Origin of the sequence: Henriciella sp. (assembly GCF_029936995.1) — a bacterium.
Taxonomy (GTDB): domain Bacteria; phylum Pseudomonadota; class Alphaproteobacteria; order Caulobacterales; family Hyphomonadaceae; genus Henriciella.
Genome location: NZ_JAPYRE010000001.1, coordinates 393060 through 448988, shown reverse-complemented (window position 1 = coordinate 448988; position 55929 = coordinate 393060). Strand labels below are relative to the sequence as shown.

Genomic DNA, 55929 nt, shown 5'->3' with positions numbered 1-55929 from the left:
CGCGTTATGTGAAGGGCAGCTATTTCAGCGTGCTCGGCAAGACACCCTTCTCGCGTCTCATCTACCCCATGCCGGACAGCGCCAGCCTCGGCCTGCACCTGACGGTCGATCTTTCAGGGCGTGGCCGTCTCGGCCCGGACGCGGAGTGGCTGCCCAAGGGCGCCTGCCCGCCTTTCGACTATCGCGTGGACCCGGCGCGTGCCGCCGCCTTCTACGAGTCGGCGCGGCGTTACTGGCCGGGCCTGCCCGATGGCGCACTTGCGCCGGATTATGCTGGCGTGCGCCCGAAAATCGTCGGTCCGGACGAGCCGTCAGGTGATTTCCTTTTCGACACGGTCGATACACGCCTGATCAATCTCATCGGTATGGAGAGCCCGGGACTTACATCCTCACTCGCCATTGCAGATCACGTAGCCAGTTTGCTGGATTAGGCGGTTGCAGACGCGTCTGAGACTGTGTATTCAGCCCGCTTCGGAGCCTTGATAGCCCCGGAACAGCCCCCGCGGCAGTCGAATGGTCAAGGGTTGGGTAGCTCAGCTGGTTAGAGCGCATGACTCATAATCATGAGGTCGGGAGTTCAAGTCTCCCTCCAACCACCATTCATTTCCGGTTTGCTCCGTAAAATTTTTGATCCAGTCGGTCAAAAAGGAAATGAATGCCCCCGGCAGGGGCTGCTTCAATCCACTTCACCAGAAAGAACTTGCTGGAGAGGCCTGCCAGGCACAGGCCTACCTGGAGGATTAATCTGGGACACTCCAAATATAACAGAACAGTAATATTTCGTCCTCGGCGCGTATCTACAAGTAGAAATACATCGGCACTGACGCTGCGACTTTCCGGCCCGCCATTTTCCCAATAACCACAACTGATTGCAGGCACAGGGTTGGCAAGAAGCCGCTCCCTGTATACTTGTTATCGCACAGTAGAGTAATCGAGTAGAGTGGCGAAGGGAGGCCTGTCTGGTCTCCCTTTTCGTTTTCAGGGTGGCCCGCAGACGCGGCCATGGGGTCTCATGAGGGGGCAGACCGCTGCCGCAAGCCGAAGCGCATAGACCAGACGATGACCTGCCCCCCGATTACTGGTGCGAGACAGGCGGGCACCTGCTGCGTGCCAAGGTCTGGCACGAGAGGCGCCCCGGCCTTCCCATCCTCTTCCTGAACGGTGTCGGCACGAGTCTAGAGATTGCAGCCCCGCTTGCCGCGCGCTTCCCCGGCCGGCGCTTCATTGCCGTGGAAATGCCGGGCTCCGGACTGACAGAAGCCAGCCACATGCCCCTGCCTCCGCCACTTCTGGCGCGAATGACGGTGGAAGCGGCCCGTCAGCTCGGCGCACCCCGATTTGATCTCATCGGCCTGTCGATTGGTGGCGCACTCGCACAGCAGGTCACCCTGCAATACCGTGACCGGGTTGCCCGGCTCGTCCTTGCGGGCACATGCAGCGGATTTTCCATGATGCCGCATGACTGGAGCGAAGACAGCCTGCTCGCCACGATGAACCCGTTCCTGGCTGTCCTGAACGACCTGATGAGTGACATGACCGGCCCGCACCTCAACGAACTGGTCGCACCTGCTCCCGCAGCGATGGCGGCACAGTTTGCCTCCTTCGCCGGATGGTCGAGCCTGCCTTTCCTGCCTTTCGTGCAGACGCCTACACTGGTGCTCGCCGGCGCGCGAGACCGTCTGGTCGCCCCCTCAAACGCCCTTCAGCTGGCGACATTCATGCCGAATGCCGAGCACCGTATCCTGCCCGATGCCGGACATCTCTTCCCGTTTACGGAACCGGAACGCACAGCCAGCCACATCGCCCGTTTCTTCGAAACAGCGCCTGTGGCTGAAACTGTCAGCGTCTAGATCAGGAAATTTCCTTGCGGCTGGTGACGATCTTGCCAACCATGCCGTACTCGACGGCTTCTTCCGCACTCATCCAGTGATCGCGGTCCGTGTCGGCCTTGATCTTTTCAAGCGTCTGGCCTGTGGCTTCAGCGAAGATCTTGTTCAGGCGCTCGCGCATGCGCACGATCTCGCGAACCTGGATCTCGACATCTGAAGCCTGGCCGCCAAAGCCGCCACGCGGTTCATGAAGCAGGAAACGTGTATTCGGCAGCGAATAGCGGTTTTCCTTCTTCGCCGCCGCATAGATCAACGCCCCGGCAGACGCGACCCAGCCCGAGCCGAGCACTTTCACTGGCGCTTCGACGAACTTGATCATGTCGTGGATCATGTCCCCGGATTCGACATGGCCACCCGGAGAGGAGATGACCAGAAGGATCGGCTTGCTGCTCTTGGAGCCAAGCGCGAGAAGACGCTCACAGACCCGCCGGGCCTGTTTGTCGTCAATGCCACCGGTCAGCAGAATTGTACGCGCATCAAACAGCGCTTCCTCAAGGAAGGCGTTCGGCTCGTTCATCGGCTTTGCGTCTTGTTCGTCGTCGAGCTGCGTGGTCATGAATACTCCGTCAAAACAGGTCAGACGCCATAGGTGAGACGCCGGGCCCCGATGGTCAAGCGGCTTGCTGCCCTATTCCGGTTTATGCGTTACCGAGAGGCCGAGCTTCTCCACAAATTGTTCCGGATCCTGGTCCACATCAACCGTCTCGAAATATTCCGGCGTCACCGGCTCAGACGGGGCCGACATGATCTCCAGACTGCCCCCCGATGTCTGGTAATACGCCGCGATGGATTCCAGCCACGCCCCTGCGGGTGGAAACTCCTGCGCGGCGGACCCCTTGATGGAACGGATCATGTTCGCGATGAAGTTTCGTATCTGCTGTGCATCCATATTGCCAAGCATCGCGCCCCAGCCCTCTTGCGGATAGAGCTTGGCAATGTCGTTCACATAGGCAAACAGCTTGTCATACCCTCCGTCATCGGCTTCGTAGAGGCGCGCGCCGCCAAAGGCAAAAGCCTCCTCGAATGCCTGCCGGAATGCCGCTTCGCGATCTTCGGCCTCATAGGCCTTCTGGACACCCGCGTAATCGGGAAGCCTGATACGCATGGACGCGGCGCCTTCCCCGAAGCCTTCGGAAGCCATGTCCAGTGAAATGACTGTTTCGCCGGTATCAGCGCCCCAGCTCCAGTTGGCGGAGACATTGAACGGGATCGTGGAGAGGCCATGCTCATCGAGCTTGCCGACGGCTGTTCGAAGGTTGGCGAGCACTTCCTCGCCTGATTTGCCTTCATCACCGGTTGCTGCGCCATCCTCGGAGGCCGGGTCTGTGGTTTCTGCCGAACCAAAAGCTTCTTCCGGGATGAAAGCAAGCGCGGTCTGGCCTACAGCCTCGGCATCCAGTTCGGCGCCGCTCATTTCAAGCCCGATCTTCTCTGGAATGAGCCAGGCAAAGGTGTCAGCATCGAGGTCAATGCGCTCGACACTGAAAATGTCGCCGTCATTGAGCTGAAGCGAATAGTCGCGCGCTTGCCACCGGCCGAGGCTCAACAGGTCGCGTTCTTCCATGGACGGAAATTCCGAGCGGGCGAGTAACCCGGCCAGCTTGTCCAGCTTGATGTCCTCATAGGACATGAAGGCTGTCGTCTCGACCTGGTCAAGATTGAACTCTTCCCAGCCCGCTTCGCTGAGGTCACCATTTTTATCATTCATTTCAATGAATTGTGACTGGACCCTATCCACAACAACCGCCCAGCCAAGGTCGAAGCCATTCAGGTCTTCATAGCCATAGAAAGCACTGCTGCCTTCAATTGTCTGGGTCATGCCCGGCTGGTTTACGGCGACACGAACCTTGATGTCATGCATGCCGGCCGCTTCAACGCTGAAGGTACGGCCAACGGCGACGGCCTGCTGTGCCAGACGCAGGAAATAGAGGCCCTCCTGCTGGTCCGCCCGGTCCTCTTCGCTCATCTCCTCATCGTCCAGCCCAATATCTGCGAAAAAGCTGTCAGACGCTGCCACCAGTTCGTAGGGCCGCAGCGACATATTGCTAAGGACCATTTCCGATATTGTGGCCTCGAATGTGTCGATGCCGACTTCAACAGGCTCGCCGCTCTCCTCCTCGATCTCCTCTTCCAGTCCTTCGAAGACCGTCCCGAGTGCCCCGGCAATACCGAAATAGCTGACATCACGCGCCTCGAAACGGTTAAACGCGAGCCCTTCTTCCTCAAGGCGCTCACCATTAAGACGTGCAGCCATAAGACCGGTATTGAGGCCCCAGACTTCAGCATCACCTGCTTTCAGGCCGAATGCCGGGTCAGTATTTATCGTGATCGTAAGATCCGAGAAGGCCGTCGCACCAGTTTCCTCATCGAACGTTTTTTCATCCCAGCTAACCGAGACCAGATCTGGCAGCGCGTCACTAAGGCCCGAGATGTCGGCTTCCTGGCCGCCCTGGATACTGAAATCCTCGTCCGCCAGCTTCTGAAGCCCTGCAACTGAATCCTGCCAGGCTGGCGCGTCAGTCCTATCGACCGCCTTCTCTTGCGCCTGTCCTGTCTGTGGCTCTTCGGCAGGCGCCTCGCCGCCATTGCCGCACGCCCCCAGGTTTCCCAGGGCCCCCGCCATCAATACTGCGCTCAGCGCGGAAACATATTTCATTGGCAGCCCCTGTTGTCGTTCAACTCCCAGTAAAGGAGATGAGGCTGGTAACATCAATACCGATCTGGCGCAGGCGCCGCGCGCCCCCAAGGTCTGGCAGGTCAACCAGGAAAACCGCAGACACGATATCTGCCTGCCCGCGACGCAACAGCTTAACCCCGGCTTCGGCCGTGCCACCTGTCGCGATCAGGTCGTCGACCAGCAGGACATGCTCCCCCGGCTCGACACCGTCTGTATGCATGTGCAGTTCATCACTGCCATATTCGAGCTGATAACTCTCTTTCAGCGTCTTGTAAGGCAGCTTGCCCGGCTTGCGTAAAGGCAGGAAACCAGCCCCCAGCCGCACCGCCATCGCTCCGCCGAGAATGAAACCGCGCGCATCGATCCCGGCGACTTTGGTGACGTTCATGTTCGTGAATGGCTTGCACAGGTCCTCAATGGCCGCCGCGAAGGCATCTGCATCGCTCATCAGCGTGGTCACATCACGGAACATGATGCCCTTGGCAGGATAGTCCGGAATGGTCCGGATCTTCTTCTTGTAGTCGATCATGAACCTGCCTCTGAAACAGGCTGGTGCCAGCCGGCAAATAGGATTGCCACCTGCGCCCGGCGCCATGGCCGCCGGGAGAGGGTGAGGACGTCAGAAGCCTGCATGGCAGGGCTGTCTGCGGAAAATATCAGATCATACGTACCGGTCATTATGCCTCTCCCTAACAGCGATTGGGAAGAAATCCGAGTCGGCAACGAAAATGTGAATACCTTCTCATACCAAAGTATTAGCCAGCTTGACTCACTCAAAATGTTCCTGTTTTGTTCGGATGCGGGAGACAGAGATGAGAAAGCCGGACACGCTTGAATGCCTCTACATTGACTTCGACTGCTACTTCGCCAGCGTCGAGAAACAGTTGCGGCCGGAATTGCAGGGCCGCCCGGTCGGGGTGCGCCCGCTCGACTCTGAACACACCAGCCTCATCGCATGCTGTTACACCGCGAAAGCCTCAGGGGTGCGGCGCGGCACGCGGGCCAGTGAAGCGCGGCAGATGTGTCCGGGGATCGCCCTGCCCGTGGCACGCCATGATGTCTATGTGCGCGTGCATCACCGCATTCTCGAAGTCATCGGCCAGTTTGTCCCTGTCACCAAGGTCTGGTCGGTCGATGAGATGGAGTGCCGTCTCTGTCCGCGCGAACAGGCTGATGCCGAGGGGCTTGCCGAACGCATACGGGCTGGACTGCGCGCCGAAATCGGGCCGTGGGTCACGCCCTCCATCGGGCTCGGGCCGAACCAGTTTCTCGCCAAGGTTGCCGCGGAAATGAACAAACCCAACGGGCTGACCATCCTGCACCCGGATGCCCTGCCCGGCCCGCTTGAGACACTGCCGCTGGATGACCTTCCTGGCATCGCGAAGGGGATGCTGGCACGCCTGCACCGCAACGGCATTTTCACGATTGGTGCCCTGCGTGACCTCTCTCCCAAGCATGCCCGAGCAATCTGGGGCAGCGTCGAAGGCGAGCGCTTCTGGGCACAGCTGCATGGCTATGCCGTCGAGCGCCCGCCGACAGAGCGGCGGATGTTCGGTCACGGCCGTGTGCTGACTACAGGCTGGCAAACCCTCGGCCCGGCCTTCGAGATTGCCCGCCTGCTGGTGCAGAAAGCCGCCCGTCGTATGCGGCGCGAACACTTCCGCGCCCGGCGTATCAGCCTCAGCCTCAAGTCCCGCAACGGGCAGGATCACGCCTGGGAAACGAGCTTCTTCCCGGCCCGAGATGACCGGACATTCCTGAAGGCTCTCAGCAGCTTCCACGCGGCTGCCCTGGAGCGGGGGGCAGAGCGGCACACATTTGCGCGCCTGTCGGTGATCCTGCATGACCTTGTGACCGAGCAGGCCTATGCAAGCGACCTTTTCGAGCCAGCCGGGCAGCGCCGGGGACGCGACGCCAGCAGCCATCTGAGCGACGTGGTCGACGGACTCAACCTGAAACACCAGCGCAGCGTGATCGGTTTCGGCCTGAACCGTGAACCGCCGGGCGGCTATGCCGGGGCCAAGATCGCCTTCGGCCGCGTGCCCGATCTCAGCGACTTCTAGGCCCCCGTCCGGCCTCCTTCAAAGGCGATTTTCTGTACCGCCACCGTACCGCCACTGTACCACTGACACACCACGTTCAGCGCGGTTGAAGCAGGGGACATCTTCAGCGGCCTCCCGCTATCAGAGCACACGGCCGGCGACTGCGTCCAGCTTGTCCAGGACAGCCGGATCGCGTGCCTCAGGGGCCGTAATCATCGCGAAATCGAGGCAGGTCTCGATCGCCTGTGGTGACGGCGTTCGCTCTTGCCCATTCAGGCGGTGTGCCAGTTCCAGGAGAGCCTGACGGGCATTCTCAGTGTTCTGTTTCATGATCTCAAGAACGTTGGTCACCGACACAGCCTCCATCCCGTCATGCCAGCAGTCATAATCCGTGACCATGGCCATGGTGGCATAAGGCAGCTCCGCCTCGCGGGCGAGCTTGGCCTCTGGCATATTGGTCATGCCGATGACGTCACACCCCCACTGACGATAGAGAAAGCTTTCGGCACGCGACGAGAATTGCGGACCTTCCATGGCCAGGTAGGTTCCGCCACGGTGGATATTCACGCCTGTAGTTTCAGCCGCATCCGCGGCCAGCGCTGACAGGCGGGCACAGACTGGATCAGCCATGGACACGTGCGCCACCATGCCCGGCCCGAAGAAAGACTTCTCTCGCGCAAAGGTGCGGTCAATGAACTGGTCGATCATGACATAGTCACCCGGCGCGTAAGCCTCTTTCAGGGATCCGCAGGCCGAGACGGAAATGATATCGGTGCAACCGAGGCGCTTCAGGGCGTCTATATTGGCCCTGTAGGGAATATCGGTGGGGGTCAGGCGGTGCCCCTTGCCATGGCGTGGCAGGAAAACGAAAGAAACATCCCCGATACGGCCTGTGACCAGCTTGTCGGACGGTGTTCCCCACGGGGTCTCGACAACCACCTCGTCCATGGCTTCAAGCCCCTCCATTTCATACAGACCGGACCCGCCAATCACGCCAATCGTCCATTCACTCATATTCATCCGTCTCCACTGTCTTGTCCCATGCTGTCGCAGAAGCAGGCGCTGGCAGGGAAATCAAGTCTGCGTGACCCTTGGGGTGGAACCACGCACGGTTTTGGAGCGCTTATCGCTGATGACAGAAAGAGCCATCCCGGCGCCCGTAACGGAAGCCATTGCCCGCACCGGCCTAGGGGCACGCAGCTTTGTCTATATCGCCGTCTCCATATTGCTCATGGATGCGGTCTTCCGGGCTGGCACGCAGGATGGGTTGAGCCCCGCCGACGCATTTCAGGCAATTGAGGCAGAACGAGGCGGGCGTATCCTTCTCTCCGCACTCGCCGTCGGCCTGTGGCTTTATGCTGTGTGGCGCTTCCAGCAGGCTATTGCGGACACTGAACGACAGGGCAACCGGGTAAAAGGCATTCTTGCACGCCTTGGCATGGCCTCTTCAGGCATGAGCTACCTTCTTGTCGGGATCGCGGCTGCGGCTGTGACGCTCGGCAGCAATAATCAAAGTGGCGGCGGCAAGACAGAGGAAACGGCAAGCTGGCTCATGCAACAGCCATTCGGCCGATGGGTCGTTGCCCTGGGTGGGCTTGTCCTGTGCGGCATTGGTTGCGCGCAAATCTGGCGTGCGCGCACCGGGCAATGGAAACGCAATATCGACCTTTCAGGGTGGGCTGGCCGCCTTACGGCGCTGATCTCATTCGGAATCGGCGGGCGTGGCGTGCTGTTCCTGCTGGTCGGTGGCTTCCTGCTGATTGGCGGCGTCGAGGCCGACCAGAGCGATATAAAGGGCCTCGCCGCGACACTCGGCTGGGTACAGGAACAGCCATTTGGCACATGGCTGATGCTGGCCTCCGCCATCGCGATAGGCGTTTACGGGGTCTACTCGGCAACCCAGAGCCTCAGATACAAATTCCCGGACAGCTAGGCTGCCCGGGAATTCAGGGAATTATTTCCAGCTTTTAGAGCTAGTGATCGACCTTCCGCCAGATGCGGTGGAAGGAGAACCAGAGCAACACAGCCAAGATTGCCAGATAGATCATCGTGGCAAGACCCGTCGACTTGCGCTGCTGCTGTTTCGGCTCACCAGCCCATTGCAGGAATGCCGCAACATCGCGCGCCATCTGGTCGACCGTCGCTTCTGTACCGTCGAGGTAGCTCACGCGGCCGTCGGTCAGTTGGGGCGGCATGGCCAGGAAACCACCCGGTGGCGTGTGACGCGGATCACCCTGCCACTGGGCGGACGCATCGCCCGCCATGTAAGGATTGTAGTACTGCCCGACCGGCTGCACGAGTTCGCCTTCATAGTGACTGTCGCCGTGCGAAAGCGCTTCCATCTCGGCGACGTCGATCACGGTCTGGGTTTCAGTGCGCGGGGACACTTCGGCAGAACCTTCACCGTCTGCACCTTCGCTTTCGGCGTCGGCTTCTTCATCACCGTTTTCACCTTCCGCGGGTTCCTCGGCTTCCACCTCGATTTCGCGCGTCGAGATTGCCTCTTCTTCCGGATATCCGGTCATCAGGCTGTAGACATAGCTCGCCCCGCCAGCACGTGCCTTCGTGATAACTGAGAGATCAGGCGGCAGCGCCCCACCATTGGCCGCACGAGCAGCAGCGTCGTTCGGGTAAGGCGACTTGAATGGATCGGACGTCCGGGCCGGGCGGTACTCATAATCACCCACGTCATTCGGCTCGGTGCTCAGGATCTCGTCCTGGGCAGCGAATGCCTTCACCAGCGGGTTGTTGTTCGCGTTCGGATATTCCGGATCATAGAACGGGCCACCCGGCTCACCCAGGTTGCGATAGTGCAGCAACCGCATGGAGTGACAGGAGGCGCAGACCTCGCGATAGACCTGGTAGCCGCGCTGCACACTTTCCATGTCCAGCTCGCCGACAGGGCCTTCGAATGCCCAGCCGCCTTCAGGTTCATGCGCGTGCAGCGCACCTCCAGCCGCGTGAGCGCTGGCAGCCAGTGCCGCCGCGCCCAGTCCAGCAGAAATGAAACGCAGGAATTTCATGTCCATACCTCTTATTCGGCGGGCGCAGGCGCGGCACGGTCATTCCCGAGCACGGCCTTGTGAATTGATGTCGGCTCATCCTTCGGCTTCTCGCGCAGACCGAGCAGCGGCAGGATGACCAGGAAATAGGCGAAATAGTAGAGCGTCATCAGCTGTGCCAGGTGCACGAAGCGGAAGGCAGGTGCCTTGTCGACAGCCATCGAAGCCTCGACACCTTCATCAAGCTTCTGGTCACGGAAGCTCGCCGCTGCGCCATACTCTTCATAGGTCTGGGTCGCTTCGTTGCCGTTCGCATCCGTATAGCTGACGACCAGTTTGTCCGAGCCCATCGGGATGATCGGATCATCCGGGTTGGATGCACCACACCAGCCAAGCAGCAGGGAGGCAACGACAAAGCCGAAGAAGAATTGCCGCGCCACTGGACGGTAGCGCATCGAGCGAACCTTGGATGTATCAAGCCAGGGCAGCACAAACAGGATGGCAATCGAACCGAACATCGCGATGACACCAAGCAGCTTCGCATCGATCGGGCCGATATCGAAGGTGATGGCGCGAAGGATCGCGTAGAAAGGCAGCAGGTACCACTCCGGCACGATGTACGCGGGCGTCACGAGCGGGTCAGCTTCGATATAGTTGTCCGCGTGCCCGAGCACGTTCGGCATGTAGAATACGAATGTCGCGAAGATCAGAAGGAAGACGACGATCGCGAAACCGTCCTTCACCGTGTAGTACGGGTGGAAAGGCACAGTGTCTTTCTTGAGGCCTTCTGGATCCTTGCGCGCTTCAACGCCGGTCGGGTTGTTGTTGCCCGGCACGTGCAGTGCCCAGATGTGAAGGATGACGACACCGGCAATCATGAAGGGTAGCAGGTAGTGCAGCGAGAAGAAGCGCTGCAGCGTCTGGTTGCCGATCGACGGACCGCCCATGAGCCAGGACTGGATGCCCTCACCTACCAGCGGCAGCGCACCGATCAGGCCGGTGATGACGTTGGCACCGTGATACGACATCTGACCCCATGGCAGCACATAGCCAAGGAAGGCGGTGCCCATCATGAGAAGGAAGATCACACAGCCAAGAATCCAGAGAACTTCACGCGGCGCCTTGTAGGAGCCGTAGTACAGGCCGCGGAACATGTGGATATAGACCGCAAGGAAGAACATCGAGGCGCCGTTGGCGTGAATGTAGCGGATAAGCCAGCCATAAGGCACATCACGCATGATGCGCTCGACCGAGGCGAAAGCCCCATCGACTGTTGGCGTATAGTGCATTGCCAGCACGATCCCTGTCAGGATCTGCGTTGCAAGGCAGACCGCCAAGATACCGCCGAACGTGTACCAGTAATTCAGATTTTTCGGCGTCGGGAAATCGACAACGCTGTCATAGGCCAGCCGCACGATGGGCAGGCGCGTATCGAGCCATTTCGTGAAACCGGTCTGCGGTTCGTAATTAGAGGGATGTCCGCTCATTGCTCTGGCGTCCTCTCTTAAAGCGTAATATTGATCACGGACGGACTGACATAGCGATAGTCAGGAACCGGCAGGTTAGTCGGCGCAGGTCCTTTACGGATGCGGCCGGACGTATCGTAGTGCGAACCGTGGCACGGGCAGTACCAGCCACCGAAGTCGCCTGTATTCCCTTGCGCAGGGCCGACCGGCACACAGCCAAGGTGCGTACATGAGCCCGACGTCACGAGAATGGCTGGCTTGAACGCGCCATCCTGCATCGCCACGAGCCGCTCTTCATCGGTCTGCGGGTCGCGCAGTGAGCTGACATCGACATTGCGGGCGGCCCGAATTTCGGCCTCCGTGCGATGGCGGACAAAGAAAGGCTTGCCGCCGATCAGGACGCGAATTTCGCCGCCTACAGGCACTTTCGAAACATCAACATCGAGGCTCGATGCCGCCTTCGTGTCGCTGGCAGCGTTCATCTGGTCGACAAACACATATGCAAGCGCACCTGCGCCGGCAGCAGCCGTCGCAGCGGTCGCGATATGGATGAAATCACGGCGATCTTCGTCGATCGTCTCGTGGGTGGTGGTTTGCGCTTCGCTCACTCTTCCGGTCCTCTGGCCAAGGATTTCTCCGAGATGCATACAGGATCAGCACAGGAAAACATTGCGGCGCAACGCCGCAAAAGCCCCCTTCGCGTACTGGTCTGGGGCTGCGGTTAGCGCGCTCGTCCAAGCATTGCAAGCCGCTCATGTAGGCCTGCGGCGGTAAGACGCCATGAAAGCCTGTATTTGCAGCCCCTGCCTGCGGCATTAGAGACACTATGAAATGAGGTAGCAAGTCCCACCTCGTGGCGAAGCTGATACATACGGAGCCAGAACATGCCCTCTCCACCGCTCGAAACGCGCAAGGCCCGCGCTGCTGAATGGTTTCAGGCTCTCCAGACCGACATCATTGCGCGATTCGAGGCCCTGGAGCGCGAAGCGCTGCCGCCACTCTATGCCGGCACGCCGGGAACATTCGAGAAAACGGACTGGCAGCGCGGCGATGGGTCAGAAGACCTCGGCGGTGGCACAATGGCCATCATGAAAGGAAAACTCTTCGAGAAGGTCGGGGTGCACTTTTCCTGTGTATACGGAGATTTCTCGGAAGCTTTCCGGGCACAGATCCCCGGCGCGGACGAATCAGGCGGGCGCTTTTGGGCAAGCGGGATTTCCCTGATCGCTCACCTGCATAATCCACGCATACCCGCCGTTCACATGAACACCCGGATGCTGGTGACAAATGACAGCTGGTTTGGTGGCGGCGCCGATCTTACACCGCTGCTCGATACCCAGCGCACGGAAGACTTTGCCGATACGATAGACTTCCACGCTGCCCTGAAGGACGCCTGCGACAAGCATGATCCGGAATACTATCCGCGCATGAAGCAGCAGTGCGACGAGTACTTCCATCTTCATCACCGCGACGAACCGCGCGGAACGGGCGGAATATTTTACGATCGCCACAATACCGGCGACTGGGACACAGATTTCGCCTTCACGCAGGATGTCGGACGGGCTTTCGCTGATATTTATCCGAAGCTCATGCGCCGGCGCATGGTCGAGAGCTGGACGCCGCAAGAGCGCGAGGAACAGCTTGTGCGCCGTGGACGCTATGTCGAATTCAACCTGCTCTATGACCGCGGCACCACCTTCGGCCTGAAGACGGGTGGTAACGTCAATTCAATCCTGTCCTCGATGCCGCCCGTGGTGAAATGGCCGTGAGCTGACAGGCCCGTTCTGCTTTTCATCAGATTTCAAAAGTCGGCAGCTAGGCCGTGAGCCGTGCCAGAAGCTCTTCGCGGTCGGGCTGGAAATCCTGTTCCATCCACCATTCCTCGAGCGCGCGAAGGGCCTTGCCGATCTCAGGGCCTTCAAGCCCGGCGGCAAGCGCATCCTCCCCGCCAACCGGGAACTCAGGACGCTTCCAGGCGAGCACGGCGTAGAGCAGGTCCCTTACATTCCGGCCCGACAGCATGGCCCTATCGACCACCGCCTGCTTACCATGCCAATAAAGTGCAAGCCGCAACTCCCGCCCATTCAGGCCGGTCACACCGGACAGATTATCAGCCGCCCACCGCGTCAGCCGGTCTGATTCCGCATTGGAGAGGCGAAGACGCTTGCTCACCGCCATGACTGAATTCGCACTTCGGTGGATCAGCGCCATCAGCCGCAGCATGGGATCGGGTGCGACACCACACAGGGTTTCGGTCACACGCAGGTCATGCAGGCCGTCTGTTGCCTCTGCTTCCGGCAGAAGGAGCGCCAGCACACCCGTTTCGGCCATGGCATTCACCGCTTCGACAGGTTCACGTGCGGACAGCAGCTTGTGCAGTTCCTTCCAGATGCGCTCAACCGCGATCTGCTTGAGCCCGTCTTTCTGGCGCGCACAGGCAGCGAGCCCCTCGGCATCAATCGCCGTGCCATACCAGGCGTAGAAGCGGAAAAAGCGCAGGATGCGCAGATAATCTTCTTTCAGACGCGTGTCGGGATCACCAATAAAGATGACGCGTTGAGACCTTGCATCCTCGATACCCCCGCCCGTCGGGTCGTAAAGGTTGCCCCCGGCGTCGGCGTAGATCGCGTTGAGCCGGAAGTCCCGGCGTGCGGCATCTTCCGCCCAGTCCTCGGTGAAAGCGACGACGGCACGCCGGCCATCGGTCTCGACATCGCGCCGGAGCGTGGTGATCTCGAAAGGGGTCTTGTCGATAACTGCCGTGATCGTGCCATGCTCTATCCCGGTGGGCACCGCCTTGATACCAGCCTTCTCGAGAGCACTGACGACCGTTTCAGGGGCCAGCTGTGTTGCGATGTCTATATCATCAACAGGCACACCCATGATGGCATTGCGAACACAGCCACCAACGAAGCGGGCGCTGCCGGGCTTTTCCGCCTCGAGCGCGGCCATGACAGCCGCTGTTTTCGCGTCTGTCAGCCAGTCCTGATCAGCAAGTGACGTCATTGCGGATCGTCGTCCTGCACTTCGCGTGGCGGATCAAGTGGGCCGGGTGCAGTCTCCGGACCGGCTGAATCCGTGCCGCCCAATCCGCGGGCGCTGCCGCCGGGATCGCGGCTCGCGGCACTTCCGAGATCGGATTTTTCCTTCGCGCACGGGACCACCTGCCCGCCGACCATTTCCCCATCGACCAGGCGACGGCGTTCATAGCAGGTTTCGCGACCGCCCCGGTCAATCAGGATCAATACGATCCAGGCAATCACTGCCAGCGCGGCCCCCACCCCGAACAGCACGGCAATCGGCCACGGTTTGCGCCCCTCTTCGACAGCCTCCTGGGTTGCAAGACGCCAGACCCCGAACGCGAGAAACGGCGTCAGGAAGATAACCAGTTCGAATATAAGCCTGTAGGTCACGTCTCTGTTTCCTCCCCGGCCTCATAAAGACGTTCATATAAAGCGCGTATCATACCTGCCGTCACGCCCCATATCCTGTGACCCTCATATGGCATCTCGAAATAATGCCGGGTCTGGCCGCGCCAGTGTCCCGACCGCCTCTGGTGGTTGTCTGCGTTCATCAGGAAACTGAGCGGCGTTTCAAAGACATCAGCAACTTCCAGCGGATCGGGCCTCGCAATAAAATCTGCCGGCAGGGTCGCAAGGACGGGCACGATACGAAAGGCCGTGCCGGTTATGTATGGCGCGCCGCGGGCGATCAGTTCCGCCTTGTCTGGCTCCACACCCACTTCCTCATGGGCTTCACGAAGGGCTGCCTCGACTTCATCCGCATCGCCAGGGTCGACCTTGCCACCCGGAAAAGCGACCTGCCCGGCATGCGTGGCCATCGTTTCAGGCCGGTGGGTCAGCAGGACAGTCGGTCCGCTTTCACGCGGGATCAGGCCCACAAGCACGGCTGCGGGGCGGATACTGGCAATACCGGTCGCATCAAGAAACTCGATATCGCCACCCTCAGGCAGGCGTTCCCGGCCCTCTACAGGGTCGAGCCGCAGCCTCGCCCGGGCAAGGAAATCATCAAGGTCGACAAAGGCCATGATGCTTATTCAGCTGCGCCGAGACGAAAGAAAACCCCGTCAGACCAGACACCGAGCGTTTCGCCGTCATCCGGGTCGGCTTCCGCCATATCTGCCAGTTCATAGAAGACAGGCCGGGCGAGCTTGGCCTCAAGGCGGCCGCGTACGAGAATGTAGGGCGCAGGTTCGCCGGTCTCCGGATCGATCTCGACACGGATCGGATGTTCCGGCCCAGCTACGACGACATCGCCAACATTCGTCGAAAAGGCGAGCGTCTGGTTCTCTCCGGCTTCTCCCGCCCGGTCGACACGAACAGCTATGAACGGCGCATCCTCGACGTGCACGACGACTTTTTCATACGGCGTCACCAGCCAGATGGAGCCATCCTCGTCCTTTCGCAGGATCGTGGAAAACAGCCGCACGAGCTTCTTGCGATTGATGCGCCCACCTTCATGCCACCAGCTGCCATCGGCGCGAATCTCCATGTCGATATCGCTCGAACGCTCCGGAGACCACTTGTCGACAGGCGGCAGGGACCGGCCTGAAGGGTCCGGCGCGATCTCTTTCAGGAGATCTTCAAGACTGATTGCAGTGTTTTCATTGGATTTCACGTCGCGCTCCGCCATCATTTTGCCTAGAGGTAGGTCTGTTGTAGGCGGGAGTGAAGACGGAGACCTCATGGCAGACGATAATCAGGCCATTGTTCAGGATGCCGAATCGGCAGGCGAAACGCTCGCAAAGGTGCGCGAGGAGATCGCGAAAGCCGTATTCGGACAGGATCGTGTAATCGAACTTGCGCTGGCTTCTATCCTGGCCGGCGGACACGCCCTGCTGATCGGCGCACCGGGCCTCGCCAAGACCCGGCTGGTCGACTCGATCGGCACCGCCCTTGGCCTCAATTCCGCGCGTATACAGTTCACACCAGACCTCATGCCTTCGGATATCCTGGGCTCGGAAGTCCTCGATGAGAGCGCCAGTGGTGAACGCAGCTTCCGCTTTATCAAGGGGCCGATCTTCACCCAGCTCCTGATGGCTGACGAGATCAACCGGGCCTCCCCGCGGACCCAGTCTGCGCTCCTGCAAGCCATGCAGGAACACCATGTCACGGTGGCAGGGGTGCGCTATGACCTGCCCGAGCCGTTCCATGTCCTGGCGACACAGAACCCGATCGAGCAGGAAGGCACCTATCCGTTGCCCGAAGCCCAGCTTGACCGCTTCCTGCTGAAAATTGACGTGTCATATCCGGATATCGACACCGAGCGGAAAATTCTGGTCGAGACCACCGGTACAGAGGAAGCCGAGGTCCGTGCGGCGATTACAGGGGCCCAGCTTCAGAAACTCCAGGCTCTCGTGCGCCAGATGCCGGTCGGGGAAAAAGTCCTTGCCGCAATCCTTGCCACTGTGCGTGAGGCCCGGCCTGAACAGTCAGCCGACGAACGTGTCAGACGGTTTGTCGACTGGGGGCCGTCACCGCGCGCCGGTCAGGCACTCATGCTGGCCTGCCGGGCACGCGCCCTCCTGCGCGGCCGCCTGGCGCCATCGCTGGAAGATGTCGAAGCGCTGGCAGAACCCTGCCTCGGCCACCGCATGGCGATGCGTTACGACCCGACCGGTCAGGCCCCGCCCCTGCGCGATCTGATCGGAGAGCTTGCAAAGGCCGCCATCTGATCATGATGTTCGCTCTGCGATCTCGAAGCATGCTCGCCGGGATCGGTCTGGCGGGAGCAAGTGTGCTTGCCGGCTGCAGCCAGGCGAAAGGCGCGGCTGATGCCGGGGCACTGGCTGGCTGCTACCGGACGATCCAGCGCGCCAGCCTTGCCCTGCAGGTGGCCCGCCCGGACATGACGCCTGAGGAGCGACGCGCCGCCAGCCGCCAGCTTGGCGATGCACGTGCGCGTCTGCTGCAGACCTGGGCAACACATGAAGGGCTGACCATCAGCGCTGAACATTTTTCCAACGAAAGCGCCCAGGCAGCGGAATTCGTGGAAGGCGTGAATGCCGAAGCCGGGCTTGGTGAACAGGAGAGGCTTTCAACCCTCTCGGAAGCCGGCGACGCGCCGGAAAAATGGCGCGAGAAGCTCACCGCAGCCTTTGACTGTACCGACAGGCTGGCCTCATGATGGACGCATCCAAACTCAGGGCGGAAGCTGAAGTCCTAGCCCGCGCATTGCCCGACGCGGCCTTGCAGGCGCGCGCGGCAGATACAGCCCACCTTGGTGCAGCCGGGCGCAAGCGTGCAGGCACTGGTGAGCAGTTCTGGCAGTATCGCCATTATGCCGAGGAAGATGCAGCCCAGCGCGTGGACTGGCGCCGGTCTGCACGCGGCGACGAACTCTTCGTCCGCGAGACCGAGCTGGAAACAGCTCGTACAGTGTTATTCTGGTGTGACCCGCACCAGGGCTTTGACTGGGCCGGAGAAACTACACGGATACACAAGGCCGACGCAGCCCGCATCGCGATGCTCGCCGCTGGCCTGCTCCTTTCCAAGGCGGGCGAACGCGTCGGCACCCTCGGCTCTGCCCGCGCACCGGGATTTGGCCGGGCTGCCGGGGACAAGCTGGCCGAAGATCTGCTTGGCGCCAATTCCGGGGGTCATGATTTTCCGCCGCCGCCCAAGACACAGTCCATGTTCGTGATTGCCAGCGATTTCTACGATCCCCTGGAGGTCTGGCGCGACCGGCTTGCCCCACTTGCAGCCCGGTCGAAGGAAGGGGTCCTGCTGGCGGTCAGCGATCCTGTCGAGGAAGAGTTCCGCTGGCGTGGCCGTGTGCAGTTCTCAAGGCCGGGCGGGCAAATTTCCCGCATTTTCGGACGGGCAGAATCCATACGAGCGGAGTATCTCGCCCGTTACCAGGCACACTTCGAAGCCCTTGAGGGGCTGGCAACAGGCATGGGCTGGCAGCTTGTGCGCCACTCGACGGGCGTGCCGGTGCGCCGCTGTGGCGCCAGTCTCAAGCACGCACTGGAAACATTCGGAGCGCGCCTATGACGCTCGGGCCATTCCTCTTCGGGGCGCCCTTCGCGCTGCTCGGCCTCATAGCGCTGCCCGTGATCTGGTACATCCTGCGCGCAACGCCGCCGGCGCCTCAGGAAGCTGAGCTGCCTTCGCTGCGCCTGCTTGACGATGTTGCACCGCAGGAGGAAACCCCTGCCCGCACACCATGGTGGATCCTGCTTTTAAGGATGCTGGCCATAACCGCGGCCATTTTCGGTCTCGCCCAGCCCGTCCACGCGCCAGGTGCAAGTTCAAGAGATGAAAGCGCCGGGCCTGTTCTCGTCGTGGTCGACAATGGCTGGACCAGCGCCCAGCGCTGGGGGGAAATGCGCTCGGCTGCAGCAGGCGCGCTGGAAGGCGAGCCGCGAAACACGCCGGGTCACCTGCTGCTCACCGCGCCGAAGACCCTCAATGCCGACCCGGCCGAACCTCTGAGCAAGACCGAACTGCCCCAGCGGGTCAACTCGCTAGACCCTGTCAGCTGGGCCGTGGACAGGGCCGAAGCGCTGGAGAGGCTTCAGGCCTCCAGGCTTGAGCCAGGCCGGATCCTGTGGATCACTGACGGGCTCGATCCTGAAACAGCTGAACCCTTCGCCCGCGCGCTTTCGAACATGGCTCCGCTTAGCGTCTATGCCGCGCCGCCACGTGGCCCGGCGGCCATTACCGGCCTGTCCTCTGATGCTGAAGGGGCCAGCCTGAAACTTGCGCGCATTGACACCTCCGAGATGAGTGCACGCTATGTCTCCGGCCTGACGATGGACGGTGCCGCGCTCGCGACGGCAGAAGCGCGTTTCGAGGAAGGCGAGGCTGAAACGCAGGCTGTGTTCGACATCCCGGCGGCGGCCTTGTCCCGGATCGCGCGCTTCACGATTACTGGTGCTGAAGGTGCTGGCAGTGTCTGGCTCTGGGATTCGGCAGCACGGTCCAGAAGAGTTGGTCTGGTATCCGGCGATTCGACGGCCCAGCCCCTGCTGTCTGATATGCACTATGTCCGCAAGGCGCTGGAACCGTTCGCGACGATAACCGAGGGCAACCTGCCGGATCTCATCGCAGCAGACCCGGACGCCATCATCATGACCGACATCGGCCAGCTTTCTCCGCAACTGGAAGAAGACACGGCAGAATGGGTCGAAGGCGGCGGTGCGCTTATCCGCTTTGCCGGCCCTCGCATGGCCACCCAGACCGACAGTCTCGTCCCGACGCCGCTACGCCGGGCATCACGCGCGATTGGCGGAGCGCTGACCTGGGAAGACCCGCAGGCGATTGGCAGTTTCCCCGGCACATCGCCCTTTGCCGGCCTGAAAGCGCCTGAAGATGTCAGGATCCGCCAGCAGGTTCTCGCCCGGCCCGATCCCTCACTGGCGAACAGGACATGGGCACGGCTTAGCGATGGCTCTCCCCTGGTGACCGCCAATGCCAGCGGTGAGGGAATGCTGGTGCTGTTCCATATTACAGCAGGCCCGGACTGGTCCGACCTTCCCTACTCCGGCACATTTGTGGAGATGCTGCGCCGGGCCATCGCGGCCGGACGTGGTGAAACGGTGAATGATGGCGAAGGCACTTATGCGCCCGAAATTGTCCTGAACGGCTATGGCAGACTGGAGACGCCCGACTCGAACGCGACGCCGATCACGGCCAGCGAATTTGCCACGACACAACCGTCTGAAGAGCACCCACCCGGTCTCTATCGCGGCCCCTCAGGCACGCGTGCACTCAATGCCGCGAAAGATTTCACGGGCGACCGCATGACAGACTGGCCCACCGGCACAAGGCTGCTCGGCGACGCGGAAGCCCGGTCCCTGCGGCTGGCTGGACCACTGCTTGGACTGGCCGCGCTTATCCTCGCAATCGACCTGATGATCGCGCTTGCCGTTGCCGGCCGGCTGCCGCGCCTGAAGCGCACGGCGAATGCCTCACTTCTGATATGTGCCGGGACCCTTGCCCTTAACGGCCTTCAGCCAGAAGCCGCCGCCCAGAGTTATAATCTCTACCCCGAGCGTGACAGCTACGCCGTCAGCCCGGGCTATGGCACGGACGTCAATGTTACCGGCGAGATCGACAAGGCAACCGAAGCGGCGCTGGAGATGCGGCTGGCCTATATCGAGACCGGTGACGCATCTGCCGATGAAGCCACACGGGCCGGGCTGGCAGGGCTGTCGCTCGTTCTTTACCGGCGCACATCAGTCGAACCGGCAGAACCTCATGCCGTGGACCCGGAGACCGATGCGCTGGATGTCTATCCGGTCATCTTCCTTGGCCTGCCTGCCAATGCCGAACCGCTGAGTTCACGCGCGGTAGAACGGTTGAATGAATACCTGCGGAGTGGCGGCGCGCTGGTCATTGATACACGCAATGGCGGAGACGTCTCCAATGATAACAGTTTCTCCAGCCTTGAACGTGTCCTGCCCGGCCTCGATACGCCACCGCTTTCCCCTGTGCCGCAGGATCACGTGCTGACCCGTAGCTACTATCTACTGGACGGTTTTCCGGGCCGCTATCAGGACCGTCGGCTATGGATTGAAAGTTCAGGCATCGGCGAACAGTCCGAACGCCGCGGCGACGGTGTCTCGCAGCTTGTCATCGGTGATGCTGACTATCTTGCTGCCTGGGCCGTCGACCAGCAGGGGCGTCCGCTCTATTCGGTCGATGGCGGCGAGCAGCAGCGGGAGCTTGCCAGACGTTTCGGTATCAACCTCATCATGTATGTGCTGACCGGCAACTACAAGGAAGACCAGGTCCACCTCCCCGCGCTTCTGGAGCGGCTCGGGGAAGGTGAGGATGGCGATGATACACGCGAGCCCCGTGATGTCCGTGATGAGCTGGACGACATCCTGCGCCGCAACGAGAACACCGCGCCGAGACCACAGGATTTCCCGGAATGACCGAAGCCGCCCGCATCAGCTTCGACCCTCTGCTTGGCTGGCCGGTTCTTATCGGCCTGCTTGTCTTGTGCCTGGTCTCCTATGTCGCCTATCTGCGCTGGCGCGGACGAGCCTGGCTGACCCGCGCGGCTGTCCTGACTGTCATCGCCGCTGCACTGGCCAATCCGGCCTATGTCCGGGAAGAACGCGAGCCGCTCCCCTCTGTGGCGGCAGTGATCGTCGACCGGTCTGAAAGCATGACCTTTGGCGAGCGCATGGAAATCGCGGATGCCGCGCGCGAGCAACTGCAGGCTAAGCTCGATGCCGATGCATCGCTCGATGTCCGCATGGTCGAGACAGACAGCGATTCTGACGGAACCAACCTTATCGGCGCACTGGAAGGCCTTATGGCGGATGTGCCACGCGACCGGATTGCCGGGGCTGTGCTTGTAACAGACGGCCAGGTGCATGACGTACCGGAGGACCTCTCGCGGCTGGAAGAACTTGGCCCCATTCATACACTTGTCACCGGAGACCCGGACAGCGGCGACCGGCGCATCTCGCTTGTCCGTGCCCCGGATTTCGGGATTGTCGGCGAAGAGGCGCAATTCGTCGTGCGGGTGGATGATCCTGTGACGGACACGGCAAGTGTGTCCGTCTCGATCAACGGCGCGCGCGCCGAGGAGATTACCGTCGAGACCGGTGTGGAAACGCCGCTTCCCATAGAGATCGAGCGGCGCGGCGACAATATCGTCGTTGTCGAAACCCCTGAAGGAGAGCAGGAGCTCACGCTCGCCAATAATCGCACAGCAGCGACCCTGTCCGGTGTGCGCGACCGGCTGCGCGTGCTGCTGATCACCGGCAAGCCGAATGCCGCCGGGCGTGTCTGGCGCGACCTGCTGAAGTCCGACCCATCTGTCGACCTCGTTCACTTCACCATCCTGCGCCCGCCCTTCAAGCAGGACATCACGCCGCTTGATGAGATGGCACTGATCCCGTTTCCGACGCAGGAGCTATTCGAAAGCAAGCTCGACGAGTTCGACCTGATCATTTTCGACCAGTATGAACGGCGCACCGTCATCACGATGAGCTATCTCGCAAACATGGCGCGTTATGTCGCCGATGGCGGCGCTTTGATGATCGCGGCGGGCGAAGACTTTGCCGGCCCGGCGAGCCTGGCGAACACCCCCCTGGCAGGGGTGCTGCCTGCCCTGCCGACCAACTCGATAGAGGTTGGCGAGTTCACGCCTGAGCTTTCTGACACCGGCAAACGCCACACGGTGACCCAGAGCCTCGACGGTCGGGAATGGGGCAGTTGGGTGCGCTACATCAAGGCAGAGGCCGAAGCTGGCGATGTGTTGATGACGGCCCGTAACGGCGACCCTCTGCTTGTTGTTGACCGTGTCGATGAAGGACGGGTCGCACAGCTCCTCTCCGGCCAGATCTGGCTCTGGGCGCGCGGGCATGATGGCGGCGGCCCATTTGCAGAGCTGATCCGGCGCATGGTGCACTGGCTGATGAAAGAGCCGGAACTGGAAGAACGCCAGCTGCGTCTTGAAGCCCGTGGCGACACGGTGCGCGCGACCTTGCGCACACTCTCAGACAACGCTGCACCGCTCACCATCGAAAGGCCTGACGGATCGACGATGCAACCGGACTGGCAGGCAACAGGGCCGGGTGAGTTCGTTGCCGAAGCCCCGATTGACCGTCTCGGCCTCTTCCGCGCCCGCGCGGGGGGACTGGAAGCGGTAACTCTGAATGGCCCGGCTAATCCGAAGGAATATGCCGCCCTGGAAGCGACAGGTGATGTCCTCAGGCCAGTCGCCGAGCACACGGGTGGCGGCGTTTATACGATGGACAGCCCCAGCGACAGCATGCCGGATACACGCCGTGTTGGGCGAAATGCGGACGCGGAAGGAGGTAACTGGCTTGGCCTGCGCGAACGCGGTGCTTATGCGGTAAGAAGCTCAACGAGCCTGCCCCTTCTACCCGGCCTGCTGGCAGCTGGACTGGTCGTGATCTTCCTGCTGCTGGCCTGGCGGCGCGAAGGCAGATAAAGACCGGACCGGAACAGGCCGGTGGCTTTGCGCATTCAGTCTTGAACTGATTTCAAGCTCAGGAGCCCAATGCCCATGGACCCCGTACTTCTGGACCAGGAGAGCGACCTGCTCAGGGTCATCCTGTCTGCTCCGATCATGTATCTCACGATCGTTCTGCTAATCCGGATATCCGGCAAGCGCTCAACGTCACAGATGAATAACTTTGACTGGATCGTAACCGTGGCGATTGGTTCGCTTGCCGCATCGGGCATTGTTCTGAAAGGCGTGACTGTCCTGGAGTCGATCGGTGGCATCGCCACATTGCTGCTGCTTCAGTGGACCCTGACCAAGAGCATCCTTCACAGCCGTTTTGTTTCCAGATTAGTGAAGGCCGAGCCGGTCATACTTCTCCAGAATGGCGAGTTCAGGGACAAGGCAATGCTCACAGAACGCGTAACAAAACGCGAAGTGATGTCGGCGCTTCGCGAGAACGGCCTTGTCGACCCTGATGACGCACAGTGGGTCATCCTCGAAACAGATGCCTCGATGAGCGTTATACCCCGCGTCAGCAAGAAGGTCAGCCGCGCCCGGGCTGTAGACTTCATTGACGGGATAGAAGGCATCCCGCAAGCTGAACGCGCATCAACGTCCTGACGGCTAGCCCGCTATGACAAGCCCTGCGAGCCCGCTTGCATCACCTGCAAGGTCGCGGACCATAACGCGGGATTGATCCTGAGGACCGGGAAAGACGATCTGGCCCTTTGGTGTGACGGTAAACCCGATCCGGCCGAAATAGTCAGGGGCACCGATCAGGACTGCCGCAGGCCAGCCAGCCGCCTGCCCGGCCTCAAGGGCCGCTTCAGTCACCTTCAGGCCAAGGCTGTCGCCGCGGTGATCCGGTGCCACGGCAACAGGACCATAGAAAAGGGCTTGCGTGCGAGCCTCGCCCACGACAAGTGGCCATACGCGACAGACCGCAATTACCTGCCCCTCCAACAGGGCGACGCGGTTCACCTCTGGCACAGAAGCGGAATACTCCCGCAGGCGCTCTGCCGTCTTCGCGAAGTGACCGGGCCCGAAGGTCCGGTCAAACAGGGTTTCAATGGCCTCGGCATGCTGGCCTGGATTCTCAGCGACAATCTCGATCATGGAGCGGGGGTTTAGGGTGCGTGGCAGCAGGTTGCAAACAGGATTTTGCCCCCCGCTTCCACCCATCCGTCTTTTCGGACAGCTTGCGGTTTATCTGGATGGCCAGCCTGTCAGCAGGCCACGCAGGGCCGAGACAAATGCCAGCGGCTGGTCGAGCATGACGTGGTGATAGGCGTCGGGAACGGTAACCATCGGGATGGGCGGTTCCTGCAGGGACTGCATGTAGGCCGAGACCTCAGGCGTCGCGAGGCTAGAAAGTTCGCCACGCATGAACACGATCGGACAAAGTGTTTCCAGATTTGTCAGGTCGAGCTTGTCCCACTCCTTCATCAGCTTTGAAAATATGAAGGGGTCGAACTTCCAGCTGAGGCCTTTCTCACCGTCCTCACCAGTTACTTCACGCACACTGTGGCGGGCGATGTAGTCGACAGCGTAGTGGTTGTCGCAAGGCTGCGGTGGCGCAAGCCGGAACCGGGCAAGTGCGGTGGTCAGGTCTGAATAGATACGATTGGGACGCTGGCGCTTCGGCGGACGGGGCCGGTCATCGCCCGGTGGCTCAATATGGCTATCGACGATGACCGCGCCCTCAAACCGGTCGCCATGCTGCATGGCCGTGACAAGCGATATGATACCACCAAAGCTGTGCGCCACGATAAGCGGCTTCTGCGCATGGTCGAACAGTCCGGCAGCCTCGCTGACGGCAACCTGTTCCTGGGCGAAACTGGTGAAGCTGTAGGCGTCGCGCCAGCCACTGTCGCCCATGCCGGAGAAACTGGGAGCCACGACGTTCCAGTCGTCTGCCAGGAAGGGAGCAATGAAATCCCACCAATGGGAATGCGCGCCGTTTCCGTGCGCAAGCAGCAGGCCCGGTTTTGAGGGATCCCCCCATTGCTGCCAGACGATCCTTGCGCCGTCGACCTCAACCTCGCCCGTGCGATAAGGGGTCTCCACGGCGCGGGTGAACCAGTCCGGCGCGGGTGGTTTCTCCCCGCCATAAGGGCGAAGGATCAGGTCTTCATCAGTAGGCTCAGGCCGGGTCTCCGGACGCTGGCGCGTCTCACTGTCTGCTGCCATGTCGAATATCCCTAACCGCGCCGTTTTATGACCTTGAACAGGCCAGTGCCTGTCAGGAGTGTCCGGTCACCTGCCCAGATTTCCCCATCCACGGTGTAGATATCATCCACATCCGATACGAGGGTGCCGCGTCCTTCTACCCAGTCACCGAGCTTGGCCCCTGACAGGAAATCACACAGCAGGCGGACCGTGACCCACCAGGTCTCTTCATCATTGTCGATCGCCCCGCCCCAGGCCATGTCGGCAAAGGTCATGAGCATACCGCCATGCGCATTCATCATGCCATTGGTGTGGTGCTCCTCGACGCGGAAGCCGCGCGTCAGGCCATTCTCGTCACGTTTCTCGAAAAGCGGGCCGACCTGTCGGCCGAAGCCTCTGTGCCAAGGCAGAAGCTCATAGCCCGCAGGCACATCGAAACTCTGGGATCGGGTAAAATCATCAGTCATCAGGCGAAGCGGTTTGCCGGAGCTTTGGTGTTACAGCAAGGCCTCACCCAGCGGGAGGCGGGCTGAGGCTGGCAAGAAATGTGACAAGGCCGTTGGCGGCAATGTGCGCGAGAATGGGCACCAGGATTGTGCCGCTTTTGATGCGCAACCACGCGAACCCCATTCCGGCCGCAAAGACAACCGCCAAAGCGGGGATGGAATACTGTACATGCAGGAAGGTGAAGGCCGCGCTTGAAAGCACCATCGCCATACCCGGCGGCACACCGCGCACCAGGAGTGCGCCGAGCGCGACACCGCGAAACGTCACCTCTTCAAGTAGAGGCGCAAGGAGGAGTGCATAGACAACGTAAGACGCACTCCAGTTCTCGACAGCAAACAGGCTCTCATTGACTTCGCCGGAATATTTCCAGCCCTCTTCTCCGCCGAAAACCAATCCGGCGATCAGAGTCGGCGTCAGCAGGATCACAGGCCCAAGCAGGATGGCTGCGACGATCCAGTTCTGGGAGGCCGTCATCTGTCCGGCAAAAGCGCCCGCCCCAATATGCTCACTCCACAGGCTGAGTATCCCGAAATGGACAATCAGGAAGGCACACTGTGCGACCCAGACGGCACGTACGGCACTTTGAGCCGCTTGCGCATCATTGATGATATCAAAGAAAGCAGGCCAGATGAGGCCGAGAAGCGCCGCACCCGCAACCGGAAACAGGAAGGGAGCACACAGGGTCCAGAAAGCGGCCGTAAACGGTTCGCGCCCAAGGGCTTGCGGGGTGTTGTAAGGGCCGGTTTCCATACAGTCCCGCTTAGACGCTGAGCCCGGCCTTGGAAAGCGCTTCGGTCTGACGGTCTGCAACAGCGGCTTCGGAAAAACCCTCCAGGCTTTCCTCGAACAGCTGGTGATAATTCAGTTCAGCCCCCAGTCGAAGATAGGCCGCACCGAGCCCGACGGCAGCGCGGTCCATGAAGACAAATTCGCGGGGGATCGTGACAGGACCGCGTTCCTTCAGTTTCTTACGCACCTCAAACGCTTCGCGGCGACCGTACTCGCCCGGCTTCACACCGTCAGCGACGCTGCGCACACGGTCTTCCAGCAGCGGGCCATAGATAAACCGGGCCCAGATATTCAGGATCTCGACCAGCTCCCTATTGAGATTTGTGAAGCCCCATTTCTCGTAAGCCGCATAAGCCGCATCAAAATCATCTGCCAGCATGGCGCGGTAGAGGTCGACAACGCCGCCAACGAAATTTGGCGAGAAAATTCGGATGCAGCCGAAGTCGAGGAGGTTGAGTCCTTCGCCGCCATCGGTGACCTGGTAATTGCCGAGATGCGGGTCGCCATGAATGACAGCGTAACGCGTTACCGGCAGCCACCATGTCCAGAACAGACGCCTGGCAATGCCGTTACGGACGTCCTGGGACGCATCCTCATAGGTGTTGAGCGGATCGCCGCTCACCCATTCCATGGTCAGCAAACGGTCCGTGGAGAGCTCTTCGACGGGCTTCGGGATATGCACGAAATCCTTGGGCTCCAGCATCTCCCGGTAAAGGCGCATGGCCTTGCGTTCGCGCTCATAGTCGAGTTCTTCGCGCAGCCGGTCAGTAATCTCCTCGATGATCTCGCGCGGGTCGATGGAGCCATCCATGCGCCGGAAAAGGCCAAGCAGCTGTTTCAACTGGCCGACGTCACTTTCCACTGCGCTTGCCATGTCGGGATATTGCAGTTTGCAGGCAACCTCGCGGCCATCGGGAAGCGTCGCGCGATGGACCTGCCCGAGCGAGGCAGCATGGGCGGCTTCCTTGCCGAAGGTCTCGAAACCCGACTGCCAGTCAGCACCGAGTTCGGCCCGCATCCGGCGCTTTACGAATGGCCAGCCCATAGCAGGGGCCTGCGCCTGAAGTTGCGATAGTTCGCGTGCATATTCGGGCGGCAGGAAGTCAGGAATGGTCGACAGCAGCTGCGCCACCTTCATCAGGGGGCCTTTTGTACGCCCCAGAGCAGCAGCGAGGGCGCGGGCATTACGATCCTCGCTTTCGTCCCCGCCAAAAACCCTGTTGGCGGCATAGGAGAGACCGGCACCCGACAGGTTGGAGCCAACCTTCGCTGTGCGCGCGATGCGGGCACTCCAGCGGTTTCGCTCAGGGTCTTTTTCGTCAGCCATACTTCCTAGCTAAACTTTCCCCTCACGCTGCCAAGAGCACTTTTCCGGCGGCCTGGTACAGAAGCCTCTACCAGGTTCCGATATTCTCCGCGCTCGCCCAGGGCTCTTTCGGCGGGAGCGGATCACCCTTCTGGAGGAGTTCGACAGAAATACCGTCCGGCGAACGGACAAAGCACATGCGTCCGTCGCGCGGTGGGCGGTTGATGGTCACACCCATCTTCTGGAACCGCTCTGTCGCGGCGTAGATGTCATCGACCTTGTAGGCGAGGTGGCCGAAATTGCGCCCGCCATCGAGCTTTTCCGGGTCCCAGTTATGGGTCAGCTCGATCATGGGCAGGCCGGGCGGCAGGCCATTCTCTTCCTCACGGGCATCTGGATAACGGGCGATGTCTTCCGGCGAAGCCAGGAAGACGAGCGTGAAACGCCCTGCTTCATTGTCGACACGGCGCAGCTCTTTCAGCCCCAGCCCTTCGCAGAAAAAGGACAGCGCAGCATCAACATCGCTGATGCGGATCATGGTGTGGAGATATTCGACGCTCATGATTTGCCTTCCAGACGTTTGATCTCTGATTTCAGGGAGGGGGGAACATTGCGGTAATAGTGCGCAGTTACGAAATAGAGCAGCGCGACCACAACACCCATGACGAATACAAACGTCATGAAAAGGTGGAACATGTAGCCTCGTTCCAGCGGGCCTGGAACAGCGCCGCCCAAGCGCCAGAAAAAATCCCATGTGCGGTTGAACGCCATGATCAGCAATGGCAGGCCAACGAGGCTGACGAATGCAGCCACCCAGCGATAACTGGCCGCCAGCGGGGCTTCACAACGAATGAAGCTCTCCTTGAAGTCTTCCTGACGGACCCTGTCAGAGATCAGGCCCTTTTCGCGCATGGAGTGGTAAACGGCATTGGAAAAGTCGGGCAGCTCGCGCCACTTTACCAACAGCCAAATTCCCCAGATCCCCAGCGCGACGAAGGTCAGCGCATAGAAAGTCAGTATCATCGCAGATCCCGTGATCCCTACCGGGCGCCAGCGCAAACCCGCGGCTCGATATGGGCCTCAGGCAGCGTGCGCGCGCTCATATGTCAGCATGGCACGCTTTCGCGCCACACCCCAATGGTAATTATGTAACCTTTGGTCTGAAGCAAGAGCGCGATGGCAGGGGATGAGCCAGGAGATATTGTTGGCGCCAATCGCAGTACCCGCGGCGCGTGCGGCCTTTGGCTGGCCGGCCGCAGCGGCGACTTGCCCATAGGTTCGTGTTTCACCGGCGGGAATATCGAGCAGGGCACGCCATATCTGGCGCCGGAAAGATGTACCGTAAAGCGCGACGGGGATCGGGTCGCTCCCCTGAAAGATGCGGTCGGCCCAGCGGCGGGCTTCACCGTCATCACGGACGGTTTCGGCATTCGGATAACGTCCGGCCAGATCCTTCAGGACAGCTTCCTTCACGTAGCCCGGATGCTGGAAGCCTGTTTTCTGTTCCGCGCCGTCATCGGCAAACCCAAGCCCGCACAGCCCTCTCGGGGAGATCAGAAAAACGCCACTCCCAAAAGGCGTTGGAGCCTCACCTATCTTCAGCTTGGCCCCTTCCCCGCCGGATTTTGCCTCGCCGGGCGAAAGCCCTTCATGCGCGACAAAGAGATCATGAAGACGCGACGGCCCGGAAAGGCCGGCTTCATAGGATGCATCCATGACGCTTGCCCCCTGCCGAAGCAGGTCTCCCGCCTCTGCGTGGGCGAGCGCGGCCTGGAACTGTTTCGGACTGACCCCCGCCCAGCGGGTAAACTCCCGCTGGAAATGATGCGGTGAAAGGCCCATGGCACGGGCACACTGGGACAAGTCTGGCCACTCCTGCCAGGTATCGCCCAGGTGCCTGAGCGCCTCAGCCATGCGGCTATAGGCAACCGAGCGTTCGGAAAGAGAAGAGGATGCAGTCGTCATGGGTGGAATTGTGGGCCGGAAGTTCAGCCGATTCCACCCGAATCTTGCGGTTGGCCCTAGCCGATCTTCCGTTTGTCCGGGTCGAGTTCATATTCGCGGATCTTGCGGTAGAGCGTCGAGCGGCCAATCCCGAGACGGCGACTGACTTCCGACATGTGGCCCTGATAGAAGTCTATCGCATATTCGATGACATCGCGCTCAATGTCCGAAAGCGTGCGGAGTTCACCATTCTCCCCCTTGATGGCGACAGGCCCGGCACCGGATAGTGAAGCGGCAGCTTCGCCGGAAACTGGATCCTCGACATCATTGTCAGGCCTGGAACGGGCCGGAACCGGCGGCAGGTCGGCCATTTCGGGCATGATACCGGAAATCTGCGGGAAATCGTGGGGCTGCAACTCAACCCCTTCACAAAGGATCACCGCGCGGAACACGGCGTTCTCGAGCTGGCGGACATTGCCCGGCCAGTCATGCGCGCAGAGCATTTGCAGCGTTTCCTCGCTGGCGCTCTGGACGTCACGGTCCTCAGAAGCGTTGAAACGGGAAATAAAGTGTTCGACGAGTGCCGGAATGTCTTCCTTGCGCTCACGCAGTGACGGCATGTCTACGGGAAAGACGTTGAGGCGGTAATAGAGGTCTTCGCGGAAGGCGCCCGCCTTTACCTGTTCGGCGAGATCCTTGTTCGTCGCCGAAATGATGCGCACGTCCACCTTGGTTGGCCGGCGCGAACCGACGGCATCGACTTCACCCTCCTGAAGCGCGCGCAGCAGTTTCACCTGCATGTCGAGCGGCAGTTCACCAACCTCATCAAGGAATAGCGTGCCGCCATCGGCTTCAACGAACTTACCAAGAGATTTCGATACTGCGCCTGTGAAAGCCCCTTTTTCATGGCCGAACAGGATCGACTCCACGAGATTTTCCGGGATAGCCCCACAGTTCACCGTGACGAACGGCTTGCCCGCGCGCTCCGAAGCGCCCTGGATGCAACGGGCGATGACTTCCTTGCCCACACCGCTTTCCCCGAGGATGAGAACCGGAATGTCGGAACTGGCCGCACGCTGGCCGAGACGGACGACCTGACGCATCATGGGCGCGTCAGCGATCATGTCATCGAAATTCATCCCGCCTTCCGACTTGCGGGTCAGGCGTTTCACCTCCCCCGTCAGCGAGGACATTTTCAGGGCGTTGCGGATCGATACGACGACGCGCTCAGGATTGGCCGGCTTAACAATGAAGTCGACAGCGCCCGCCCGCATGGTGGTGACGATGGTGTCGATGCCGGACGTTGCCGTGAGCATGATGACCGGTACATCCGGAACGCGTTCGGACAGACGCTCCAGCGTCTCCATGCCCGAAAGGCCCGGCATGGTAAGGTCCAGCAGGATGACATCAGCACCCGCCTCTGTGGCGGCGGTAAATCCGCTTTCACCATCAGGTGCTGTCCGGCAGGCAAACCCGGCCTTCTCCACAGAAGCCTGGATCAGCCTGCGCTGTGTCGGATCGTCATCAATTACCAGAACCGTCTTCGCCATCGTCATCACCCGTAATGCGACCCTTCTGGGTCATTTCGTTACGGCCCGATATGGCACACGGAAATGGAGTTATGGTTCAAACGGTCTTTTGAATTTTAACGAAAATTCGCCCCGCCCGGAGATGACCGGACGGGGCGATACAATCATGTCCGACAAGTCGGATGCTACAGGCGCTCAATGATAATGGCCGGTGCCATCCCGCCAGCTGCGCACATAGTGACAAGCCCGTACTGGCCGCCTGACCGCTCCAGCTCGTCGAGAACTGTGCCGATCAGGATCGAACCAGTCGCACCAATCGGGTGGCCAAGCGCCATGGCACCGCCGTTGATGTTCACTTTCTCGCGGTCGAGCTCAAGATCACGGATAAACTTCTCGGCTACGACAGAGAAGGCTTCATTGATTTCCCAAACGTCGATCTGGTCTTTCGTCATGCCAGCCTTTTCCAGGACTTTCTTGGCCGCTGGCACGGGGGCGTTGAGCATCAGGGTCGGGTCGTCACCCATATTTGCAGTGGCAATGATGCGGGCGCGTGGCTTGTAGCCATGCTTGTCGGCATATTCCTTGGAGGTCAGCAGCAAAGCGGCCGCCCCGTCGACAACCCCTGACGAGTTCCCGGCATGATGGACATGGTTCATCTTGCCTTTCAGGTCGGGATATTTGTTGAAGATCATCGACCCGTAGGTGTTGCCCTCTTCGTCAATCGGGATGTCCATATACATGTTGAACACCGTCTTGAGGCCGGAGAGAGTTTCCATGGTCGTGTTCGGACGCGGGAATTCATCCTTCTCGAGCGCCACGGACCCGTCTTCGTTGTGGACCGGCACAACGGACTTGTCGAAGCGGCCCTCATCCATGGCCCGCTTGGCGCGCTGCTGGGATGTCAGCGCGAGCTGGTCTACGGCCTCGCGGTCGATACCCTCGATCGTCGCAATCGCATCCGCACAAACGCCCTGCTGGGACTGGGGATGCTTGGCGCGAAGGCGCAGGTTGCCACCATCAATCATAGGCGGGACACTCGGATCAGCCGACGATGAAGTATAGCTCATCATCTCGCATCCGCCGGCGACGACGCAGTCTTCCATGCCGGACATGATCTGTGCAGCTGCCAGGTTCACGGTGGTGATGCCCGAACCACAGAAGCGGTCCAGGGTCACACCGGAAGCCTTGATGTCATAACCGGCATCAAGTGCAGCCATGCGGCCCATATCGCCCCCCTGCTTGCCGCGCTGGGAGCTTGTGCCCCAGATGATGTCATCAACAGTCGAAGTGTCGAGATTATTGCGGTCACGGATCGCGGAAAGCACTGTCGCGCCCAGGATCTGGGGGTGAAGATGAGCCAGCGAACCCTTGCCAACTTTGCCGATACCGCGCGGTGTGCGGACCGCGTCGATGATGTATGCGTCTGCCATGATGTCCTCCCGAAAAGACTAGAAAGATAGATAATAGCGGGACGATAAGCCCCTTCCGCTCGGGAATGGCAATCTCTGCCGTGGCGTCAAAGATGCCTCACAGGCCGAGAACATCATTCATGTCATACAGGCCCGGCTCCTGGCGCACGGCCCAGCGCGCCGCAGAAAGGGCTCCATTGGCGAACACGGCCCGGTCAAGCGCGGTATGGGCAAGTGAAAGGACTTCCTGCTCACTTGCAAATGTGACCTCATGCTCACCAATGACCCCGCCTGAGCGGCGGACCGCGAAGCCGATCGTGCCGGTTTCACGTTTTGAATCCGGCCCATCATAGGGGGCACTGCGTAGTGTCTTGAGGTCAGCCCCCCGCCCGCTGGCTGCTGCGTCGCCCAGCATAAGGGCGGTACCGGAGGGCGCATCGACCTTGCGGCGATGATGGGTTTCCAGGACTTCGATATCCCAGTCCTCGCCGAGGCTTTCAGCGGCCCGGCGGGTCAGGGCACAGAGGAGGTTCACGCCAAGCGAGAAATTGCCAGCCTTCACGATGGCAATCTCTTCTGCAATTTCTGCGATATCGGCCTCATCTGCCCCGTCAAAACCGGTGGTGCCGATTATCGCGGCTTTGACGCCTGCCCCTTTCAGCGCGTGCAAAGCTGCCAACGTGGCCTGTGGCCGGGTAAAGTCGATCCAGACGTCAGCGCCGCTTGCAGCCTTGGCCGGGTCTTCAACGGCAGAAACGCCCTGGGAGGCACGTTCCAGGATTGTACCGATGTCCTGTCCAAGATGGGGAGAGCCGGATGCTTCGCTGGCGCCGGTAATTTCATGACCGGACTCTATGGCGGCATTGGCGATCTGGCGGCCCATTCGGCCTGCCACGCCTGCAACTGCGATCTTCAGTGAACTGCTCATGCGCCCTCCATAACCACTTTTGTCCGTGCGCGCCTAGAGGCAGGCGGGCCGATTTTCGCCTCAGACGAGAAACCACTGTGCTGCCAGCGCATTATGATGTTAACTATACATTAACCAAGCGCCTGCTCAGGACAGAAGGATCACGGCAATGCAGAAAGCTTTCATTCTCGGTCTCGGCCTTACAGTGATATCCGCCTTGCCAGCTTTTGCCGACGGTTATGAGAATGCCCCGCCGCCCAATCCGGGGCCGGAACCCCTCTCACCGCATGAGCAGGAGACGCATTATTATGACAGGGACGTCTATGTTGAGCGTGCACCGTCGACTGTCACGTATACTTCATCGGCATGCTGCTGCTGCGCACCCGTCACTTATGGCCGAACCTATGTGACAGAGCCTGTCACTGTGCGCCGGTACACGCGTACCTACACCAGGATCGCGCCGCCGGATTGCTATCACACCCACAGTCACGGGCATGGCCATCATGAGTATCACCATGAATCGTATGACCGCGATGTGAGCTATTACTCGTCAGAGGCATATCCGGTACGGCAAGAGCAGTATTCCTCTTACCGGAGCTGGCACAATGACCGCGCCGCGGCCTGGGCCCATTATGACCGCGGTTGGCGTAATTAGACTGGCCAGATAACTCAGCCACCCTCACCGGCCTGGCGAGCCGGGACGGAGAAGCTGCAGATATCGAGGACCTGGGGCGGCTGACGATAGAAGAATTCTTCATTTCGGATTCGCTTGGCTACCTTGAAGTCCTCAAACGCGATGCTGTTGGTCTCCATGACTTCCCATTGCGGACGTTCATCTTCGGGCAGTGAACTGGCCATGTAGAAATCGATGATTTCATCGCCTTCGTCCGGGGCCTGAATGACACCATTCTCGATCTCACGGTCGCCGCGCTTGAGCGCCTGCACATTCTTCATGCCATCAATGACACGTCCGAACACGGTCAGGTTCCGGTCGAGATAACGCTGCGCATCCAGAACGATATAAAACTCCGTCGCCGCCGTGTCCGGTCCGGTATCCCGCGCCATCGCGACCGCGCCGGGACAATGCAGCAGCCACTCCTCCTGGAGCAGCTGGTTCCGGCCGACCGCAAATCCGTCGATATGGCCGACTTCAGGTGCGAAAAGGTCCCGGTTGCCAAGCTCGATGAAATCTTCTCCGCCATAGGGGCGGTCATTTTCATTTTCGAGGGCTGGCCACGCATCGACAGCCCCCTCCTCGTTCAGCCCACCCTGCGCAACAAACCCGTCAATAACACGGTAGAAGGTTTCTCCGTCCAGCACCCCGGCCTCCGCGAGTTCCCGTATCCTGTCCACATGACCAGGCGCAAAATCCGGATTGAGCTCTATCGTGATGCGGCCCTTTCCGGTGTCGATGAGAAGCAGGTTCTCTGGTGCCACGGCACGCCAGTCGGATGCCTCTTCCTGTGCGAAGCCTGCGGGTATCGCTGCCATACAGGCCACTGCGGCACCCATCATGATGCGTCCGATCAGTTTCACTTTTGTCCTCCCTAATCTACTTGTCTGAGTGAAACCCTATCCGGCTTTTTATGCCTCTGCTATGGCCCTTCACCATGTATCAGATCACCGCAAAAGGCCCGCGTGAGGCCATTGAAGCTGCCTGGGATGCCCTGGCCTGGACCGACCCATCACCGGCGGGCGCCGTGGATGCCAAGGAGGATGGCCGCCATGCCTGGCGTCTCGATGCCTATGCCGAAACACGCGAAGATGCAGATGCCTGCCAGGCCCTCATCGAGGAGACGTCGCCTAACCTTAATCCAGTGGTCGAACCATTGGAGGACCGCGACTGGGTAACGCTTTCACTGGAAGGCCTGCCCCCGGTCGAGGCCGGACGCTTTATCGTGGCCGGCAGCCATGTGCTGGCGAAATCCGCGCCGGGGAAGACGCCAATCCTCATCGAGGCTGGACCGGCCTTCGGGACCGGGCATCACGGTACCACGCTTGGCTGTCTGCTGGGTCTGGAGCATGTGCTCAAGCAGGACCGCCCACAGAAGGTTCTGGATGTGGGAACAGGCTCCGGCCTGCTCGCGATCGCTGCAATCAAGACTGGCAGCCTGCGCGCCTGGGGTACAGAGATCGACGCTGACAGCGTGCGTGTGGCCAATGAAAATGCCGCGAAAAACCATGTCGCGAATGCCTTCCAGACCTTCGAGACTGGTGGCGGCTTCAATACTACAATCCGCCGTGACGCGCCGTATGACCTTGTCTTCGCAAACATCCTGTTCCGCCCGCTCGTGGGTCTCTCGCCGACAATCTGTGAACTGACGGCAACTGGCGGCCATGTCATCCTGTCCGGCCTTTTGACCCATCAGGAACCGCTTGTGCGCAAGGCCTATGGCGCGCGCGGCCTGTCACTTGTCCATCGAGTTCGAAAGGATGGCTGGTCAAGCCTGGTTTTCCGCAAGCACGCGTGAAGCTCGCACCTTCCGCTCACCGGTCTTTCGTCCTAGGTTTAGAAGATGAGACAGAATTTCGATGTGAAGGGCGGCCCACAGCTTGGCCGGAACAACCTTCCCCGCCTGCGCGATGCGATGAAAGCACAGGGCCTTGATGGCTTTTATGTGCCGCATGAAGATGAATATCAGAACGAGTACCTGCCTGCCTGTAATGACAGGCTGACCTGGGCAACCGGCTTCACCGGATCGGCTGGTGCCGCGATGGTGTTTCAGGACAATGCCGTCATCTTCGCAGACGGGCGCTACACCCTGCAGGTGCGTGACCAGACCGACCCGGAGCTGATCGATATCGAGGGCCTTCCCGAGCCCGGCCCGTTCGGATGGCTCGCAAAGCAAAGCCTGAAGGACAAGACGCTCGGCTATGATCCGAAGCTGATGACGCCGAATGATCTTGAGGCGCTCCAGGCAAGTGCACGCAAGGTCGGCGTCACGCTGAAGGCGGTTCAGAAAAATCCCATAGACGCAGCCTGGGATGACCGACCGGATGAGCCGATGGCACAGGTCGTCCCGCAGAAGCTGGAAAACGCCGGCGTCGAGGCAGGCCAGAAACGTACCGAGATTGCTGACGCCCTGAAAGCCGATGGTGCGGAAGCGGCCGTAGTCACGTCACCGGCTTCTGTGGCATGGGCCTTCAATATCCGTGGCGGCGATGTCGCCTGCTCACCCCTGCCCCTCTCGCGCGCTATTCTCAAGGCTGACGGCACCGCCGACCTTTTCCTTGATCCGAAAAAAACAAACGACGCCCTGCGCGAACACCTCGGCAATCAGGTTCGCCTGCGCCCCATGGAAGACCTTGAGCCTGCTCTGGCCGAACTCAAAGGCAAGACGATCAGCCTGGACCCGGCCCTGGCTTCAGCCTGGTTCTTCGGCGCATTGGAAGACGCTGGAGCCAGTATCCTGCGACAGCCCGATCCCGTACTCTTGCCAAAGGCCTGCAAGAACGCGACCGAGATCGCCGGCACCGAAGCGGCTCACATCAAGGATGGCGCAGCGCTGACGCGATTCCTCCACTGGCTTGCGACGGAAGGACAGTCCGGCGAAGTCACCGAGATTGACGCTGCTCTCAAGCTTGAAAGCTTCCGCGAAGATCTTGGCGACCTCAACGACCTGTCCTTTGAAACAATTTCAGGGGCTGGCCCCCACGGTGCCCTGCCCCATTACCGGGTATCTTCGGCCTCAAACAGGAAACTTGAGCGCGGCTCACTCTACCTCGTCGACAGTGGCGGGCAGTACCCCGCCGGGACAACCGATGTGACGCGCACCGTTCCGATCGGTGACCCGTCTGATGACATGCGCAGGCATTACACGCTTGTCCTGAAAGGCCATATCGCACTGGCGAGCGTACGTTTTCCTGAAGGCACGACCGGCACGCACCTCGATGCGCTGGCGCGTCATCCGCTCTGGCAGGCCGGTCTGGACTATGACCATGGCACCGGCCACGGCGTCGGCGTCTATCTCGGCGTACATGAAGGCCCGCAGCGCATTGCCAAGCCCTGGAACAGCATACCGCTCGCACCCGGCATGATCGTTTCCAACGAGCCCGGCTTCTACCGGGAGGGCCAATACGGTATCCGGATCGAGAACCTGCAATACGTTACAGAACCGGCAGACATTCCGGGGGGCGAGCGCAAGATGCTGGGCTTCCGCAACCTGACCTGGGCGCCACTCTCTCGCGAACTCATCGACCTTGAGCTTCTCTCACCCGCCGAGCATGACTGGGTGAACCGCTATCATGAAGAGGTGCTCGAAAAGCTGGGTCCACTGGTCGATGGTGAAGTCAGCGACTGGCTGAAAGCCCAGTGCCAGCCGATCTGACACTTGCTGGCGGGACGCTAAAGGCCCGCCAGCTCCAGCCAGTCATCCTCGCTCATGACCTGAAGGCCGAGCTCTTCGGCCTTTTTGAGCTTCGACCCAGCCCCCGGACCTGCAACCACAATATCCGTTTTTGCCGAGACCGAACCTGAAACCTTGGCGCCCAGAGCTGTCGCCCGGGACTTTGCCTCGTCGCGCGTCATGCGCTCAAGTGTGCCGGTAAAGACAATGGTCTTTCCGGCGACAGGGCTGTCAGTTGCCGCCGCTTCTGCATCAGCAACGCCAACTTCTTCGAGAAGGCTCTGGAGCATATCCCTGTTGTGCGGTTCAGCGGCAAAACCCTTGAGGCTTTTCACCGCCGTCTGCCCAACACCATCAATCGACAAAAGCTCGCCCTCGGCGGCTTCTTCGCCCCGGGACGCTTTCTCGACCGTGCTCCAGAAGGCAGCCCAGCTCAGAAAATGGCGGGCGAACAGGCCTGATGTGGTCTCGCCAACATGCCTGATACCAAGCCCGTTCAGGAAACGCTGGAAAGGTGGATTGCGGCGGGCATCAATTGAGGCAAACAGGTTCTTTGCAGACGTCTCGCCGAACCCGTCCCACTCCGTCAGGGGCGGCTCACCGGCCTCCTCTATGCGGGCGGTGAGCCGGTAGATGTCCTGAGGGCCTTCCAGAATGCCGAGCGCATGAAACAGCTCGACCTGTTTTGCGCCGAGCCCGTCTATATCGAGCGCCTTGCGGGACACAAAATGCTTCAGCCGCTCGACCGCCTGGGCCGGGCATGTAAGCCCGCCCGTGCAGCGCCGGCGTACATCTTCCTCACCCTTCTCATCCGTCTCACGCACGGCTGCCGCGCCGCATTGCGGACACTCCTCCGGCATTTTGAATGCGGGGGAACGATTTTCGTCAGGGTCTACAACGCCGAGGACCTGCGGGATGACATCCCCGGCCCGCTGGATCTCGACCATGTCGCCCGGGCGCACATCGAGCCGGGCAATCTCGTCTTCATTGTGCAGCGTCGCGTTGGAGACTACGACGCCGCCGACCGTCACGGGCTTCAGCCGGGCGACGGGCGTCAGAGTGCCGGTACGGCCAACCTGAATCTCGATTGCTTCGAGTTTCGTAACCGCGCGCTCGGCCGGGAATTTGTGAGCGATGGCCCAGCGCGGGAAGCGGCTGACGAAACCAAGCCGCTCCTGCCAGTCAAGCCGGTTCACCTTGTAGACGACGCCATCAATATCATAGCCGAGCAAGGTCCGTCGCTCGGTCATGTCACGATACGCATCAAGCAGGCCATCCACGGTCTCATGCGGATGGAAGAGTTCGTTCGTGACAAATCCCCAGTCGCGAAACTTTTCGATAGCCTCGGCCTGGGTAGCGGCAAAGCGCTCTGAGGTTTCACCCCATGCATAGGCAAAAAAGCGCAACGGCCGGGCGCGTGTTATGGACACATCAAGCTGTCGCAGGCTGCCGGCTGCGGCATTGCGCGGATTGGCGAAAACCTTCTTGCCGGCCACTTCCTGATTGGCATTCAACACCTTGAAAGCCTCACCTGTCATGTAGACTTCGCCGCGAATTTCAATCTTGTCCGGCCAGCCCTCTCCTTTAAGTGTGTCCGGGATGTCTTCTACCGTTCGGGCATTGACGGTGACGTCTTCGCCCACACTCCCGTCCCCCCGCGTCGCCGCACGGACAAGACGACCGCTTTCATAGGTCAGGCTGAGAGACAGGCCGTCAATCTTGGGCTCGGCTGTCAGAACCAGCGGCTCATCTTCGCCAAGCCCCAGGTAACGGCGTATGCGTGCGGCAAACTCTGCCACATCCTCATCCGAAAAGGCATTGTCGAGCGACAGCATGGGTACGCCATGCGTAACTTTGCTGAAAGCTTCCGAAACCTGCGCACCAACTCTTTCGCTTGGGCTGTCAGAGCGTTTCAGATGCGGAAACTGCGCCTCGATCTGCTCATTCCGGGCGCGCATCGCATCATATTCAGCATCGCTCAGATGCGGGTCATCATCCTTGTAATAGGCATTATCGGCAAGCCGAATCTCCGTAGCGAGCCTTGCCAGTTCCCGCCGGGCTTCTGCTTCTGACAGCGCCTCGACGGAAACCTGCTTGCTCATACATCCTCCAGAAGCCTCGATGCCGCCGCTCTTGCCTCTTCGGTGACCGTGGTCCCGGAAAGCATTCGGGCGATTTCTTCATGCCGTTCACGAGCATCTAGACCGCTCAGACGGGTTTCGCCAAGTCCGTTTGAGCGCGCACCTGTCTTCGAGACCAGCCATTGATGGTTCGCCGCCGCGGCAACCTGTGGACTATGAGTGATCGCAAAAACCTGGCGGTTTGCAGCAAGCCTTGCAAGGCGTTCCCCGATCGCGGCCGCGACAGCGCCACCGACACCATGATCAGCCTCATCAAAGACCATGACGGGAACGTTGGTGGTTTCCGCCAGTGCGCACTGAAGCGCCAGTGAAAACCGCGCCAGCTCCCCACCAGAAGCAATCTGGCGCAATGGGCCAAAGCCTGCACCCGGATTCGTCTCGACCTCGAATTCGACCTTCTCCTGTCCGGCGGCACCTGAAGCCTCTTCTGCGATCTCGTCGAACCTGATTCTCACCTGCGTGCGCTCAAGCTTAAGCGGCTTCAGTTCTGTCTCGATTGACGCCTCAAGCCGCCTCGCCGCGGTATGACGGGCGTCTGAAAGCCGGTCTGCAGCCGTACGCCAGCCGGCAGCCGCCGCCTTCTCCGCTGAACGGGCCTTGTCGATTGCGCCTTGCGGGGCATCACCAAGTGCGAGTTTCTCCAGCGTTTCTTCAAGCAGGGCAGGCAGGTCTTCGACGGGTACATCATATTTCCTGGCGGCAGACTTCAATGTGTGCAGACGCTGATCGGCCTTTTCCAGACTGTCTGGATCATGTTCGGCTTCACGAGCGAGCGCTTCAAGCGCGGAACTGGCTTCGCCAGCCTCGATAAGGGCTCTTTCCAGTGCCTCGGCCGCTGTGCGGGCAGCTTTTGCCAATCCACCATCACTCTCGTCCATGCCTTCGAAACCGAGGATCCGTTCACTGGCCCGGCTTGCACGGGCAAGGCCGGATTCAATCTCGCCGCTCTCGAACGCCTCCACAGCTTCGCTGGCTGCCGCGGCGATCTTTTCGGCCTGCATGAGAAGGGCTCGCTCCCCTGCCAGCCGCTCGACCTCTCCTGCAACCGGCGACAGGGCCTCAAGTGTCTCCTTCATTTCGTTCAACTGGGCGTGACGGGCTTCAGCTTCCTTAAGGTCGGCCTCAACCTGTTCGCGGGCCTGTCGGCTTTCCTGGTACGCCTGCCAGGTCTCTCGACAGGTTTCCAGCAAGGCCTCGTTGCCAGCATAGAGATCGAGCATCTCCCGGTGCCGGGAAACACGCATGAGACCAGCCGCAGAATGCTGGCCATGTATCTCGACAATTACCTCTCCCAACGCTTCGAGAAGGCCGGCATTGACCGGCTGGTCATTCACGAAGGCGCGTGCAGGACCGCTTGCCGGGATGAGCCGCTTGAGCGTAAGCGTTTCGAACGGAGACGCATCGATTCCCCGTTCCGCAAGCAATGACCAGGCCGCATGTTCCGGGGGAAGCGAAAGCTCGACCAGTATGCTCGCCTGATTGGCATCCTTGCGGACATATTTGCGGCTGGCCGGCGCACCAAGCACCAGTCCGAGCGCATCAAGAATGATGGACTTACCCGCACCGGTTTCCCCGGTGAGGGCGGTGAAGCCGCTGGCGGCGTCGATATCGAGCCGCTCGATCAGCAGGAATGAGCGAATTGAGAACGCGATGATCATGCGTTCTCTTACCACTGGAACAGAACAAGAACAAGCCTGTTTTCGACAGCCCCTAGTCGAGTGAAGCTGTCGTATTCACGCCAGCCCTCGCCTCCTGGGCCACGCCCTGACGCTGGAGCAGCTTATAGCTGTCCTCATACCATTTGCTGCCGGGATAGTTGTGCCCGAGCACGGCCGCAGCCGCGATCGCCTGATCCATAAGTCCCAGAGAAACATAGGATTCCACAAGACGGTAGAGCGCTTCATTGACGTGACTGGTCGTCTCGAACTCGTCAATCACGCGCTTGAAACGGTTCACGGCAGAAAGGTGCTGGTTACGGCGAAGATACCACCGGCCAATTTCCATATTCTTCCCGGCGAGCTGATCATGGACCATGTCGATCTTCAGCTGCGCATCGCGTGCATAGTCCGTCTCCGGATAACGGCGAATCACTTCGTTGAGCGCATCGCGGGCCAGTTCGGTCGTCTTCTGGTCGCGGCCGACATCGACGATCTGCTGGAAATAGCTCTGACTGATCAGGTAATACGAATATGGCGCACCCTGCCCGGCCGGGTTCAGCGACAGATAACGCTGCGCTGTCGAAATCGCATCATCGTAACGGCGCGCACGGTATGACGCATAGGCCGACATGAGGGTCGCCCGGCGGGCCCATTCGGAATACGGGTGCTGACGCTCAACTTCGTTGAACAGCTCGATTGCGCTGACATAGTCATTCTCGTCGAGCTCTTCGGCAGCTGCATTGTACAGCGCCTCGACCGGGCGCTCGACATAGGCCAGGTCACGTGCCTGGCGGTTGGAGTTACAGGCTGTGAGAAGCAGCGCGAGGCAGACGACAGAAAGACTGGTTTTCATATTAAGCGACATATCACCATCCGAAGGGACTTGGAATGGGCTGCACTTTGACTTCAAGCGCCGTGATGTAAAGGGTGCGATACAGGAGAGCGCAATCTAGGCGGCTATCAGCAGCATTGCGGAACGGGGCCATCCGTTCCCAGAACGTCTAGCGCCCAGCTGCAACGCTGTAGCGGTCTTCAAGCATCTCATCTGTCTCCCAGCACCAGGCTGAAGGATTATCCAGCAGGGCCCGAACAAGCTTGTTGTTCAGCGCGTGGCCTGGCTGACGGGCTTCATAGACACCTGCAATCGGTGCGCCGGCCAGCATCAGGTCGCCGACCGCATCAAGGATCTTGTGCCGGACAAACTCGTCATTGATGCGCAGCCCTTCCGGATTGACGATGCTGTCCCCATCGAGAACCACCGCATTTTCCAGAGACCCGCCGCGTGCAAGCCCCATGGCTTTCAGCTGCTCGACCTCATGTGCAAAACCAAAGGTGCGGGCAAAGGCGATGTCGCGGGCAAACATACCCGGCAGAAGCCGGACCGACATCTGCTGGGTACCGATGGCCTTGCTTTCGAATTCTATTTTCGCATGGATCGAGAGATAATCATCAGCCGATGGGCTCAGCCGGGCATGCTTCACGCCATCACGGATCTCGATATCTTCCAGAATGCGTATCCGGCGGCGCAGCGCGCCCTGACGGCGAAGCCCGGCCGACAGCATCAGTTCGCAGTAAACAGCCGATGAGCCATCCATGATCGGCACTTCAGGGCCGTCGATCTCAATCATCAGATTGTCGACGCCAACGCCAGCGCAGGCCGCCAGCATGTGCTCGACAGTCGCCACAGTCACACCCGCTTCGTTGCGGAGCGTCGTACCGAGCTGGACTTCACTGACATGATCCCCGCGCGCATGCACGATATTGTCACGATCACTAATATCGGTGCGACGGAAGCATATGCCTGTACCAGCCGGGGCAGGTTTCAGCACCATTCGAGCGCGCGCGCCCGTATGGACACCCACACCGGCGCAGACAGCCGGGCAATTAATTGTCTGCTGAACCTGAACGCTACTCATGACAATAATCCTTTGTCTCAGCCCACTAGAAAGGTGATTTGCGCTCAAGGTTCAAAACAAGGAATGTTTCGCAATATGACAAACAGGGCGCCAGATGGATCCAGCGCCCTGTTTATAAAAGAATTTAGTTTATTACAGACAGCCGCACCTAGTGGTTGGCTGAGCGCCTCAGGAAGGCCGGAATTTCGAGGTCTGCATCGTCGAACGGGGCAGCACTCGGATGATCTTCGCGCGAGGAGACGATCTTTTCATTCAGGTCGACATCTTCCTGATCATTGTCGCCGTGTGTCGGGCCTTTGCGCCAGCCGAACAGGTTGGCAAACCCTGCCCCCGATTCCGGCTCTTCACGCTTAGGCCTGGCTGGTGGCTGTGATGAACCGAAAACAGCATCGGCACTTACTTCGTCTGCCCCTTCGCTACGCTCCGTATGAGCTGCCGGCAGGGGCCTCGACGTAAAGTCAGGGCGCGGGTCGGCTTCAACTTCGGCTACCTGTTCTTCAGGTTGCTCGTCTTCCTGTTCGCCGCTGACAACAACGGTCGGTGTCTCGACCTCTTCTGCGACAGGTTCCGGCCTGGAGACAGGCTGGGGGGCTGGGACTTCAGCCTGCTCTTCAGCAGCAGAAACGCCAACAGCACCCTCGATACCGGCAGCGACCACAGAAACGCGCAGACGGCCTTCCAGCTCTGGGTCAAAGGTCGAGCCGAGAATGATGTTTGCGTCCGGGTCGACTTCACGGCGGATTTCATTGGCCGCTTCATCAAGCTCGAAGAGGGTCATGTCATACCCGCCGGTAATGCTGATGAGCACGCCCTTGGCGCCTTTCATCGAAACATCGTCAAGCAGCGGATTATCGATGGCTGCGCGCGCCGCTTCGAGTGCGCGGCCTTCGCCTTCACTCTCGCCCATGCCCATCATGGCTGCGCCCATGCTCTTCATGATCGTGCGCACGTCGGCAAAGTCGAGATTGATCAGGCCCGGCATGACCATCAGGTCGGTAATGCCGCGAACACCGGAATAGAGAACATCGTCCGCCATGCGGAAGGCTTCGGCGAACGTGGTGCGCTCATTCGCAATACGGAAAAGGTTCTGGTTGGGAACCACGATCATCGTGTCGATCGCATCGCGCATCTTTTCCAGGCCACCTTCGGCGATCTGCATGCGGCGTGTGCCTTCAAAGCTGAAAGGCTTGGTGACGACACCAACTGTCAGCATGCCACGGTCGCGGGCAGCCTTGGCGATCACCGGGGCTGCACCTGTGCCTGTGCCGCCGCCCATACCGGCAGCGATAAAGACCATGTGTGCGCCTTCAAGATGGTGATTAATCTCTTCAAGCGACTCTTCGGCGGCCGCTGCGCCAACATCCGGGCGCGCGCCGGCACCAAGACCCGAGGTGGTGTCCATGCCGAGTTGTATCCGGTTCTCGGTCTTGGAGCGGTCAAGCGTCTGGGCATCCGTGTTTGCGACCACGAACTCCACGCCTTGCAAGTTTGCTTCGATCATATTGTCGACAGCGTTGCCACCAGCGCCACCGACGCCAAATACGACAATCCGCGGTTTGAGTTCCTGAGTCATTCTGCCTGCCTTTTACAAATCTACACAGAGGAGTCGTGTAACGACAAAGTGGCTGCTTCGCCCTAAGAGATTGTTAAGCATCACATTAACAACTCAAAAGTTTTCATTAAGCCAGCGCAAGATGCGGCTGAAGAGGCCGTTCTTGCCCGTTGCAACTCCACTGTCGGACGCTTTGCCAGCCCGCGCAACGTCCGTGAAACCCCTGAATTCATACGATAACAGACCAGCTGCCGTGGAAAAGACCGGATTGGCATGAGTTTCACCAAGCGTGTCTGCATCTACCGGTTTACCAAGGCGGACCGGCTGCTTGAGGACGCGCCCGGCGATTTCACGCACACCGGGCAACTGGCTTGCCCCACCTGTCAGCACAGTCCGCCGGGGCATGATGTTACGTAATTCGCTGTTTGCCAGCGTTTCACCCGCGTACTCGAAAATCTCCTCAATGCGCGGTCCGATAATGGCAGCAATCTCGCCACGGGCCAGACGGCTGGCATTGAGGCGTCCATCATCGCCAAGGCGCGCCACTTCAACACGCTCGGCCATACCGGGGCTGTTGGAGTCGGCATGGCCGTGAATGGTCTTCATGCGTTCCGCTGCAGCAAAGGTGGTGCCGATCCCCTGCGCGATGTCGCCCGTCACATTCGCGCCACCTGCAGGCACGAGGCCAAGCCAGGCGGGTGCACCGTTTATGAAGGCACACGCCGCGGTGACACCTGACCCCATATCGATGCACACAGCGCCGTGTTCCATCTCGTCATCAATCAGGGTGCCTGCGCCACTGGCAACGGCAGAGGGAATGATTCGGTCAACATGCAGGTGTGCCCGGCCGACACATTCGACGAGGTTGCGTACAAGTGTACGCGGGGCCGTGATCACAGAAAGCAGGACACTCAGCCGTTCACCGATCATACCGGCAGGGTCCTTGATGCCTTCCTGATCATCGAGCTTGTAGAGCACAGGGTGGGCACTGAGAATTTCGCGCTGCTTGGGGTTAACCTTGCCAAGCGCGTTTCCATGCAGCTTTTTCAGGTCCTTGCGGGTGACTTCGCGCCCACCAATGTCGGACACCGCAGCCACAAATTCACAGGCGACCTTCGCACCGGTAATGCCAAGGATCACCTGCTCGATCCGCTCACCTGCCTGGCGTTCGGCGTCCTCGACAGCAAGGCGAATGGACCGCTCCAGCGCTTCCATGTCCCTGATGGAGCCGCCATCGAAACCACGGCTCTGCTGACGCCCGCCACCGAGAAAGGTAAATCCCGACTTGGAGGCAGGATCATAACGCCCGATAAGACATGTGATTTTCGAGCTGCCAATATCGAGGGATGCGATCGCCTGTCCGACACGCGCAGCTTTTGCAGGTTTGAGTTTTGCGTCTGCTCTTGCCATTCTTGTCTTCAGCTTTCTGCCGGTGCGCTTCCGGCACCCTGGCTGCCTTCTGGTTTGAGGTAGACCTTACCGGGAACGCGCAGGTCAATCCTGCCGACATCGCGCGCGGTAAGTCGTGCTTCCGACTCGATTTCTGCGAGCCGGACGGCGGCCGAATCAATATGCGAATCCGCCGGAAGCTGTATGGTCGTTCCATTACGCAGCTTAATATCCCAACGGCGTTTCGAGACACGCTGGGCATAGGAAATTTCTGGCAGCAAGCCCTGATTCTGCGAGACAACACGCAACAGCGCCTCGGTGCCTTCTGGGGCAGCCGCACCGGACAGGCGCAGAAGCGAAGCGTGCGCCTGTGGATCAAGTCCTTCCATCGTCCGGCCAAGACTGTCCACGACCTTCCAGTTTTCACCATTGTGCCATAGCGCGACGGGACGCGCTGGTGACGCATGGATCAGGATCTGGTCAGGCCAGAGACGGTAGACGCGCGCGTCGCTGACATGGCCGGCTGAAACCACACGGCGGCGGATGACATGCGGGTCGGCCCGGAACATGTTCTCACCCGGCTCGACACCGGACACCTGTCTGAGACGCCCTTCAAGGCCAGTATTCATCTCAAGCCCGACAACTTTAACATCAGCGACGGCAAAGCCCGCTGCGGCGGCGGCCGTGTCCAGACCGGCCTGGAAGCGGCTGTCGATTTTCGACAGCGAGCCGCCCATGAGAGCCGCACCGGCCACGATTACGGCGAGCACCATAACGAGACCGAAAACCACCGAAGATGTGTCCACGCGAGCATATTCCGGCTCGGGCGGCGGCGCCTTGCGCTGGCGGGTCTTGCCCGTCTTCTGCTGCTTGCCCTTTACCTGTGGCATGACGCATCCTCGATCATCCAGCTGACGAGCGCCTCGAAGGTCATGCCGGTGTAGGCTGCCTGTTCTGGGACGAGGGATGTCGGTGTCATGCCTGGCTGGGTATTGGTTTCCAGAATCACGAGCCGGTCCTTCTCTTCGTCAAATCGAAAATCTGACCGCGTCACGCCTCTGCAACCAAGTGCCTGATGGGCTTGCAGGGCGGCCTCTTTGGCCCTGCTCGCTATGTGTTCAGGCACTTCTGCTGGCATGACGTGGCGCGATCCACCTGCCGCATATTTTGCGTCAAAATCGTAAAACTCCCTTAACGTTGTAATTTCGGTCACAGTCAGGGCCTTGTCGCCCAGGACGGCCACGGTCAGTTCGCGTCCTGGAATATATTCTTCTGCCATAAGATTGTCGCCATATGTCCATTCTTCCGACAGGACGAACTGTGACGGGCCATTATTGTCTTCACGCACGAAAACGACGCCAAAGCTGGACCCTTCATTAACAGGCTTGATGACATAAGGCGGTGCGAGCGGGTGGGCGCTGGCCGCCTGTTTACGGTTAACAGCGACGTCCTTTGCGACCTCGATTCCAGCTTGCATATAAACTGCCTTGGACTTGCGCTTGTCCATGGCAATCGCGGAGGCCGTCACGCCGGAGTGGGTATAGGGAATGTCGAGAATCTCGAAGAGCCCCTGTACGCATCCATCCTCTCCCCATGGACCATGCAGACCGTTCAGGATGACATCCGGCTTCGCTTCGGCAATCTGGCGGGCCAGGTCCCGCGTCGCATCAATGCCGGTGGCATCATATCCAGCTGCTTCGGCAGCCCGCAGCATCTGCGTGCCTGAAGAGATCGAAACCTCCCGCTCGGACGACCAGCCCCCGTAAACGACTGCGACGCGCTTCATGTCTACCTCCGGCTTGTTCCGCATGGCTTCGTGAGCCTGTGCCTAACGAATCATGATGAAGGTGAGAAATTAAGGCAGTCCTTCGCCTGATGGCATCCCCGCACATTGAAATGAACATTGTGGCGACCAAGACGTTAAACGCTTCATGTCAAAACAGGTCCGGAAGTCTCCCGATCACGCTGAAGATGATCAGATCACAGAGCAGGAGCGCGTCGAAGCCGCAACGCTCACCAAGCTGAAGTCACGGATGGTCTATGAGATCATTCGACAGGAAGGTCGCACGGAGCTGTCGCGGCCGCAGTCGTCGATATGGTGGTCAGGCATTGCCGCGGGCATCGCTATCTCGATGTCGCTCGCGATGGAGGCGATGATACGCAATGGCCTGCCAGATAGGGAATGGCGTCCACTCATCGAGAATTTCGGTTATGCCGCAGGCTTCCTGATTGTCATGCTCGGACGGCTACAACTGTTCACGGAAAACACAATCACGGCAATCCTGCCTGCACTGGCAGATCCATGCCGACGAACAATTGTCGGAACAACACGTCTCTGGAGCACTGTCTTTCTCGCCAACATGGTTGGGACAGCTGTTGCCGCAGGCTTCTTTGCCTATAGCGGTGCCTTGCAGCCAGAGGTCAAGCAGGCCGCCGTAGAGCTTGGCAATCATGTTGCTGAATGGGGGGCATGGGAAACTTTCGTGAAGGCGATGCCCGCTGGCTTCCTCGTCGCCGCCCTTGTCTGGATGAGGCCAGGCTCAGAAGGTAATGAATTCTGGGTAATCGTCTTTTTTACCTACCTGATCGCGCTGGGCGACTTTGCCCATGTGGTGGTTGGCTCGACGGAGCTGTTCCTTCTCGCCTTCGAAGGAGAGGGCGAAATCCTGAAGCTTGTCGTCGTAAATCTCCTGCCCGCATTTGCAGGCAATCTCATCGGTGGGGCGGGCCTGTTTGCCATGCTGGCCTGGGGGCAGGTTCACGAGGAAATGGAGAAAAAATAAACTGGCGTGCTCAGGGCTGGAGCCTGCCAATCCGCCGGATTTCCCAGCGCAGGCTTACGCCCGTCACGTCAAGCACACGCGCCCGCACCAGTTCCCCGAGCGCCTCGATATCGGCGGCCGTCGCGTCGTCCGTATTGATGAGGAAGTTGCAATGCTTCTCGCTGACCTGTGCGCCGCCGACACGCAATCCCCTGCAACCGGCCTGATCGACCAGTTTCCAGCTTGAGCGCTGGTCCGGTGTGCCCGGCGGATCTGGATTGGCGAAAGTGGACCCCCCTGTCTTCTCGCGGATCGGCTGGGTCTCGGCACGGCGCGCCTGGTGTTCCGCGATTTCCTTCTGCAGCGCTTCAGGGTCGCCCTCGCCTGAGCCGGTCAGCAGGATGCCGGTCACGATAACGTCTTCGGGAAAGTTTGTATGACGGTAGGAGAACTCGATTTTCGGGTCCCCATACTGTGCGATCTCTGCCTCGAAACGCACCTTCTCGCCAGACCGCGTAATGCCCTCGATCTGGTTGGCGACGTCCTTCAGTTCGCGCCCATAACAGCCCGCATTGGTGCGCACTGCCCCGCCGATGGAGCCGGGGATACCCGAAAAGAAGGATAGTCCCGATATGCCCTGTTTCGCGGCGGTCTTTGCCACGGCCAGATCGAGCGCGCCGGCGCGGGCAAACAAGGAATGCGGCCCACCTGGCTCTACCGCTCCCCAATAGCCGCCCATCAGACGGATCGTCACGCCTTCAATGCCACCATCGCGGACAATCGTGTTGGAGCCGACGCCCAGAAAAGTGACGGGGACGTCTTCCGGCAAGTCTTTCAGAAAAGCTGCGAGGTCCTCCTCATCAGCCGGCAGAAAGAGAATGTCAGCCGGCCCGCCAACCCGGAACCATGTGTAGGGCGCGAGCGGCTGGTCGCGCATGAGCTTGCCGCGAACCTCTGGCAGGCTGTCTCGCCAGTCTGCCATGTCAGCCGCCCAGCTTCCCGGCGAGCGCGTTGGCGTGCGCGGTGATGTCGCCGGCGCCCAAGCAGACGATCAGATCACCCGGCTGCGCGATCTCGCGGATCACATCCGGTAGCTCGTCCAGTGAGGTGAGCGTGCGTGCATCCTTATGGCCATGGGCTTTGATACTCTCGACCAGTTCGGTATGCGTCGCCCCCTCAACCGGGTCTTCTCCAGCCGCATAGACAGGGGCCAGAAGCGCAACATCCGCCTCTCGAAAACACTGGGAGAAATCCTCGAAAAGGTCGTGCAGACGGGAGTAGCGGTGCGGTTGGGCAACTGCGATCACACGGTTCTGTCCCTGCATGGCACGCGCGGCCCTCAGCACGGCTGAAATCTCGACCGGGTGGTGGCCATAATCATCAATGATGCGAATGCCGTTCCATTCACCCGCCGGCGTGAAACGGCGCTTTACGCCCTCGAAGTTCGCGAAACTCCGTTTGATCTGCTCGGCACTCGCGCCGAGTTCCAGCGCGACAGTGATCGAGGCCAGCGCATTCGAGACATTATGCTCGCCCGCCATGGGCAGGCGCACATCGTCCACGGTCGTCACGTCATGATCGACCCGGTCACGCACGATGACGTTGAACGTCACTCCGTCCGGGTCGGACCGCATGTCGACGGCACGCACGTCGGCCTGGCGATTAAAGCCGTAGGTGATGATGCGCCGGTCCGACACACGGCTCACCATGGCGGCGACTTCCGGATGATCGGTGCAGAGTACGCCGAAACCGTAGAAGGGGATGTTGCCGACATAGGTGTCGAACGCCTTGCGCAGTGCTTCCATGGAGCCGTAGTGCTCCATGTGCTCGGGATCCATATTGGTCACGATGGCGATGGTGGGGCGCAGCTTGGTAAATGTGCCGTCACTCTCGTCGGCTTCAAGGACGATCCAGTCGCCCGTGCCCGCCTTGGCGTTGGAACCATAGGCATTGATAATCCCGCCATTGATGACGGTCGGGTCAATCCCGGCCCCGTCAAGAAGCGCGGCGACCATGGTCGTCGTGGTCGTCTTGCCATGTGTACCCGCACAGGCGACGGTCCATTTCATGCGGATGATCTCGGCCAGCATATCGGCGCGGCGCACAACCGGAATGCCTTTGGAGCGCGCGGCCTGAACCTCGATATTGTCACCCTTGATGGCCGAGGAGATGATGACCGCGCCTGCCCCATCGACATTCTCCGGCGTGTGGCCGATGTGCACGGTCGCGCCCTTCTCACGCAGACGCTCGACATTGGCGCTTTCTTTTACGTCTGAGCCCTGCACCTTGTAGCCAAGATTGATCATGATCTCGGCAATGCCGGACATGCCGATACCGCCAATCCCGACAAGATGCGCCGGGCCGAGTTCGAAGGGGGAAGGTTTGAGTTTCATGAGGCCTGCTTTGCCACCTGTTCGGCCAGATCCGCAAGATCGCTGGCTGCTGTGACCGTCCCCTTCTCGCGAGCGCGGGTGGCACGGTTCTTCAGGTCGGCGCCATCCTCGAGGCGTACCTTGATCAGCTCGCCAAGCAGGTTGGGGAACATATTCTCCTCAAGCACAACATCGGCCGCACCGGCCGCCACGAGCGACTCCGCATTTGCAGACTGGTGATCATCCATCGCGATCTTGAGCGGGATCAGGATGGACGGCCTTCCCACCGCAGCAATCTCGCTGACTGTGCCTGCACCAGAGCGCGCGACAATCATGTGCGCGTCTGCCAGCCGCGCCGGCATGTCCGAAAAGAAGGGCTTGAGCTCATAATTGATCCCGACACGGTCATAGATCGCGCGCACCTGCTCCAGCTGCTCTTCGCGTACCTGCTGGACAACCTTCAATCGTGCGCGCAGAGGCGCAGGCGTGTGGTTGGCAATAGCCAGAGGCAGGATGTCTCCAAGGATACGCGCACCTTGGCTGCCGCCTGTGATAAAGATGGTCAGCTCCCCGTCGACGGAAGGGTAAGGAATCTCCCGCTTTGCCGCGATCTCTGCACGTACAGGATTGCCGACCGGATGATGAGTGGCCTTCGAGGGCAAGTGATCCAGCCTTCCGAAACCAGAAGCAACAATTGCCGCTTTCCCGGCAAACCGCCGGTTCACACGGCCAAGTACCGCGTTCTGCTCGTGAATGAGGATCGGTGTCTTTGTCCGGCTGGCCGCCGTCAGCGCCGGAAAGGCCGGATAGCCGCCAAACCCGGCAACAAGGGCAGGCTTCAGCCGCTTCATTGTGCGTGTGGCCGAACCAATTCCACCCCAGATCTTCAGCGCGCTGCCGGGTAGCGTCCATGGCTTTCTGAGCCGGGGGCTTGCTGCGCGTACTTCCTCCTTCCAGTCAGACGGAAACTGTTCGGCATAGCGAAGTCCGCGTGCATCGCTCATCAGACCGACGGCCCAGCCGCGTGACCGCATCTCATCTGCGAAGGCAGCGGCAGGAAACATGTGCCCGCCCGTACCCCCTGCCCCGATGATGACGAGGGGTTTGTCTTTCTCAGTCTCAGCCATTGGCTCTCCAGGCTGCTCCACCCTGACGCCGGATTAGCGCCAGTGCGAGGCCCAGAGTCAACGCAATCCCCAGCATTGAAGAGCCTCCATAGGAAATGAAGGGCAAGGTCATGCCCTTCGGCGGAATAAGGCTCACATTAACAGCGATATTGATGGCAGCCTGAAGGCCGAAAAGTGCAAATAGCCCGGCAGCTGCAGCACGCGGATATGGATCGTTCAAGCGCGCCGCCGCCCGGAAACCCCGCCAGCAGATAAAAACATAGAGCCCGATCAGGACCAGCGCGGCAATGTAACCGAACTCTTCGCCAAGCACGGCATAGATGAAATCGGTATGTGCATCCGGTAGATGGCTTTTGACTGTGCCCTCACCCGGTCCGGTTCCCAGAAATCCGCCGCGCGCAATCGCCTCTGATGCCTTGTCGATCTGATAGGTGTCGTATTCCGATGGATTGAGGAAGCTGTTCACCCGGTGACGAACGTGCGGCAAGGAGGCGTACAAAGCAGCTGACAGTCCGACACCGCCACTGAAAAAGGCGACAGCCCATTTCCATGGCAGGCCGGACACAAAAAAGGTCACGATGAACGACGCGGTCAGAAGGGCCGACTGGCCGACATCAGGTTGTAACAGGAGCAACCCCAGCGTCACGACGAAGAAAACCAGTGAAACCACTGCCCAGGGCCCACCCGGATATTGCTGCCGCTGGGCCAGAAGCCAGCCGGACAGCACGATCAGTGCGGGTTTGGCAAACTCCGAAGGCTGGAGCGTGAAGCCGCCGAGCTGAATCCAGCGCTGGGCGCCTTTTGCTTCGAAACCAATGACCAGCAGCGCTGCCAGCATCACGAACGAACCGCAGAAGATCACGGCAGACATCCGCCTCGACCAAACGCGGTCCAGCATGCTTGTCGCGATGAGCGCGCCAAAACCGAGCACGGCAAAAACGCAGTGGCGCTTGAAGAAATGAAACGGATCGGACAGGCCGATACGTTCTGCGGCGGGCGGCCCTGCCGCAAGCGAGAGCATCAGGCCCAGGCCGAGCAAGGTGCAGGCCGCAATCAGGATGGGCCAGTCTATGCTGCGACGCCATTCCGTAATGTAAGACCCGTCCGCACGCGGCAGGATCAGCGACTCCCCGAACTGGACACTCATCCGGTTTCCCTCATCACACTGACCAGCGCATTGCCTCCAATATCCTCGACAATGTCGCGGAAGGCATCACCGCGCGCTTCAAAATCCTTGAACTGGTCAAAGCTCGCACAGGCTGGCGAAAGAAGGACCACCGGGTTTTCGTCACCAGAGGCACGGGCATCTTCATAGGCCTGCATCACGGCCGCCTGGAGCGTACCGGAAACCTCATAAGCAGCATGACCTTCCATCGCCTCAGCGAATGCGTCAGCCGCCTCGCCGATCAGATAGGCTTTGGCAACCCGCCCGAAATAGGGACTCAGAGGTGCAATGCCTTCTTCCTTGGCCTTGCCGCCAGCAATCCAGTAGACGCTGGAATATGCCCTGAGCGCCTGCTCTGCAGCCTGGGCATTCGTCGCCTTGGAATCATTGACGAACCGCACCCCATCGATCTCACCCACCTGTTCCATGCGGTGAACAAGACCGGGAAATGTCTGCATGGCCGCAAAAATGCGTCCCGGCTCAAGCCCAAGCGCCCGGCAGGCAGCATAAGCCGCCGCGGCGTTCTGGTGATTGTGGCGCCCCGGCAGGGTCGGTGTGTCCTCGAAGCTGCCGACCCGGACTGCGTTGCCGAGCAGGCTGTCATAGAGCTTGCCATCCACTGCGCTCACGCCCCGGCCAAGCGCGAATTCCGCAGAGACCTGCGAGACACGCACACCCCCTCGCGTGGATAGGTCCATGGCGAGCGTCTGGGTAATGGTATCATCAACCGAGATGACAGCTGTGTCGCCCGGTTGCTGGTTCAGGAAGATCCGGCGCTTGGCATCAATATAGCCTTTCATGCTGCCATGCCGGTCGAGATGGTCAGGCGAGATATTCAGCATGACCGAGACATCGCAGTGCAAATTGCGGACGAGGTCGAGCTGATAGGAAGAGAGCTCAAGTACGTAGACCGCGTTGGCATGAAGCGGTGCCATGTCGAGCACGCCTGTGCCGATATTGCCGCCAACACGGGCATCCATGCCGCACTCTTTCAGGATATGCCCGATAAGCGCGGTCGTCGTGGACTTTCCATTCGTGCCCGTGATTCCAATCACTTTCGGGCGTGCGCGTTCTGGCAAGGATTGAACCGCCCGGGCAAAGAGCTCCATGTCCCCGACAACCGGGACATTGGTCATCTGTGCCAGGCGGACAAGCCGATGCGGCTGCGGGAAGCGGTAGGGAATACCCGGTGAAAGGATCAGGGCTGCGAAGCTCTGCCAGTCCCGCTTGTTCAGGTCTGATAACGTAATGCCAGCGGCTTCGGCCCTTGCACGGGTCTCTTCATTGTCGTCCCAGGCATGCACGCGCGCATTACCAGCCCGGAGCGCCTTGGCGGCGGCCAGCCCGGTGCGGCCCAGCCCGTAGACCGCCACATCACGTCCTGCATACTCGGTGATCGGAATCATGCGGCCTGCCTCACCTCAGCTTCAGTGTTGCAAGGCCCGCAAGGGCGAACAGGACGGAGAGAATCCAGAAGCGGACAACGACCCGGGTCTCGGGCCAGTTCTGCTTCTGGAAATGATGGTGCAGCGGCGCCATCAGGAAGATGCGCTTGCCCTCCCCTGTCAGACGCTTGGTAATCTTGAACCAGCTGACCTGCATCATCACCGAAAGTGCCTCAATCACGAACAGGCCGCCTATGATGGCGAGGGCGAATTCGTGTTTGACGGCAACGGCAACGACACCGATCAGCCCACCCAGACCAAGGGAGCCCGTATCGCCCATGAAAACTTTCGCCGGATAGGCATTAAACCAGAGAAAGCCCATGCCCGCGCCGATCATGGCCCCGAGCAGGACGCCCATCTCTCCGGCGCCCGGCGTGAACTGGATGCCGAGATAGTCAGCAAAGATGAAGTTGCCGGTCAGGTAGGCGATCAGCGCATAGGAGGCCCCAGCGAACATCATCGGCA

At 60.3% G+C, this 55929-nt stretch carries 53 protein-coding genes and 1 tRNA gene (2 of these 54 running past the window's edge); 16 read left to right on the top strand and 38 right to left on the bottom strand.

Annotated features, from left to right (window positions below; all coding sequences use genetic code 11):
- From Q1K31_RS02200 to Q1K31_RS02190, 3 genes are all read left to right on the top strand, one after another.
- Positions 1-431 carry the final stretch of an NAD(P)/FAD-dependent oxidoreductase gene (locus Q1K31_RS02200; RefSeq protein WP_300376239.1) on the top strand. Its footprint begins 682 nt before the window's first position, so 431 of the gene's 1113 nt are visible here — the last part of the coding sequence; its start codon lies beyond the left edge, outside the window; its stop codon occupies positions 429-431.
- 91 nt (positions 432-522) lie between these two features.
- A tRNA-Met gene (locus Q1K31_RS02195) sits at positions 523-599 on the top strand.
- A 429-nt stretch (positions 600-1028) separates the two neighbouring features.
- Positions 1029-1850 carry an alpha/beta fold hydrolase gene (locus tag Q1K31_RS02190; RefSeq protein ID WP_367187511.1) on the top strand — a complete coding sequence of 274 codons (822 nt, stop codon included), beginning with the start codon at positions 1029-1031 and terminating at the stop codon, positions 1848-1850.
- 1 nt (position 1851) lies between these two features.
- Here the strand turns inward: Q1K31_RS02190 and Q1K31_RS02185 are convergent, their stop codons facing one another.
- The 4 genes from Q1K31_RS02185 to Q1K31_RS02170 all read right to left on the bottom strand — a co-directional run bounded on the left by Q1K31_RS02185 (position 1852) and on the right by Q1K31_RS02170 (position 5244).
- Positions 1852-2445 carry an ATP-dependent Clp protease proteolytic subunit gene (locus tag Q1K31_RS02185; RefSeq protein ID WP_300376237.1) on the bottom strand — a complete coding sequence of 198 codons (594 nt, stop codon included), beginning with the start codon at positions 2443-2445 and terminating at the stop codon, positions 1852-1854.
- Positions 2446-2517: 72 nt separating this feature from the next.
- Positions 2518-4545 carry a hypothetical protein gene (locus Q1K31_RS02180; protein WP_300376235.1) on the bottom strand — a complete coding sequence of 676 codons (2028 nt, stop codon included), beginning with the start codon at positions 4543-4545 and terminating at the stop codon, positions 2518-2520.
- 19 nt (positions 4546-4564) lie between these two features.
- On the bottom strand, positions 4565-5095 hold the full coding sequence (locus Q1K31_RS02175) for an adenine phosphoribosyltransferase (RefSeq protein WP_300376233.1): 531 nt from the start codon (positions 5093-5095) through the stop codon (positions 4565-4567).
- Positions 5092-5244, bottom strand: coding sequence for a hypothetical protein (locus tag Q1K31_RS02170; RefSeq protein WP_300376231.1), 153 nt, complete (start codon positions 5242-5244; stop codon positions 5092-5094). Before Q1K31_RS02170 ends, Q1K31_RS02175 begins: the two co-directional genes overlap by 4 nt.
- Positions 5245-5378: 134 nt before the next feature.
- On the opposite strand from Q1K31_RS02170, the gene Q1K31_RS02165 reads away from it, so the two are divergent.
- Complete coding sequence (locus Q1K31_RS02165) at positions 5379-6629, top strand: hypothetical protein (RefSeq protein ID WP_300376229.1); 1251 nt, start codon at positions 5379-5381, stop codon at positions 6627-6629.
- 120 nt (positions 6630-6749) lie between these two features.
- Here Q1K31_RS02165 and Q1K31_RS02160 read toward each other — a convergent pair whose 3' ends face one another.
- Positions 6750-7622: an S-methyl-5'-thioadenosine phosphorylase gene (locus tag Q1K31_RS02160; protein WP_300376227.1), complete on the bottom strand. Its 873-nt coding sequence runs from the start codon at positions 7620-7622 to the stop codon at positions 6750-6752.
- A gap of 118 nt (positions 7623-7740) precedes the next feature.
- Here Q1K31_RS02160 and Q1K31_RS02155 point away from each other — a divergent pair, with 118 nt between their 5' ends.
- Positions 7741-8541, top strand: coding sequence for a DUF1206 domain-containing protein (locus Q1K31_RS02155; RefSeq protein WP_300376225.1), 801 nt, complete (start codon positions 7741-7743; stop codon positions 8539-8541).
- Positions 8542-8581: 40 nt separating this feature from the next.
- Here Q1K31_RS02155 and Q1K31_RS02150 read toward each other — a convergent pair whose 3' ends face one another.
- From Q1K31_RS02150 to petA, 3 genes are read right to left on the bottom strand one after another with little or no spacing between them, the layout of a single operon-like run.
- Positions 8582-9631: a cytochrome c1 gene (locus Q1K31_RS02150; protein ID WP_300376223.1), complete on the bottom strand. Its 1050-nt coding sequence runs from the start codon at positions 9629-9631 to the stop codon at positions 8582-8584.
- 11 nt (positions 9632-9642) lie between these two features.
- Positions 9643-11097: a cytochrome b N-terminal domain-containing protein gene (locus tag Q1K31_RS02145; RefSeq protein ID WP_300376221.1), complete on the bottom strand. Its 1455-nt coding sequence runs from the start codon at positions 11095-11097 to the stop codon at positions 9643-9645.
- 17 nt (positions 11098-11114) lie between these two features.
- Entirely contained in the window at positions 11115-11684 is a 570-nt protein-coding gene (petA, locus tag Q1K31_RS02140) for a ubiquinol-cytochrome c reductase iron-sulfur subunit (RefSeq protein ID WP_300376219.1), read from the bottom strand.
- A 276-nt stretch (positions 11685-11960) separates the two neighbouring features.
- Here petA and hemF point away from each other — a divergent pair, with 276 nt between their 5' ends.
- The gene (gene hemF / locus Q1K31_RS02135) at positions 11961-12845 is read left to right on the top strand and encodes an oxygen-dependent coproporphyrinogen oxidase (protein ID WP_300376217.1); all 885 of its coding nucleotides are present in this window, start codon (positions 11961-11963) and stop codon (positions 12843-12845) included.
- A 46-nt stretch (positions 12846-12891) separates the two neighbouring features.
- On the opposite strand, the gene Q1K31_RS02130 is transcribed toward hemF, so the two are convergent.
- From Q1K31_RS02130 to Q1K31_RS02115, 4 genes are read right to left on the bottom strand one after another with little or no spacing between them, the layout of a single operon-like run.
- Positions 12892-14082: a CCA tRNA nucleotidyltransferase gene (locus Q1K31_RS02130; protein WP_300376215.1), complete on the bottom strand. Its 1191-nt coding sequence runs from the start codon at positions 14080-14082 to the stop codon at positions 12892-12894.
- On the bottom strand, positions 14079-14489 hold the full coding sequence (locus Q1K31_RS02125) for a hypothetical protein (protein ID WP_300376213.1): 411 nt from the start codon (positions 14487-14489) through the stop codon (positions 14079-14081). Before Q1K31_RS02125 ends, Q1K31_RS02130 begins: the two co-directional genes overlap by 4 nt.
- Positions 14486-15124, bottom strand: a complete 639-nt coding sequence (locus tag Q1K31_RS02120; RefSeq protein ID WP_300376211.1) for a CoA pyrophosphatase — start codon at positions 15122-15124, stop codon at positions 14486-14488. Before Q1K31_RS02120 ends, Q1K31_RS02125 begins: the two co-directional genes overlap by 4 nt.
- Before the next feature lie 5 nt (positions 15125-15129).
- Positions 15130-15732 (bottom strand): DUF1285 domain-containing protein, encoded by a 603-nt coding sequence (locus Q1K31_RS02115; protein WP_367187498.1) that lies wholly within the window; start codon positions 15730-15732, stop codon positions 15130-15132.
- Positions 15733-15781: 49 nt separating this feature from the next.
- Here Q1K31_RS02115 and Q1K31_RS02110 point away from each other — a divergent pair, with 49 nt between their 5' ends.
- The 6 genes from Q1K31_RS02110 to Q1K31_RS02085 all read left to right on the top strand — a co-directional run bounded on the left by Q1K31_RS02110 (position 15782) and on the right by Q1K31_RS02085 (position 23652).
- Positions 15782-16771: a MoxR family ATPase gene (locus Q1K31_RS02110; RefSeq protein ID WP_300376207.1), complete on the top strand. Its 990-nt coding sequence runs from the start codon at positions 15782-15784 to the stop codon at positions 16769-16771.
- 2 nt (positions 16772-16773) lie between these two features.
- Positions 16774-17223: a hypothetical protein gene (locus Q1K31_RS02105; RefSeq protein WP_300376205.1), complete on the top strand. Its 450-nt coding sequence runs from the start codon at positions 16774-16776 to the stop codon at positions 17221-17223.
- Positions 17220-18092 (top strand): DUF58 domain-containing protein, encoded by an 873-nt coding sequence (locus Q1K31_RS02100; protein ID WP_300376203.1) that lies wholly within the window; start codon positions 17220-17222, stop codon positions 18090-18092. Before Q1K31_RS02105 ends, Q1K31_RS02100 begins: the two co-directional genes overlap by 4 nt.
- Positions 18089-20980, top strand: coding sequence for a DUF4159 domain-containing protein (locus Q1K31_RS02095; protein WP_300376201.1), 2892 nt, complete (start codon positions 18089-18091; stop codon positions 20978-20980). The genes Q1K31_RS02100 and Q1K31_RS02095 overlap by 4 nt, the downstream gene beginning before the upstream one ends.
- Positions 20977-23016 (top strand): hypothetical protein, encoded by a 2040-nt coding sequence (locus tag Q1K31_RS02090; RefSeq protein ID WP_300376199.1) that lies wholly within the window; start codon positions 20977-20979, stop codon positions 23014-23016. Before Q1K31_RS02095 ends, Q1K31_RS02090 begins: the two co-directional genes overlap by 4 nt.
- A gap of 75 nt (positions 23017-23091) precedes the next feature.
- Positions 23092-23652 (top strand): DUF421 domain-containing protein, encoded by a 561-nt coding sequence (locus tag Q1K31_RS02085; RefSeq protein WP_300376197.1) that lies wholly within the window; start codon positions 23092-23094, stop codon positions 23650-23652.
- Positions 23653-23655: 3 nt separating this feature from the next.
- Here the strand turns inward: Q1K31_RS02085 and Q1K31_RS02080 are convergent, their stop codons facing one another.
- The 11 genes from Q1K31_RS02080 to dapB all read right to left on the bottom strand — a co-directional run bounded on the left by Q1K31_RS02080 (position 23656) and on the right by dapB (position 33612).
- Positions 23656-24147 (bottom strand): GNAT family N-acetyltransferase, encoded by a 492-nt coding sequence (locus tag Q1K31_RS02080; protein ID WP_300376196.1) that lies wholly within the window; start codon positions 24145-24147, stop codon positions 23656-23658.
- Between the two features lie 90 nt (positions 24148-24237).
- The gene (locus tag Q1K31_RS02075; RefSeq protein WP_300376194.1) at positions 24238-25221 is read right to left on the bottom strand and encodes an alpha/beta hydrolase; all 984 of its coding nucleotides are present in this window, start codon (positions 25219-25221) and stop codon (positions 24238-24240) included.
- 11 nt (positions 25222-25232) lie between these two features.
- Positions 25233-25667 carry a PaaI family thioesterase gene (locus Q1K31_RS02070; protein ID WP_300376192.1) on the bottom strand — a complete coding sequence of 145 codons (435 nt, stop codon included), beginning with the start codon at positions 25665-25667 and terminating at the stop codon, positions 25233-25235.
- 43 nt (positions 25668-25710) lie between these two features.
- Positions 25711-26457 carry a CPBP family intramembrane glutamic endopeptidase gene (locus Q1K31_RS02065; RefSeq protein WP_300376190.1) on the bottom strand — a complete coding sequence of 249 codons (747 nt, stop codon included), beginning with the start codon at positions 26455-26457 and terminating at the stop codon, positions 25711-25713.
- Positions 26458-26467: 10 nt separating this feature from the next.
- Entirely contained in the window at positions 26468-27823 is a 1356-nt protein-coding gene (locus Q1K31_RS02060) for an AarF/ABC1/UbiB kinase family protein (protein WP_300376188.1), read from the bottom strand.
- Between the two features lie 67 nt (positions 27824-27890).
- Complete coding sequence (locus tag Q1K31_RS02055; RefSeq protein ID WP_300376186.1) at positions 27891-28364, bottom strand: VOC family protein; 474 nt, start codon at positions 28362-28364, stop codon at positions 27891-27893.
- On the bottom strand, positions 28361-28825 hold the full coding sequence (locus Q1K31_RS02050) for a hypothetical protein (protein ID WP_300376184.1): 465 nt from the start codon (positions 28823-28825) through the stop codon (positions 28361-28363). Before Q1K31_RS02050 ends, Q1K31_RS02055 begins: the two co-directional genes overlap by 4 nt.
- Before the next feature lie 57 nt (positions 28826-28882).
- Complete coding sequence (locus Q1K31_RS02045; RefSeq protein WP_300376182.1) at positions 28883-29767, bottom strand: methylated-DNA--[protein]-cysteine S-methyltransferase; 885 nt, start codon at positions 29765-29767, stop codon at positions 28883-28885.
- A gap of 56 nt (positions 29768-29823) precedes the next feature.
- Complete coding sequence (locus tag Q1K31_RS02040) at positions 29824-31296, bottom strand: sigma-54 dependent transcriptional regulator (protein WP_300376180.1); 1473 nt, start codon at positions 31294-31296, stop codon at positions 29824-29826.
- A gap of 164 nt (positions 31297-31460) precedes the next feature.
- Positions 31461-32705: an acetyl-CoA C-acetyltransferase gene (locus tag Q1K31_RS02035; protein ID WP_300376178.1), complete on the bottom strand. Its 1245-nt coding sequence runs from the start codon at positions 32703-32705 to the stop codon at positions 31461-31463.
- A gap of 97 nt (positions 32706-32802) precedes the next feature.
- Positions 32803-33612, bottom strand: a complete 810-nt coding sequence (gene dapB, locus Q1K31_RS02030) for a 4-hydroxy-tetrahydrodipicolinate reductase (protein WP_300376176.1) — start codon at positions 33610-33612, stop codon at positions 32803-32805.
- 148 nt (positions 33613-33760) lie between these two features.
- On the opposite strand from dapB, the gene Q1K31_RS02025 reads away from it, so the two are divergent.
- Positions 33761-34246: a hypothetical protein gene (locus Q1K31_RS02025; RefSeq protein ID WP_300376174.1), complete on the top strand. Its 486-nt coding sequence runs from the start codon at positions 33761-33763 to the stop codon at positions 34244-34246.
- 14 nt (positions 34247-34260) lie between these two features.
- Here Q1K31_RS02025 and Q1K31_RS02020 read toward each other — a convergent pair whose 3' ends face one another.
- Positions 34261-35127 (bottom strand): peptidylprolyl isomerase, encoded by an 867-nt coding sequence (locus Q1K31_RS02020; protein WP_300376172.1) that lies wholly within the window; start codon positions 35125-35127, stop codon positions 34261-34263.
- A 74-nt stretch (positions 35128-35201) separates the two neighbouring features.
- Between Q1K31_RS02020 and Q1K31_RS02015 the strand changes: the two genes are divergently transcribed.
- Both Q1K31_RS02015 and Q1K31_RS02010 read left to right on the top strand, forming a co-directional pair.
- Complete coding sequence (locus Q1K31_RS02015) at positions 35202-36062, top strand: 50S ribosomal protein L11 methyltransferase (protein ID WP_300376170.1); 861 nt, start codon at positions 35202-35204, stop codon at positions 36060-36062.
- Positions 36063-36107: 45 nt separating this feature from the next.
- Positions 36108-37919, top strand: coding sequence for an aminopeptidase P family protein (locus Q1K31_RS02010; protein ID WP_300376168.1), 1812 nt, complete (start codon positions 36108-36110; stop codon positions 37917-37919).
- Positions 37920-37936: 17 nt separating this feature from the next.
- On the opposite strand, the gene ligA is transcribed toward Q1K31_RS02010, so the two are convergent.
- From ligA to Q1K31_RS01970, 8 genes are all read right to left on the bottom strand, one after another.
- Positions 37937-40039, bottom strand: coding sequence for an NAD-dependent DNA ligase LigA (gene ligA, locus Q1K31_RS02005; RefSeq protein WP_300376166.1), 2103 nt, complete (start codon positions 40037-40039; stop codon positions 37937-37939).
- On the bottom strand, positions 40036-41736 hold the full coding sequence (locus tag Q1K31_RS02000; protein WP_300376164.1) for a DNA repair protein RecN: 1701 nt from the start codon (positions 41734-41736) through the stop codon (positions 40036-40038). The genes ligA and Q1K31_RS02000 overlap by 4 nt, the downstream gene beginning before the upstream one ends.
- A gap of 52 nt (positions 41737-41788) precedes the next feature.
- Positions 41789-42601, bottom strand: a complete 813-nt coding sequence (locus tag Q1K31_RS01995; protein ID WP_300376162.1) for an outer membrane protein assembly factor BamD — start codon at positions 42599-42601, stop codon at positions 41789-41791.
- A 136-nt stretch (positions 42602-42737) separates the two neighbouring features.
- Positions 42738-43652, bottom strand: coding sequence for a UDP-3-O-acyl-N-acetylglucosamine deacetylase (gene lpxC, locus Q1K31_RS01990; RefSeq protein WP_300376160.1), 915 nt, complete (start codon positions 43650-43652; stop codon positions 42738-42740).
- A 148-nt stretch (positions 43653-43800) separates the two neighbouring features.
- Positions 43801-45225, bottom strand: a complete 1425-nt coding sequence (gene ftsZ, locus Q1K31_RS01985) for a cell division protein FtsZ (RefSeq protein WP_300376158.1) — start codon at positions 45223-45225, stop codon at positions 43801-43803.
- Between the two features lie 93 nt (positions 45226-45318).
- Positions 45319-46614: a cell division protein FtsA gene (ftsA, locus tag Q1K31_RS01980; protein ID WP_300376156.1), complete on the bottom strand. Its 1296-nt coding sequence runs from the start codon at positions 46612-46614 to the stop codon at positions 45319-45321.
- Positions 46615-46622: 8 nt separating this feature from the next.
- Entirely contained in the window at positions 46623-47483 is an 861-nt protein-coding gene (locus Q1K31_RS01975) for a cell division protein FtsQ/DivIB (protein WP_300376154.1), read from the bottom strand.
- Entirely contained in the window at positions 47471-48379 is a 909-nt protein-coding gene (locus Q1K31_RS01970) for a D-alanine--D-alanine ligase (RefSeq protein WP_300376152.1), read from the bottom strand. The genes Q1K31_RS01975 and Q1K31_RS01970 overlap by 13 nt, the downstream gene beginning before the upstream one ends.
- Before the next feature lie 145 nt (positions 48380-48524).
- Between Q1K31_RS01970 and Q1K31_RS01965 the strand changes: the two genes are divergently transcribed.
- A complete protein-coding gene (locus Q1K31_RS01965) occupies positions 48525-49376 on the top strand; it encodes a formate/nitrite transporter family protein (RefSeq protein ID WP_300376150.1) in 852 nt (283 codons plus the stop codon).
- Between the two features lie 10 nt (positions 49377-49386).
- On the opposite strand, the gene murB is transcribed toward Q1K31_RS01965, so the two are convergent.
- The 6 genes in view from murB to mraY are tightly spaced (at most 10 nt apart) and all read right to left on the bottom strand, a layout consistent with a single transcriptional unit that may run on beyond the window.
- Entirely contained in the window at positions 49387-50337 is a 951-nt protein-coding gene (murB, locus tag Q1K31_RS01960) for a UDP-N-acetylmuramate dehydrogenase (RefSeq protein WP_300376148.1), read from the bottom strand.
- A gap of 1 nt (position 50338) precedes the next feature.
- Positions 50339-51748 carry a UDP-N-acetylmuramate--L-alanine ligase gene (gene murC, locus Q1K31_RS01955; protein WP_300376146.1) on the bottom strand — a complete coding sequence of 470 codons (1410 nt, stop codon included), beginning with the start codon at positions 51746-51748 and terminating at the stop codon, positions 50339-50341.
- A complete protein-coding gene (locus Q1K31_RS01950) occupies positions 51745-52854 on the bottom strand; it encodes a UDP-N-acetylglucosamine--N-acetylmuramyl-(pentapeptide) pyrophosphoryl-undecaprenol N-acetylglucosamine transferase (protein WP_300376145.1) in 1110 nt (369 codons plus the stop codon). The genes murC and Q1K31_RS01950 overlap by 4 nt, the downstream gene beginning before the upstream one ends.
- Complete coding sequence (gene ftsW / locus Q1K31_RS01945; RefSeq protein ID WP_300376144.1) at positions 52847-54001, bottom strand: putative lipid II flippase FtsW; 1155 nt, start codon at positions 53999-54001, stop codon at positions 52847-52849. The genes Q1K31_RS01950 and ftsW overlap by 8 nt, the downstream gene beginning before the upstream one ends.
- Complete coding sequence (murD, locus tag Q1K31_RS01940; RefSeq protein WP_300376143.1) at positions 53998-55425, bottom strand: UDP-N-acetylmuramoyl-L-alanine--D-glutamate ligase; 1428 nt, start codon at positions 55423-55425, stop codon at positions 53998-54000. The genes ftsW and murD overlap by 4 nt, the downstream gene beginning before the upstream one ends.
- A 10-nt stretch (positions 55426-55435) precedes the next feature.
- Positions 55436-55929, bottom strand: partial view of a phospho-N-acetylmuramoyl-pentapeptide-transferase gene (gene mraY / locus Q1K31_RS01935; RefSeq protein WP_300376141.1) — the 3' portion only. Its footprint extends 700 nt past the window's final position; only the last 494 of its 1194 coding nucleotides appear in the window; its start codon lies beyond the right edge, outside the window; the stop codon is at positions 55436-55438.

What these genes read in the sequence shown, in the direction of transcription:
- Q1K31_RS02185 (WP_300376237.1), bottom strand. Translation starts at nt 2,445, where the DNA reads ATGACCACGCAGCTCGACGACGAACAAGACGCAAAGCCGATGAACGAG.
- Q1K31_RS02180 (WP_300376235.1), bottom strand. Translation starts at nt 4,545, where the DNA reads ATGAAATATGTTTCCGCGCTGAGCGCAGTATTGATGGCGGGGGCCCTG.
- Q1K31_RS02175 (WP_300376233.1), bottom strand. Translation starts at nt 5,095, where the DNA reads ATGATCGACTACAAGAAGAAGATCCGGACCATTCCGGACTATCCTGCC.
- Q1K31_RS02170 (WP_300376231.1), bottom strand. Translation starts at nt 5,244, where the DNA reads ATGACCGGTACGTATGATCTGATATTTTCCGCAGACAGCCCTGCCATG.
- Q1K31_RS02165 (WP_300376229.1), top strand. Translation starts at nt 5,379, where the DNA reads ATGAGAAAGCCGGACACGCTTGAATGCCTCTACATTGACTTCGACTGC.
- Q1K31_RS02160 (WP_300376227.1), bottom strand. Translation starts at nt 7,622, where the DNA reads ATGAGTGAATGGACGATTGGCGTGATTGGCGGGTCCGGTCTGTATGAA.
- Q1K31_RS02155 (WP_300376225.1), top strand. Translation starts at nt 7,741, where the DNA reads ATGACAGAAAGAGCCATCCCGGCGCCCGTAACGGAAGCCATTGCCCGC.
- Q1K31_RS02150 (WP_300376223.1), bottom strand. Translation starts at nt 9,631, where the DNA reads ATGAAATTCCTGCGTTTCATTTCTGCTGGACTGGGCGCGGCGGCACTG.
- Q1K31_RS02145 (WP_300376221.1), bottom strand. Translation starts at nt 11,097, where the DNA reads ATGAGCGGACATCCCTCTAATTACGAACCGCAGACCGGTTTCACGAAA.
- hemF (WP_300376217.1), top strand. Translation starts at nt 11,961, where the DNA reads ATGCCCTCTCCACCGCTCGAAACGCGCAAGGCCCGCGCTGCTGAATGG.
- Q1K31_RS02130 (WP_300376215.1), bottom strand. Translation starts at nt 14,082, where the DNA reads ATGACGTCACTTGCTGATCAGGACTGGCTGACAGACGCGAAAACAGCG.
- Q1K31_RS02120 (WP_300376211.1), bottom strand. Translation starts at nt 15,124, where the DNA reads ATGGCCTTTGTCGACCTTGATGATTTCCTTGCCCGGGCGAGGCTGCGG.
- Q1K31_RS02115 (WP_367187498.1), bottom strand. Translation starts at nt 15,732, where the DNA reads ATGATGGCGGAGCGCGACGTGAAATCCAATGAAAACACTGCAATCAGT.
- Q1K31_RS02110 (WP_300376207.1), top strand. Translation starts at nt 15,782, where the DNA reads ATGGCAGACGATAATCAGGCCATTGTTCAGGATGCCGAATCGGCAGGC.
- Q1K31_RS02105 (WP_300376205.1), top strand. Translation starts at nt 16,774, where the DNA reads ATGATGTTCGCTCTGCGATCTCGAAGCATGCTCGCCGGGATCGGTCTG.
- Q1K31_RS02100 (WP_300376203.1), top strand. Translation starts at nt 17,220, where the DNA reads ATGATGGACGCATCCAAACTCAGGGCGGAAGCTGAAGTCCTAGCCCGC.
- Q1K31_RS02095 (WP_300376201.1), top strand. Translation starts at nt 18,089, where the DNA reads ATGACGCTCGGGCCATTCCTCTTCGGGGCGCCCTTCGCGCTGCTCGGC.
- Q1K31_RS02090 (WP_300376199.1), top strand. Translation starts at nt 20,977, where the DNA reads ATGACCGAAGCCGCCCGCATCAGCTTCGACCCTCTGCTTGGCTGGCCG.
- Q1K31_RS02085 (WP_300376197.1), top strand. Translation starts at nt 23,092, where the DNA reads ATGGACCCCGTACTTCTGGACCAGGAGAGCGACCTGCTCAGGGTCATC.
- Q1K31_RS02080 (WP_300376196.1), bottom strand. Translation starts at nt 24,147, where the DNA reads ATGATCGAGATTGTCGCTGAGAATCCAGGCCAGCATGCCGAGGCCATT.
- Q1K31_RS02075 (WP_300376194.1), bottom strand. Translation starts at nt 25,221, where the DNA reads ATGGCAGCAGACAGTGAGACGCGCCAGCGTCCGGAGACCCGGCCTGAG.
- Q1K31_RS02070 (WP_300376192.1), bottom strand. Translation starts at nt 25,667, where the DNA reads ATGACTGATGATTTTACCCGATCCCAGAGTTTCGATGTGCCTGCGGGC.
- Q1K31_RS02065 (WP_300376190.1), bottom strand. Translation starts at nt 26,457, where the DNA reads ATGGAAACCGGCCCTTACAACACCCCGCAAGCCCTTGGGCGCGAACCG.
- Q1K31_RS02060 (WP_300376188.1), bottom strand. Translation starts at nt 27,823, where the DNA reads ATGGCTGACGAAAAAGACCCTGAGCGAAACCGCTGGAGTGCCCGCATC.
- Q1K31_RS02055 (WP_300376186.1), bottom strand. Translation starts at nt 28,364, where the DNA reads ATGAGCGTCGAATATCTCCACACCATGATCCGCATCAGCGATGTTGAT.
- Q1K31_RS02050 (WP_300376184.1), bottom strand. Translation starts at nt 28,825, where the DNA reads ATGATACTGACTTTCTATGCGCTGACCTTCGTCGCGCTGGGGATCTGG.
- Q1K31_RS02045 (WP_300376182.1), bottom strand. Translation starts at nt 29,767, where the DNA reads ATGACGACTGCATCCTCTTCTCTTTCCGAACGCTCGGTTGCCTATAGC.
- Q1K31_RS02040 (WP_300376180.1), bottom strand. Translation starts at nt 31,296, where the DNA reads ATGGCGAAGACGGTTCTGGTAATTGATGACGATCCGACACAGCGCAGG.
- Q1K31_RS02035 (WP_300376178.1), bottom strand. Translation starts at nt 32,705, where the DNA reads ATGGCAGACGCATACATCATCGACGCGGTCCGCACACCGCGCGGTATC.
- dapB (WP_300376176.1), bottom strand. Translation starts at nt 33,612, where the DNA reads ATGAGCAGTTCACTGAAGATCGCAGTTGCAGGCGTGGCAGGCCGAATG.
- Q1K31_RS02025 (WP_300376174.1), top strand. Translation starts at nt 33,761, where the DNA reads ATGCAGAAAGCTTTCATTCTCGGTCTCGGCCTTACAGTGATATCCGCC.
- Q1K31_RS02015 (WP_300376170.1), top strand. Translation starts at nt 35,202, where the DNA reads ATGTATCAGATCACCGCAAAAGGCCCGCGTGAGGCCATTGAAGCTGCC.
- Q1K31_RS02010 (WP_300376168.1), top strand. Translation starts at nt 36,108, where the DNA reads ATGAGACAGAATTTCGATGTGAAGGGCGGCCCACAGCTTGGCCGGAAC.
- ligA (WP_300376166.1), bottom strand. Translation starts at nt 40,039, where the DNA reads ATGAGCAAGCAGGTTTCCGTCGAGGCGCTGTCAGAAGCAGAAGCCCGG.
- Q1K31_RS02000 (WP_300376164.1), bottom strand. Translation starts at nt 41,736, where the DNA reads ATGATCATCGCGTTCTCAATTCGCTCATTCCTGCTGATCGAGCGGCTC.
- Q1K31_RS01995 (WP_300376162.1), bottom strand. Translation starts at nt 42,601, where the DNA reads ATGTCGCTTAATATGAAAACCAGTCTTTCTGTCGTCTGCCTCGCGCTG.
- lpxC (WP_300376160.1), bottom strand. Translation starts at nt 43,652, where the DNA reads ATGAGTAGCGTTCAGGTTCAGCAGACAATTAATTGCCCGGCTGTCTGC.
- ftsZ (WP_300376158.1), bottom strand. Translation starts at nt 45,225, where the DNA reads ATGACTCAGGAACTCAAACCGCGGATTGTCGTATTTGGCGTCGGTGGC.
- ftsA (WP_300376156.1), bottom strand. Translation starts at nt 46,614, where the DNA reads ATGGCAAGAGCAGACGCAAAACTCAAACCTGCAAAAGCTGCGCGTGTC.
- Q1K31_RS01975 (WP_300376154.1), bottom strand. Translation starts at nt 47,483, where the DNA reads ATGCCACAGGTAAAGGGCAAGCAGCAGAAGACGGGCAAGACCCGCCAG.
- Q1K31_RS01970 (WP_300376152.1), bottom strand. Translation starts at nt 48,379, where the DNA reads ATGAAGCGCGTCGCAGTCGTTTACGGGGGCTGGTCGTCCGAGCGGGAG.
- Q1K31_RS01965 (WP_300376150.1), top strand. Translation starts at nt 48,525, where the DNA reads ATGTCAAAACAGGTCCGGAAGTCTCCCGATCACGCTGAAGATGATCAG.
- murB (WP_300376148.1), bottom strand. Translation starts at nt 50,337, where the DNA reads ATGGCAGACTGGCGAGACAGCCTGCCAGAGGTTCGCGGCAAGCTCATG.
- murC (WP_300376146.1), bottom strand. Translation starts at nt 51,748, where the DNA reads ATGAAACTCAAACCTTCCCCCTTCGAACTCGGCCCGGCGCATCTTGTC.
- Q1K31_RS01950 (WP_300376145.1), bottom strand. Translation starts at nt 52,854, where the DNA reads ATGGCTGAGACTGAGAAAGACAAACCCCTCGTCATCATCGGGGCAGGG.
- ftsW (WP_300376144.1), bottom strand. Translation starts at nt 54,001, where the DNA reads ATGAGTGTCCAGTTCGGGGAGTCGCTGATCCTGCCGCGTGCGGACGGG.
- murD (WP_300376143.1), bottom strand. Translation starts at nt 55,425, where the DNA reads ATGATTCCGATCACCGAGTATGCAGGACGTGATGTGGCGGTCTACGGG.